The 55,807-nt window shown below is 56.7% G+C and carries 58 protein-coding genes (2 of these 58 only partly in view); 32 read left to right on the top strand and 26 right to left on the bottom strand.

Annotated elements, in window-relative coordinates:
* From G536_RS31135 to G536_RS31865, 6 genes are all read right to left on the bottom strand, one after another.
* Nucleotides 1-441, bottom strand: partial view of a phasin family protein gene (locus tag G536_RS31135; protein WP_022826065.1) — the 5' portion only. Its footprint begins 39 nt before the window's first position; 441 of the gene's 480 nt are visible here — the first part of the coding sequence; the start codon lies at nt 439-441; the stop codon falls past the left edge of the window.
* A gap of 205 nt (nt 442-646) precedes the next feature.
* On the bottom strand, nt 647-1,585 hold the full coding sequence (locus G536_RS29565) for an alpha/beta hydrolase (protein ID WP_022826064.1): 939 nt from the start codon (nt 1,583-1,585) through the stop codon (nt 647-649).
* Nucleotides 1,586-1,736: 151 nt separating this feature from the next.
* Nucleotides 1,737-2,891 carry a lysophospholipid acyltransferase family protein gene (locus tag G536_RS29560; protein ID WP_022826063.1) on the bottom strand — a complete coding sequence of 385 codons (1,155 nt, stop codon included), beginning with the start codon at nt 2,889-2,891 and terminating at the stop codon, nt 1,737-1,739.
* Between the two features lie 150 nt (nt 2,892-3,041).
* Nucleotides 3,042-4,238: an aspartyl protease family protein gene (locus tag G536_RS0123505; RefSeq protein ID WP_169515151.1), complete on the bottom strand. Its 1,197-nt coding sequence runs from the start codon at nt 4,236-4,238 to the stop codon at nt 3,042-3,044.
* 257 nt (nt 4,239-4,495) lie between these two features.
* Entirely contained in the window at nt 4,496-5,590 is a 1,095-nt protein-coding gene (locus G536_RS0123500) for an o-succinylbenzoate synthase (protein ID WP_022826061.1), read from the bottom strand.
* Nucleotides 5,591-5,752: 162 nt separating this feature from the next.
* Complete coding sequence (locus tag G536_RS31865) at nt 5,753-6,004, bottom strand: KGG domain-containing protein (protein WP_022826060.1); 252 nt, start codon at nt 6,002-6,004, stop codon at nt 5,753-5,755.
* A gap of 280 nt (nt 6,005-6,284) precedes the next feature.
* Here G536_RS31865 and egtB point away from each other — a divergent pair, with 280 nt between their 5' ends.
* From egtB to G536_RS0123465, 6 genes are all read left to right on the top strand, one after another.
* Nucleotides 6,285-7,601, top strand: a complete 1,317-nt coding sequence (gene egtB / locus G536_RS0123490; RefSeq protein ID WP_022826059.1) for an ergothioneine biosynthesis protein EgtB — start codon at nt 6,285-6,287, stop codon at nt 7,599-7,601.
* 99 nt (nt 7,602-7,700) lie between these two features.
* Entirely contained in the window at nt 7,701-8,717 is a 1,017-nt protein-coding gene (gene egtD, locus G536_RS0123485) for an L-histidine N(alpha)-methyltransferase (RefSeq protein ID WP_022826058.1), read from the top strand.
* A 62-nt stretch (nt 8,718-8,779) separates the two neighbouring features.
* Complete coding sequence (locus tag G536_RS0123480) at nt 8,780-9,886, top strand: pyridoxal phosphate-dependent aminotransferase (protein WP_022826057.1); 1,107 nt, start codon at nt 8,780-8,782, stop codon at nt 9,884-9,886.
* Nucleotides 9,887-9,946: 60 nt separating this feature from the next.
* Complete coding sequence (locus G536_RS0123475; protein ID WP_022826056.1) at nt 9,947-11,314, top strand: MATE family efflux transporter; 1,368 nt, start codon at nt 9,947-9,949, stop codon at nt 11,312-11,314.
* Between the two features lie 148 nt (nt 11,315-11,462).
* Nucleotides 11,463-12,023, top strand: coding sequence for a DUF922 domain-containing protein (locus G536_RS29555; protein ID WP_157530890.1), 561 nt, complete (start codon nt 11,463-11,465; stop codon nt 12,021-12,023).
* Between the two features lie 46 nt (nt 12,024-12,069).
* The gene (locus tag G536_RS0123465; RefSeq protein WP_022826054.1) at nt 12,070-12,411 is read left to right on the top strand and encodes a tRNA-binding protein; all 342 of its coding nucleotides are present in this window, start codon (nt 12,070-12,072) and stop codon (nt 12,409-12,411) included.
* A gap of 53 nt (nt 12,412-12,464) precedes the next feature.
* Here G536_RS0123465 and G536_RS29550 read toward each other — a convergent pair whose 3' ends face one another.
* Complete coding sequence (locus G536_RS29550) at nt 12,465-12,836, bottom strand: DUF4296 domain-containing protein (RefSeq protein WP_169515150.1); 372 nt, start codon at nt 12,834-12,836, stop codon at nt 12,465-12,467.
* Nucleotides 12,837-12,937: 101 nt separating this feature from the next.
* Here G536_RS29550 and G536_RS0123455 point away from each other — a divergent pair, with 101 nt between their 5' ends.
* The 5 genes from G536_RS0123455 (at nt 12,938) to G536_RS0123435 (ending at nt 17,093) form a co-directional block, all read left to right on the top strand.
* Nucleotides 12,938-13,837, top strand: a complete 900-nt coding sequence (locus G536_RS0123455; protein WP_022826052.1) for a DUF58 domain-containing protein — start codon at nt 12,938-12,940, stop codon at nt 13,835-13,837.
* Complete coding sequence (locus tag G536_RS0123450; protein ID WP_022826051.1) at nt 13,830-14,744, top strand: hypothetical protein; 915 nt, start codon at nt 13,830-13,832, stop codon at nt 14,742-14,744. Before G536_RS0123455 ends, G536_RS0123450 begins: the two co-directional genes overlap by 8 nt.
* 65 nt (nt 14,745-14,809) lie before the next feature.
* Nucleotides 14,810-15,856: a vWA domain-containing protein gene (locus G536_RS0123445; protein ID WP_022826050.1), complete on the top strand. Its 1,047-nt coding sequence runs from the start codon at nt 14,810-14,812 to the stop codon at nt 15,854-15,856.
* Between the two features lie 98 nt (nt 15,857-15,954).
* Nucleotides 15,955-16,620: a YggS family pyridoxal phosphate-dependent enzyme gene (locus G536_RS0123440; protein WP_022826049.1), complete on the top strand. Its 666-nt coding sequence runs from the start codon at nt 15,955-15,957 to the stop codon at nt 16,618-16,620.
* A 95-nt stretch (nt 16,621-16,715) separates the two neighbouring features.
* Nucleotides 16,716-17,093, top strand: a complete 378-nt coding sequence (locus tag G536_RS0123435; protein WP_026880524.1) for a DUF423 domain-containing protein — start codon at nt 16,716-16,718, stop codon at nt 17,091-17,093.
* A gap of 163 nt (nt 17,094-17,256) precedes the next feature.
* Here the strand turns inward: G536_RS0123435 and G536_RS29545 are convergent, their stop codons facing one another.
* The 3 genes from G536_RS29545 to G536_RS0123415 form a co-directional block, all read right to left on the bottom strand.
* On the bottom strand, nt 17,257-17,787 hold the full coding sequence (locus tag G536_RS29545; RefSeq protein WP_022826047.1) for a DUF1573 domain-containing protein: 531 nt from the start codon (nt 17,785-17,787) through the stop codon (nt 17,257-17,259).
* A gap of 141 nt (nt 17,788-17,928) precedes the next feature.
* Complete coding sequence (locus G536_RS0123425) at nt 17,929-19,353, bottom strand: ATP-dependent DNA helicase (protein WP_022826046.1); 1,425 nt, start codon at nt 19,351-19,353, stop codon at nt 17,929-17,931.
* A gap of 563 nt (nt 19,354-19,916) precedes the next feature.
* Entirely contained in the window at nt 19,917-20,366 is a 450-nt protein-coding gene (locus tag G536_RS0123415) for a PaaI family thioesterase (protein ID WP_022826044.1), read from the bottom strand.
* A gap of 145 nt (nt 20,367-20,511) precedes the next feature.
* On the opposite strand from G536_RS0123415, the gene G536_RS0123410 reads away from it, so the two are divergent.
* The 4 genes from G536_RS0123410 to coaD all read left to right on the top strand — a co-directional run bounded on the left by G536_RS0123410 (nt 20,512) and on the right by coaD (nt 23,225).
* On the top strand, nt 20,512-21,111 hold the full coding sequence (locus tag G536_RS0123410) for a DUF4126 domain-containing protein (protein ID WP_022826043.1): 600 nt from the start codon (nt 20,512-20,514) through the stop codon (nt 21,109-21,111).
* A 27-nt stretch (nt 21,112-21,138) separates the two neighbouring features.
* Nucleotides 21,139-21,648, top strand: coding sequence for an NUDIX domain-containing protein (locus G536_RS0123405; protein WP_022826042.1), 510 nt, complete (start codon nt 21,139-21,141; stop codon nt 21,646-21,648).
* Nucleotides 21,649-21,819: 171 nt separating this feature from the next.
* On the top strand, nt 21,820-22,701 hold the full coding sequence (locus tag G536_RS0123400; RefSeq protein ID WP_022826041.1) for a DUF3822 family protein: 882 nt from the start codon (nt 21,820-21,822) through the stop codon (nt 22,699-22,701).
* Between the two features lie 59 nt (nt 22,702-22,760).
* On the top strand, nt 22,761-23,225 hold the full coding sequence (coaD, locus tag G536_RS0123395; protein WP_022826040.1) for a pantetheine-phosphate adenylyltransferase: 465 nt from the start codon (nt 22,761-22,763) through the stop codon (nt 23,223-23,225).
* A gap of 69 nt (nt 23,226-23,294) precedes the next feature.
* Here coaD and G536_RS0123390 read toward each other — a convergent pair whose 3' ends face one another.
* Nucleotides 23,295-23,996: an NUDIX hydrolase gene (locus tag G536_RS0123390; protein WP_022826039.1), complete on the bottom strand. Its 702-nt coding sequence runs from the start codon at nt 23,994-23,996 to the stop codon at nt 23,295-23,297.
* Between the two features lie 262 nt (nt 23,997-24,258).
* On the opposite strand from G536_RS0123390, the gene G536_RS0123385 reads away from it, so the two are divergent.
* Entirely contained in the window at nt 24,259-24,753 is a 495-nt protein-coding gene (locus tag G536_RS0123385) for a metallophosphoesterase family protein (protein ID WP_022826038.1), read from the top strand.
* Between the two features lie 94 nt (nt 24,754-24,847).
* Here the strand turns inward: G536_RS0123385 and G536_RS32540 are convergent, their stop codons facing one another.
* The gene (locus G536_RS32540; RefSeq protein ID WP_022826037.1) at nt 24,848-25,021 is read right to left on the bottom strand and encodes a hypothetical protein; all 174 of its coding nucleotides are present in this window, start codon (nt 25,019-25,021) and stop codon (nt 24,848-24,850) included.
* A gap of 97 nt (nt 25,022-25,118) precedes the next feature.
* Here G536_RS32540 and G536_RS0123375 point away from each other — a divergent pair, with 97 nt between their 5' ends.
* The 3 genes from G536_RS0123375 to G536_RS0123365 all read left to right on the top strand — a co-directional run bounded on the left by G536_RS0123375 (nt 25,119) and on the right by G536_RS0123365 (nt 28,210).
* Nucleotides 25,119-26,150, top strand: coding sequence for a threonine aldolase family protein (locus tag G536_RS0123375; RefSeq protein ID WP_022826036.1), 1,032 nt, complete (start codon nt 25,119-25,121; stop codon nt 26,148-26,150).
* A 35-nt stretch (nt 26,151-26,185) separates the two neighbouring features.
* Nucleotides 26,186-27,457, top strand: a complete 1,272-nt coding sequence (locus G536_RS0123370) for a cation:proton antiporter (protein ID WP_022826035.1) — start codon at nt 26,186-26,188, stop codon at nt 27,455-27,457.
* An 84-nt stretch (nt 27,458-27,541) separates the two neighbouring features.
* Nucleotides 27,542-28,210 (top strand): DNA-3-methyladenine glycosylase family protein, encoded by a 669-nt coding sequence (locus G536_RS0123365; RefSeq protein ID WP_022826034.1) that lies wholly within the window; start codon nt 27,542-27,544, stop codon nt 28,208-28,210.
* A gap of 11 nt (nt 28,211-28,221) precedes the next feature.
* Here G536_RS0123365 and G536_RS0123360 read toward each other — a convergent pair whose 3' ends face one another.
* The gene (locus G536_RS0123360; protein ID WP_022826033.1) at nt 28,222-28,419 is read right to left on the bottom strand and encodes a hypothetical protein; all 198 of its coding nucleotides are present in this window, start codon (nt 28,417-28,419) and stop codon (nt 28,222-28,224) included.
* Between the two features lie 301 nt (nt 28,420-28,720).
* Nucleotides 28,721-29,641, bottom strand: coding sequence for a DUF58 domain-containing protein (locus G536_RS0123355; RefSeq protein WP_022826032.1), 921 nt, complete (start codon nt 29,639-29,641; stop codon nt 28,721-28,723).
* Between the two features lie 266 nt (nt 29,642-29,907).
* Here G536_RS0123355 and G536_RS0123350 point away from each other — a divergent pair, with 266 nt between their 5' ends.
* The 3 genes from G536_RS0123350 (at nt 29,908) to G536_RS0123335 (ending at nt 31,974) form a co-directional block, all read left to right on the top strand.
* Entirely contained in the window at nt 29,908-30,264 is a 357-nt protein-coding gene (locus G536_RS0123350; protein ID WP_022826031.1) for a DUF3276 family protein, read from the top strand.
* 387 nt (nt 30,265-30,651) lie between these two features.
* The gene (ychF, locus tag G536_RS0123340) at nt 30,652-31,749 is read left to right on the top strand and encodes a redox-regulated ATPase YchF (RefSeq protein ID WP_022826030.1); all 1,098 of its coding nucleotides are present in this window, start codon (nt 30,652-30,654) and stop codon (nt 31,747-31,749) included.
* Nucleotides 31,750-31,764: 15 nt separating this feature from the next.
* Nucleotides 31,765-31,974, top strand: a complete 210-nt coding sequence (locus G536_RS0123335; RefSeq protein ID WP_022826029.1) for a zinc ribbon domain-containing protein YjdM — start codon at nt 31,765-31,767, stop codon at nt 31,972-31,974.
* A 616-nt stretch (nt 31,975-32,590) separates the two neighbouring features.
* Here the strand turns inward: G536_RS0123335 and G536_RS0123325 are convergent.
* The 3 genes from G536_RS0123325 to G536_RS0123315 form a co-directional block, all read right to left on the bottom strand.
* Nucleotides 32,591-34,042, bottom strand: coding sequence for a M48 family metalloprotease (locus G536_RS0123325; protein WP_022826027.1), 1,452 nt, complete (start codon nt 34,040-34,042; stop codon nt 32,591-32,593).
* Nucleotides 34,043-34,189: 147 nt separating this feature from the next.
* The gene (locus G536_RS29540; protein WP_022826026.1) at nt 34,190-35,470 is read right to left on the bottom strand and encodes a cation:proton antiporter; all 1,281 of its coding nucleotides are present in this window, start codon (nt 35,468-35,470) and stop codon (nt 34,190-34,192) included.
* Between the two features lie 68 nt (nt 35,471-35,538).
* The gene (locus tag G536_RS0123315) at nt 35,539-36,882 is read right to left on the bottom strand and encodes a type IX secretion system plug protein (RefSeq protein ID WP_033370748.1); all 1,344 of its coding nucleotides are present in this window, start codon (nt 36,880-36,882) and stop codon (nt 35,539-35,541) included.
* Nucleotides 36,883-37,060: 178 nt separating this feature from the next.
* Between G536_RS0123315 and G536_RS29535 the strand changes: the two genes are divergently transcribed.
* The 3 genes from G536_RS29535 (at nt 37,061) to G536_RS29525 (ending at nt 41,471) form a co-directional block, all read left to right on the top strand.
* Entirely contained in the window at nt 37,061-38,737 is a 1,677-nt protein-coding gene (locus G536_RS29535) for an alkaline phosphatase PhoX (RefSeq protein WP_022826024.1), read from the top strand.
* Between the two features lie 68 nt (nt 38,738-38,805).
* Nucleotides 38,806-39,651 carry a leucine-rich repeat domain-containing protein gene (locus G536_RS29530; RefSeq protein ID WP_169515149.1) on the top strand — a complete coding sequence of 282 codons (846 nt, stop codon included), beginning with the start codon at nt 38,806-38,808 and terminating at the stop codon, nt 39,649-39,651.
* A complete protein-coding gene (locus tag G536_RS29525; protein WP_022826022.1) occupies nt 39,651-41,471 on the top strand; it encodes a cytochrome-c peroxidase in 1,821 nt (606 codons plus the stop codon). Before G536_RS29530 ends, G536_RS29525 begins: the two co-directional genes overlap by 1 nt.
* A 614-nt stretch (nt 41,472-42,085) precedes the next feature.
* Here G536_RS29525 and G536_RS0123290 read toward each other — a convergent pair.
* Entirely contained in the window at nt 42,086-43,996 is a 1,911-nt protein-coding gene (locus G536_RS0123290; protein WP_022826020.1) for an ABC-F family ATP-binding cassette domain-containing protein, read from the bottom strand.
* Nucleotides 43,997-44,076: 80 nt separating this feature from the next.
* Here G536_RS0123290 and G536_RS0123285 point away from each other — a divergent pair, with 80 nt between their 5' ends.
* From G536_RS0123285 to G536_RS0123275, 3 genes are all read left to right on the top strand, one after another.
* Complete coding sequence (locus G536_RS0123285; RefSeq protein ID WP_022826019.1) at nt 44,077-44,553, top strand: hypothetical protein; 477 nt, start codon at nt 44,077-44,079, stop codon at nt 44,551-44,553.
* A gap of 36 nt (nt 44,554-44,589) precedes the next feature.
* On the top strand, nt 44,590-45,129 hold the full coding sequence (locus G536_RS0123280; RefSeq protein WP_022826018.1) for a hypothetical protein: 540 nt from the start codon (nt 44,590-44,592) through the stop codon (nt 45,127-45,129).
* Nucleotides 45,130-45,192: 63 nt separating this feature from the next.
* Nucleotides 45,193-45,429: a hypothetical protein gene (locus G536_RS0123275; protein WP_022826017.1), complete on the top strand. Its 237-nt coding sequence runs from the start codon at nt 45,193-45,195 to the stop codon at nt 45,427-45,429.
* Nucleotides 45,430-45,524: 95 nt separating this feature from the next.
* Here G536_RS0123275 and G536_RS0123270 read toward each other — a convergent pair whose 3' ends face one another.
* From G536_RS0123270 to G536_RS0123245, 6 genes are all read right to left on the bottom strand, one after another.
* Complete coding sequence (locus G536_RS0123270; RefSeq protein ID WP_022826016.1) at nt 45,525-47,153, bottom strand: amidase; 1,629 nt, start codon at nt 47,151-47,153, stop codon at nt 45,525-45,527.
* Nucleotides 47,154-47,248: 95 nt separating this feature from the next.
* Nucleotides 47,249-47,425 carry a DUF2256 domain-containing protein gene (locus tag G536_RS31630; RefSeq protein WP_022826015.1) on the bottom strand — a complete coding sequence of 59 codons (177 nt, stop codon included), beginning with the start codon at nt 47,423-47,425 and terminating at the stop codon, nt 47,249-47,251.
* A gap of 204 nt (nt 47,426-47,629) precedes the next feature.
* Nucleotides 47,630-48,163: a PAS domain-containing protein gene (locus G536_RS0123260; protein WP_022826014.1), complete on the bottom strand. Its 534-nt coding sequence runs from the start codon at nt 48,161-48,163 to the stop codon at nt 47,630-47,632.
* 8 nt (nt 48,164-48,171) lie between these two features.
* Nucleotides 48,172-48,552 carry a hypothetical protein gene (locus G536_RS32535; protein ID WP_022826013.1) on the bottom strand — a complete coding sequence of 127 codons (381 nt, stop codon included), beginning with the start codon at nt 48,550-48,552 and terminating at the stop codon, nt 48,172-48,174.
* Nucleotides 48,553-48,864: 312 nt separating this feature from the next.
* Nucleotides 48,865-49,620 carry an acyl-CoA desaturase gene (locus tag G536_RS0123250; protein ID WP_022826012.1) on the bottom strand — a complete coding sequence of 252 codons (756 nt, stop codon included), beginning with the start codon at nt 49,618-49,620 and terminating at the stop codon, nt 48,865-48,867.
* Between the two features lie 239 nt (nt 49,621-49,859).
* Nucleotides 49,860-52,043, bottom strand: a complete 2,184-nt coding sequence (locus G536_RS0123245) for an AsmA family protein (RefSeq protein ID WP_157530889.1) — start codon at nt 52,041-52,043, stop codon at nt 49,860-49,862.
* Between the two features lie 154 nt (nt 52,044-52,197).
* Here G536_RS0123245 and G536_RS0123240 point away from each other — a divergent pair, with 154 nt between their 5' ends.
* From G536_RS0123240 to G536_RS0123230, 3 genes are all read left to right on the top strand, one after another.
* Nucleotides 52,198-52,767, top strand: coding sequence for a 2'-5' RNA ligase family protein (locus G536_RS0123240; RefSeq protein ID WP_022826010.1), 570 nt, complete (start codon nt 52,198-52,200; stop codon nt 52,765-52,767).
* Between the two features lie 110 nt (nt 52,768-52,877).
* The gene (locus G536_RS0123235) at nt 52,878-53,339 is read left to right on the top strand and encodes a hypothetical protein (RefSeq protein ID WP_022826009.1); all 462 of its coding nucleotides are present in this window, start codon (nt 52,878-52,880) and stop codon (nt 53,337-53,339) included.
* 116 nt (nt 53,340-53,455) lie between these two features.
* Nucleotides 53,456-53,926: a hypothetical protein gene (locus G536_RS0123230; RefSeq protein ID WP_157530887.1), complete on the top strand. Its 471-nt coding sequence runs from the start codon at nt 53,456-53,458 to the stop codon at nt 53,924-53,926.
* Between the two features lie 81 nt (nt 53,927-54,007).
* Here G536_RS0123230 and G536_RS0123225 read toward each other — a convergent pair whose 3' ends face one another.
* Both G536_RS0123225 and G536_RS0123220 read right to left on the bottom strand, forming a co-directional pair.
* Complete coding sequence (locus G536_RS0123225; protein ID WP_022826007.1) at nt 54,008-54,769, bottom strand: SDR family NAD(P)-dependent oxidoreductase; 762 nt, start codon at nt 54,767-54,769, stop codon at nt 54,008-54,010.
* 220 nt (nt 54,770-54,989) lie between these two features.
* Nucleotides 54,990-55,397, bottom strand: a complete 408-nt coding sequence (locus G536_RS0123220; protein ID WP_022826006.1) for a helix-turn-helix transcriptional regulator — start codon at nt 55,395-55,397, stop codon at nt 54,990-54,992.
* A gap of 176 nt (nt 55,398-55,573) precedes the next feature.
* Here G536_RS0123220 and G536_RS0123215 point away from each other — a divergent pair, with 176 nt between their 5' ends.
* A protein-coding gene (locus G536_RS0123215) for a helix-turn-helix domain-containing protein (RefSeq protein ID WP_022826005.1) crosses the window boundary here: on the top strand, nt 55,574-55,807 show its start. The gene runs 669 nt beyond the window's last position; 234 of the gene's 903 nt are visible here — the first part of the coding sequence; it begins with the start codon at nt 55,574-55,576; the stop codon falls past the right edge of the window.

Genomic DNA, 55,807 nt, shown 5'->3' with positions numbered 1-55,807 from the left:
ACTCGCCGGCTTCTGAGTTTTGGCAACGGTGCTAGTCTTGTCGGCTGCTTTCTTGGTTGTAGAAGCGGCTTTGCTAGCGGTGCTAGCAGCTGCTTTAGGAGCCGCCGGCGCTTTGGCAGCGGGCTTGGCGGTGGCTTTAGGGGCAGCAGTAGCGGCTGCTTTGGTGCCGCCTTTCACAGTGCGCTTCAGCTCTTCTACGTCGGAGTTAGGCGCTACACCTACCGTTTTCATCACCCGCGACGCAATACCTTGCACCTGCTTTTCCAGCTCCTTGCGCTTGGTTTCGCCGTTTTTGCGCAGCTCGTCCATAATCTTGGCGCCTTCCTGCTCGGAAAGTTTGCTTTCCTTCACCAAGGTGTCGATGGTTTTTTGCACCCGGTCGGTGGTCAGGGACACGAAGCCAACGCCAGCGTTGACGAATTTCTTAAACAAATCTTCCATAAAGCTGAACGGTTAAAAGAAAGTGAAGAAAACCGGCATTGCGCCCTCGCGCGCCGGGCAAGTAGTATGCAAGCCGACTAATTCCCACAAACCTACGAAAAGCCGCCTATATAGTTGAGTTAAAGAATATATTATTCTTTAACGAGCCTTTTAGATAGTAAGCATCATGTACCTAGCGCCTTACAAAAATCCGTCTTTACAATAGCTACGCTGCTTTGGCTGGCGAATTGGGTTGCTGTGCAACCCAAATACTACGTGTAAAGTCGCCCACTTGCCTGAGCGCCTGCCGGGCTTCTGGTACAAAGCGCCAGAACAGGTGCCACCAGTGGACTAGCCCACCGAACACCTGAAGCGTAACGGGTACGCCGGCCACGCGGGCTTTTCGGCAGAAGCGCACCACATCATCGTGCAGCACTTCGGCGTCGGAAATCTGAACCAGAAGTGGTGGTAGGCCGTGCAGTTTGCCTTTCACAGGCGAGAGCAAGGGGTGGGCATGTGAAGTACTTTCGGCGTAGAGACTACCCCAGGTTTGCATTTCCAGGGCTTCGAGTACGCGGGTTTCTTCTTGGCAGGCCTGCCGCTGGATGGCGGCGGTAGGCAGCGCCAAATCAATCCAGGGAGAGAGGCCGATGGCGGCAGCGGGTAGCGCATAGGCGTCGTCGCGGAGTTGCAGTAGCAATGCTAGCCCCAACCCTCCCCCAGCCGAGTCGCCGGCTACCATGATGTTGTGCGCCTGGTAGCCTTGGTTGAGCAGCCAGTCGTAGGCTAAGCGGGCATCTTCGAGGGCGGCGGGAAACGGATATTCGGGGGCCTTGCGGTAGTTGATGGCCAGCGTGTTCAGCTGGCAGCTTTCGGCCAAGGCCCCCACCAGCGCCCGGTGCGTATTCAGAGAGCCGATAACGTAGCCGCCGCCGTGCAAGTACAGCAGTACCCGTTCGGCGGGTGCGCCAGCTGGCCGGAGCCACTCGGCGGGCATACCGTCCACGTCGGCATCTTCCAGAAACACGTTCCAGGGCACAAACTGAAATAGCGCAGCCGCTTCGGCAGCAAATCGGATGGCGGGCAGCCGGGGCCGGCTACGGGCCAGCGGGCCCGTAGCGGCAGTCAGAAACTGCTTAAGCAGCAAATGCTGGGAAGACGGCATCAGGACGGGTAAGGTGGGAACTTGGAGCGGAAACGGAGCGGGAGTTGCAGCAGTATACTGGGGCACTAGATGCTGCTTATCAGATACGTAGGGGGATGGTTGATTGTTAGTGGCTGATTTATAATGCTCTTAAAAATAATCAACCATTCGTTCACGGCTTCTCGCCGATACGGTGGCCTTTGTAGCCGCGGATGGCAATAGGAATCCAGCCGAGAATGGGAATGAAGAACGTGAGGGTAAACGGGTTGCGCCACACCATACGCAGCCAAGCGCCAGGCTTATCGAGCTGCATCTTGAAGTCGCGGCGGCCTTCGTGCACGTAGAGGCGCTCGAACTCCCGGAACAGCGCCGGCCAGGCCACAGGTAGGAAAAACGGGAAGTAGCGCCAGTTTTCTTTCATGCGTTGCCACAGTTCGCGCCAGCGGTAGGGCTGCTGGCCGTGCTTGGCTACGGCGGCATTCATTTCCGCCTGCATCAGGAGCCGCACTTTCTCGGAGAGGGCCGTATAGTCCTCGCGGCTCATGTCGGCGGGGTCCTTATCAATCATCTCGTAGGGCTTGATGCGGGTGCCCAGCACATAATTTAGCTGCGCCGGATAGGCCATGTAGAACGACCAGGGCTGCAAGAGCACCAGCAGCACAATGGGCCCCAGCGGGATAAAAGGAATCCCGATTTTCTTGCTCAAATTGTTGAGCCACTCCCAGCTGTAGGCGTACGGGTTTAGGTACTCACCATTGATGGTGTAAAACGGCATGATGTCGGTGTGGTGGGCAATGCTGTGGCGCACCATGCTGCTGGCCAGCCGTTGCAACTGGTACTTGTTGTTGAAGCCCTTGCCAATGCCCGGCACGCCCTCGGGATACAACATCAGGTTGTGGTCCTGATAGTACATCATCGTCTCGAAGTTGAGCGTGGTAGCATCCACACAGCCACACTTCTTCCAGAAATCCTTGACCTGAAACGGGTTCATGAGCGTGGACTGGGAAAGCAACGGCGCCGACAGCGGGCGGGGCAGTCCGCGCTGGCCGGGCAAGGTGCGCCACATGTGCGCCAACACCACAATGGCATCCCAGGGAAAAGCCATTCCCGAGTGGTTGGACGCAAAAATCAGAGGCCGCTCCGGGTTGTTGCGCTCCGGAAAATCCTCGAACCCAATCAGGCGCGAACGGAACCACACCCGGTCGAGCAGTTGCAGAATATTGCGGTCCAGGGTTTCCACAAAGTCCGCCCGGAAGTAGTCGGAATAGATGTGCTGGTTGGCCTGAATGGCAAGCGGCGGAAGCGGCAACACGGGAGGCGGGGGCATCAGGCGGGGTGGGCGTGGGTAAAGCTATACGGGGCGCAAGTTCATTAAATGTAGCGGTTTTGGGGGGCCATGCCAAAGCTCGGCCTTGCACCTAACCCCTACCACCTACTAACGCTGCCGGATACTGCCCACCGCCCACAGCGACGCTAGCTAAATCTGCCGCTTCAGGCGAACGACGGTGGAAACCAGCTCACCGTTGCGCTGCAACAGCAGGAACATATTGCGGCCATCAGCGGAATGGAACAGGCGGCTGATTTGGGTCAGGCTCATGCTTTTTACCGGCAGCAGATTGATGGACAGCAACTCATCGTCGAGCTGAAGGCCTGCTTCGGCGGCGGGGGAGTTGGGCTCGATACGCAGCACAAAATAGCGGTGGTAATTGGGACCTGAGGCTATCAGTTCTATACCGCACATGTCGTGCTCGAACGGGTCCCGGAACAGGCCGTTGGGGCGCAGCCACATGGTGTTGCGCGAGTAGTCGATGATTACCTCGAACCGCTTGAGTGTCTCGAAGCCGATATTGCCGTTACGCGGCACCTCGGCCCGGAGCGCTCCGCTCTCCACGTTAGGAAAGGAAGTCAGTAGGCTGTTCAGGCGGTAGCGCCCCAGTTGAATACTTTGGACGCGGCCCAGATACCCATTGATGGCTCCACTTAGCCCACGCCCCAGCTGTGACTGAAGCCGTTTAGCCGGCACCCGTAACCGCGGGTCGGAGTAGGTTTCCAAGGACAAGGCGTGGCCAGCGCCGGTATCGAGAATGAGCTTGAGCGGTAGCATGAGTGAGTCGGTGAGGGCCACGGGTACGGTGAGGTAGGATTTGCGCCCTTCGATGTCGAACGGTACGGGGGTCCAGCGGCGGCCCCGTGGCGGGCGGTAGGTGGCCGGGTCGTGAAAGAACAGCTCCACGGCTACCGGGTCAATCTGCACCGCAAAGCTGTTGAACACGTCGTAGCCCAGAATGCCGTGTACCGGAATGCCCACGTAGCCTGAGAGGTTCAGCACGTCGGCTGAGAGCACCAGAAACGACAGCGCGGGCGCCACCACGCCACGGAGTTGCACCCGCACGCTGTCGGAGGCAAAGGCTTCCAGCGGCTCCTCTTCCCCCACGCCCACCACATTGTAGCGGACACCCCGCCGTAGCCCTAGCAGCTCAATCAGCGTTGGGTCGGTGATAAGCGAGATACCCACGCCAGAATCGAGCAGGAAGTTGAATGGGCCTTTCCCGTTTAGGTGGGCCTGCACAATAATCAGGTTGCGCTGAAACTCGAACGGTACGCGCACCTTATGCTCTTTCAGTTTCTCGAAGCGAAAAGCCGGCGGCGTACCGGGCACCTGTGCCCGTACCATAACAGGCAGCAAAACCAGCATTAACAGTTTGCACCACTGCCAGCCCGGCCACCAGCGGCACAGCAGAAAATAGCGCGCATAAAACCGGCAAGCAAACATAGGACAGGGGCGGGCTGGGAAATATAGCCAAAAAACCACCTGTTTCGCCAGTACCACCTTCACCCATGGACGCGCAATAAATGGCAGCGCCCAAATGAAGCTCCTCACCAGGCAAGTCACCTATCTATCCGTTCCGCTGCTGCCCGCTTAGCCGCACTTTATTGCGTCGGTTCTTTGGTAATTGCGGGTAGTTCCCAGGGGCCGCGGGGGTTGTAGTGAAGCTGGCCAGCCTGAATATGAAGCGGTGCTTGTAGGTTGTTGTGGTAGAGCTGCCCGGTGCCCAAACCCTGCGGAAAGTTGGGGAGGGCGTACTCGCCGGCCAACTGACTCACAGCATTCAGTCCTATGTTCGACTCCAGCGCCGAGGTGAGCCACCAACTAATGCCGCGGTCTTCGGCCTGCTGCCACCAGCCCGCGGCGGCAGCCAAACCGCCTACCAGCGTGGGCTTCAGAATGATATACGCTGGCTGAATTTCTTCGAGCAACGCCACCTGCAAGGCTGGTTCCACTACGCCAATCAGTTCCTCATCCAGGGCTACCGGCACCGGCGAATGAAGGCATACCTCGGCCATAGCCGCCCACTGTCCGGCGGCTAGCGGCTGCTCAATAGAGTGCAGCTGAAACCGGGCCAGTTGCTCCAGCTTTGCTAGAGCCTCACTGGGTGCAAAAGCGCCGTTAGCATCCACACGTAAGGTTAGCTCAGCCGGGCCAGCTTCGGCTCTGATTTCACTGAGCAATTGCAATTCAGTGGCGAAATCGAGGCTGCCTATCTTAAGCTTCAGACAGGAATAGCCTTCGGTGAGTTTCTTCCGAATTTGCTCCCGCATAAACGCCGCGTCGCCCATCCATACCAACCCATTGATGGGAATCCCAGCTTCACCACGGCTGAAGGCGTTATCGAACAGCTGACGTTGGCCGCCATGGTGCAAATCGAGCAGAGCGGTTTCCAGACCGAAGCGGAGCGCGGGCCAAGTAGGCTCTACCAACATCAGCGCTTCTTCTGGCCCAGCGTCCGGCGCGAAATCAGCTCGGTTGAAGTCTGCGCACAGCTTGGCGAGGCGCGCCTCGAAATCGGGACGGTAGTCGGGGCTGAGGCCGGCTAGCGGCGCAGCTTCGCCTAGGCCCAGCAGGCCCGGCCGCTGCGTATCGGTAAGGTGCAGGTACCAGGCCGTATGTTCGGTGAGGGCCCCGCGAGAAGTTCGGGCCGGAAAATTGAAGCGCAGCACCCGCCGCGAATAGTGAAGCTGAAGCATAGCGCAATAGTACGGCAGATAAACCGGAGCGAGTTGCAGTGGCGGCCTTGGGTAGCATCATATGCCCTGCTGTTCTTTTACCTGCCAAACGTAAAAGCCGCTTTCGGAGTGGTTCCGAAGCGGCTCTTATGAAGTGATACCGTGGATAGTGCTGGTAACAGCTTATGCTTTGGCAGTAGGGGTTTTGCGGGTAGCCTGGCCACCTTTGCGGCCGGCGGCGCGAGCTTCTTCGGCCGTGAAGCGGTGGCCGCGGCCACTCTCGTGCGAGGCTTTGCCACCTTCGCTGGCAATCTTGCGCTGTTGCTCGGGGTCCATGGCTGCAAAGCCACGGGGACGCTTCGCCTTGGAGTCGGCGGCAGCTTTCGACTTACCGACTGGCTGCTTTAGGGAGTTGGTTGTGGGATTAGTCTGCATAACTCAAATATGTGTAGTGGAAAGGATTGCCTGATGGCTGCTTGTGCAGGACAAGAAACGCAACCTCACTTCCCGAGGCTAGCCAAAACCAATAAAAAGCGCCCGTAACTGCCTAAAATACCGCTTTCTACTGAGGAGGTTGCGCGATATACAAGGCAGGTTTGCGACAAATACGGAGGAGCTTGCGGGCCCCCGCCGCTAGCCTAGCACCGTTGCGCCAAAACCTGAACCAGAGAAATACAGTTACTTCCTTAGCCCTCTCTAGCTAAAAGCCTCTGCTATGCCTGCCGCCACGCCCTCATTCGCCACGCCGACCACTGCCGCCACTCCCACGCTCGCCGACCGATTCCATACTATTCGCCAACGCACGAAGCTGCTGTGCCAGCCGCTGCTGCCCGAAGATACGGTGGTCCAACCCATGCTCGATGTGAGCCCGCCGAAGTGGCACCTGGCGCACGTTACGTGGTTTTGGGAAACGTTTCTGCTGAAAGAACATCTGCCCGGCTACCAGGTTTTTCACCCCGACTACGCCTTCCTTTTCAACTCCTACTATAACTCGCTAGGCTCCCGCGTAAACCGCGCCGACCGAGGCACCATCTCGCGCCCAGCCCTAGCCGACGTGTACGCCTACCGCGCCCACGTAGACGCGCACATGCCGCAGCTCTTGGCCCTAGCCGATACGCTGCCGCCTGCCTTCCATGAGGTGTTTGAGTTGGGCTTGCAGCACGAGCAGCAACACCAGGAACTACTGGCCACCGACATCAAATACATTCTCAGCACCAGTCCCCTAGCCCCAGAATACCTACCTAATTCTGACTTGAAAGCGGCGGCCACAAACTCAATGAATTCGGAAGCTCCGAAGGCCACTTGGCTGCCGGTGCCCGGTGGTACTTCACGGATTGGGTACGAGGGCAACGGCTTTTGTTTCGACAACGAGTTGAACGCGCATGAAGTACTGACGGTCGATTTTGAGGTGCAGAACCGACTGGTGACCAACGGCGAATACCTGGAATTTATAGTAGCCGGTGGCTATCAGGATTTCCGCTACTGGCTGGGCGAAGGCTGGGACTTGGTGCAAACTATGCACTGGGAGGCGCCGCTGTATTGGGTGCAGAAAGAAGACGGCTGGCACCGCTTCACACACCACGGTCTGCAACCCGTAAACCTAGCTGCGCCAGTTACGCACGTGAGCTTTTACGAAGCCAATGCCTACGCCAATTGGGTGGGCGCGCGCCTGCTCACCGAGCCTGAGTGGGAAGTGGCCGCCCGGCATTTTGGCGCTACCCCAGTGGGCGGCACCTTTCTGGAAAGTAACCTCTTCGACCCGCAGCCCTTGCCCACTGATGCCGACCCTACCCGCTGCCACCAATTGCTCGGCGACGCCTGGGAGTGGACCTATTCGGCCTATCATCCGTACCCCGGCTACAGTCGGGCGGCTGGTGCGCTGGGTGAATACAACGGCAAGTTTATGATCAACCAATTGGTGCTGCGCGGGGGCTCCTGCGCCACGCCAGCCAGCCACATCCGCCTCACGTACCGCAACTTCTTCCACGCCGACAAGCGCTGGCAGTTCACGGGTATCCGCTTGGCACGCTAAGCTGATTGCCAGCAAGTTTTCACTGACTGCCCGTGTTGAATTAGCCACGCGTACAATCCGCGGCGGCCCTCCTTTTCTGCCTTCTCGTATTTGCTTGCCATGACCTCTCCGGCCTCCTTCCTAACCACCTCTTCCGAACCCGAGCAACTCACCCCCGACGACCAGCAGCTGACGGCCCTAAAGGAACACGTAGCCACTGGCTTGAGTCGTCCGCAAAAGACTTTGTCGTCGATGTATTTCTACGACGACGAAGGCAGCCGGCTGTTTCAGCAGATTATGGCTTTGCCCGAGTATTACCCCACGCGCACCGAGTTTGGGTTGCTCACCCAGCACCAAGCGGCGCTGGCAACGGCGCTGCGGCCCGCGGCGGCGCAGGAGCAATTTTTTCTAATCGAATTAGGAGCCGGCGACGGCCTCAAAACCAAGATTCTGCTCCGCCACTTGCTGGAAACCGACGCTGTATTCACTTACGTGCCCGTAGATATTTCTGGGGCGGTGCTGGACGGACTGGCGGCTAGCCTACGTGAGGAACTGCCGGAGTTACGCGTTGAGCCGATTGTGGCCGATTATTCGGCGGCGTTGCAGCTAATGGCTACTCGTCCCGGCCGCAAGGTGGTGCTGTTTCTGGGTTCCAATATTGGCAACTTCTCGCCCGACGACCGGCAGGCGTTTCTGCAAACCCTGGCCGGCCCCCTTAGTGCCAACGACCGGCTGCTCATCGGCTTCGACTTGCAGAAAGACCCGCGCTTTATCCGGGCGGCGTATGATGACAACCAAGGTGTTACGGCGGCTTTTAACCTGAACCTGCTCACGCGTCTCAACCGGGAGCTAGGTGCCAACTTCGACCTAACGCACTGGCAGCACTACACCGACTACGACCCGTTAGCGGGTACCGTGCGCTCGTTTCTGGTAAGCACCCGCGCCCAGGCAGTACACGTGGCCGCCTTGCAGCAAACCTTCGATTTCCGGGCTTGGGAAACTATTCACACCGAGAATTCTTACAAGTTTACGGCTCCCCAGATTGAAGCACTGGCTGCCGAAGCCGGTCTGCGCGTCACCGAGTTCTTCACCGACTCACACGAGTATTTTGCTGATGTCGTGCTACGGTTGGCCTAACACCGATTTGATGGTTTCCCAAGTAGCATAGAAGACCACTAAAGCCCGCAGAATAGTCCCTAATGTCCCTCATCAGCCTTGCTTCCGGCTACGGCAACTTTCAGCCACCACCCGCTGCTGTAGCCCGCGTAACAGCTCTGCTGGCGGGTGGTAAGCTACCAGCTAGTCCGGCGGAAGGCTTGCCGGAACTGCGTGAAGCCATCGTTGCCCGTTACCAAGCACAAGGTACCTCGTCAGTTCTTGCACCCAGTCAGGTTGTGATAACGCCCGGTACCAAAGCGGCGCTGTTTGCATTGCTACGCGCCATTTTGCGCCCCGGCGACGAGGTACTGCTGCCTACACCTAATTGGTTTGGCTTCTGGGGTTTGATTGAGCAAGTCGGCGGGACAGCGCGCGAGTTGCCGCTCAGCGCCGAAAATAATTATGCTTTGTCGCCTGAAATGCTGGCGGAGGCTATTTCACCTCGTACGCGGCTGCTGCTGTTCACTAATCCTAACAACCCCACAGGCCGCATTTATACCCACGCCGAGATACAGGCGCTGCTGGCTGTTACAAGTCGGCATCCGCAAGTGCTGGTGCTATCCGACGAAATCTACGACGGTATCTGCTTTGAGCCTGCCCCCGTCCCGACGCTGCTTTCCTTTCCTGATCCGCACAACCAGCATCTGGTGGTAAATGGGTTTTCCAAATCGTTGGCGCTGCTCAGTTGGAACATCGGATATTTGGTGGCCCCGGCTTCTATTGCTGCACGCTGTGCTGCGCAGCAGTTTGCCACTGGCGGAGCCGTAGCAGTTCCTAGCCAGATAGCCGCCTTGGCTGCCACCGAAGAGAAACCCGCCATTACCGCCACCCTCTGCCGTCAACTTCTTCCGAACCGGCAATTGCTTCTCGATTTTCTGGCTACACTCCCACAGGCGCTGCCCCATCTGCCCGGCGGCACCTACTACGCCTTCCCCGATTTGCGCGCGTTCCTCGACCCTACCCTGCCGCTACCGGCAGCTTCGGTGCAGCTTGTTGCCCGCTTGCAAGCCGCCGGAGTGGAGGTAGTGGACGGCGCAACTTGCCGTGCTCCTGGGTTTGCCCGGCTGTCGTATGCGGTACCAACTTCTGAGTTACAGCAGGCTATAACTCAACTCGGCCAAGTGCTGCGGCCTACCGATTCGCAGTAACATAACCCGGCGCTTGGCTTTACGGCGTTACCTTTGCGGCTTCATTCTGCTGTTGCCCTCATGTCTTTTGCTGCCCTTCGCCCCCACCTCAAGCCCACTATTTCTCTTGCTTACCCGGTCGTACTCAGCCAACTAGGCCACGTGCTAGTCAATGTATGCGACTCGGTGATGGTTGGGCAGACCGGCAAGGTGCCTCTGGCGGCCGTAAGTTTGGGTGTGAGCGTGAATACGATGGTGATGGTAATGGGCATGGGTCTCTCCATGGCCATCACGCCGCTGGTAGCCGCCGCCGACGGGCAGCGCAACGTACGCCAATTGGGCCGGTTGCTGGGTAGCGGCGTGTGGCTATGCATTGTGGCGGGCCTAGTGCTCGGGGCCACGGGCCTGCTGATTGCACCGCTACTCAAGTACCTGGGCCAGCCAGCTGAAGTAGTAGCCCTAGCCGCCCCCTGGATCCGAGTGATTTTTTTGTCGTTGCTGCCACTGATGGTTTTCCAGGGGTTCCGGCAGTTTGCCGAGGGGCTGGGCCTTACCCGGCAAGCCATGTACCTATCCATTATGGCCAACGTGGTGAATGCCGGCTTGTGCTACATGCTCATATTCGGAAACTTTGGGGCGCCGCAGATGGGGATGATGGGCTCGGCCTGGGCCACGGTAGCGGCCCGTATTTTGATGGCGCTGCTTATGGGCGCCTACGTGCTGCGGGCGGCGCGCCTGCAACCTTACCGCGCCGCCGTACCCTCGTGGTTCCGCCCCGATTGGAGCACGTTGCGCCGGTTGGTAGGCTTAGGCACTCCAATTGGCGTGCAAATGATGTTTGAAATGGGTGCCTTCAGCTTCTCGGCCATCATGATTGGCTGGCTGGGCGCCACTTCTTTGGCCGCCCACCAGATTGCCATCAACGTGGCCTCGGTTACCTACATGGCCGCCAGTGGAATTGCGGCGGCGGCTACCATCCGGGTAGGCAACTTGCGCGGCCTCAATGATGCCTTTGGGGCACGGCAAGCGGGACTAGCGGCCTACTTGCTGGCGTTTTTATTCATGGCTACCATGGGGCTACTGCTGGTAGCGGCCCGCTTCTACATTCCGCACTTCTACAACCACGACCCAGCTGTGGTAGCTCAGGCTGCCACGTTGCTACTCATTGCTGCCGCCTTCCAGATTTCGGATGGCTTACAAGTGGTAGGGCTAGGAGCCTTGCGCGGCCTCGAAGACGTGAAAGTGCCGTCGGTGGTGGCGTTGCTAGCATATTGGGTGGTGGCGTTGCCGCTGGGCTACACGCTGGGCTTCGTATTTGAGATGGGCAACGTGGGCGTGTGGTTAGGCTTGCTGCTGGGCCTGACACTGGTGGCCGGGATGCTGCTGTGGCGCTTCCGGCAGCATAGCGCCGTAGCCAGTACGCCAGCTGCGGTATTAGCTGGCAGTTAAGTTGCGGTACGCAGGGAGCATTTTCGCGTAATTATCAACTTTGAAACGTGCAGTTTCAGTGGTCTTCTGGAACGAGGCTTCTGCAGTTGATGTATCATTGAAAACCCAGGCGTTTTTTCGTTGGGTCTACTCGGTACTATATTTGAAAATGGCTTTCTTCTCTTTTCTGCTGCTGTTGTTGGCTCCTTCGTCGTCGCCCTTGGCGCAAACTCCAGCCAAAACCACTCCGCCTAAAGAAACCATTGCTTGGTCGGCGCAACGGCCGCTTACCTGGGCAGATTTCAAAAGCCGGTCTATTGCCATGGAGCAACTGGCGGCCCTCACGGCCAGCAATATTGATGTGCAGGTGGGGTGCACTGATTTCGTGTTCCGCTCCACTGTAAAGGCGGTATTTATGCCCACCGAATCGTGGGTACGCGACGCCAAAAGCGCTTCGCCGGCTTTGCTGCGCCACGAACAACTGCACTTCGACCTGACTGAACTGCACGCTCGTATGTTGCGCCAGAAACTAAGCTTGGTGAAGTTAGACTGCCAGCACCTCAACCCCGCCTTCAACAACCTGACTAAAGCCGCCTTTGCCGCCTGGCAGCGCGAAGAAAGCCGCTACGATGGCGAAACCAACCACGGCCTCAATGCCGAAAAGCAGAAGTTCTGGGAAACGCAGGTTCAGTTACGCCTCAACCAACTGACGGCCTTTGCGCAGGAGTAAGGAGCACGAAGCCGTTACTTTGCGCTCCATCTTTTCTGTTCTTTCTATGCCTGACCTTATTACCTGGGCCGATTTCGAGCGGGTTGACTTGCGGGTGGGTACCATTCTGGAAGCCCGCGAATTTCCTGAGGCCCGCCGCCCAGCTTACCAGTTGCTTATCGACTTAGGTCCCGAAATTGGCCACAAACGTTCCAGCGCCCAAATCACCCAGCACTACCATCCCACCGATTTAGTGGGCCGGCAAGTGCTTTGCGTGGTCAATTTTCCGCCCAAGCAAATCGGCAAATTCATGTCGGAAGTACTGGTGACGGGGGCGGCCGACGAGCAGGGCTACATTGTGCTGGCGGCGCTGGCCGGCCCTGCGCCTAACGGCAGCCGCCTGATATAGTGGTGAGTTTAGCGTTTCAACAGCTTATGGCGAGCGTCAAACTCACTATCTCACTACTTTTTCTCGCCTATTTTCATCTGCCGCATGGAAAGCGTATCGAGCACCACACCGTAGATATCGTCGAGGTCTTTGCCATGTGTAGCGTAATAGCGGTAGCTCTGGTGAAACAATGAATCGGTGATTTCATAGCGCCAAAAAATGGCTTTCTGCTGTTGCAGGTACAACGCCCGTGCCGAATCAGTGGAAAGCCGGGAGTTTTCAACTCGCGCTTCCAGCAAATGCAAGTCAGCCAGCACACTCACCATTTGCACGCGAGGCATCAAGGGCTGCGGCGGTGGCACATCGTTAGGACGTTGGCAGCCCAGCAGCCCGGCAAATAGCAAGCTAAGAAGTAGCGGATAAACGCGAAAGTGCAAGTGTTTCACGGCGCAAAAATACAATTTCATTACGGTTTCCGGCGGGTTATTTAAGTGTTTGCTTTCCTTACGAACGGCAATACTTATCTGATTCGCGTAGTTTAGCTGTTATGAATGCGCCCACTACTCCGTTTCAATTGCTCGTGCGCAAGCTTCAGCAGCTGGAAATCCGGATGCTGAAGGCTGTGGACGCGCAGCTTCAGGGCAACTTCCGCTCCGTTTTCAAGGGCACCGGCCTCGAATTCGATGATGTGCGCCTCTACCAATATGGCGACGAAGTGCGCGCTATTGATTGGGCCGTGTCGAGCAAAGGCCACGGCACGTTCATCAAGACCTACAAAGAAGAGCGGGAACAGCAAGTGCTACTGTTGTTCGATGTTAGCGGCTCGCAGCAGGTGGGTGCTCAGGGCCGCCGCAAGCTGGATGTGGGCCGCGAAATATGCGGAATTCTGGCATTGGCTGCCGCCCGGCAGGATGCGCAATTGGGTATTTTGGCTTTCTCCGACCAGAAGGAACTGTATTTGCCGCCGGGCAAAGGAATCCGACATGCTTACGCCCTCATCAAACGCCTCTATGACCTGGAACCCAAATCCCGCCATACGGCGGTGGGCGCGGGCATCAAGCAGGCGCTGGGGCTGTTGAAGCGGCGCAGCATTATTCTATTGATTTCCGATTTCATTGATTCCGCTTACGAACGGGAGCTGACGATGCTGGCCCAAAAACACGACCTAGTGGTGGTGCAACTCCTCGACCAGCGCGAGCGGGAGTTTCCGCCCCTGGGTATTGTGCCGCTCTACGACCAGGAATCCGGCCGCACCGTCTGGACTAACACGTCTTCGAGTGCCTTCCGGGCCAGGTACCGCGCCACCTACGAGCAAAACCGCTCCCAGATTGGGCAAATCTGCCGCCGCCACCGCACCGAGTATCTGTCCATTGCCACCGATGCCGACTACATGCCCCAGCTGATTAGGCTGTTTCGGCGGCGCAACCTTCGGGCAGGCCGTGGGTAAAGCGCTGCTCTATCTGCTGGCACTGTTGCTGCCGTTTGCTGCCACCGCTCAGGCCACCGATACAATTCCGCCGCGCGGCCGCTTTCTACAACCCGCGGTACGGGTAGGTGAGTTAGTCGATTACGAGTTGAGCTACACCCATGAGCCGGGCCTGAACGTTATTTTCCCTGATTCAACGGCCAGCTACGCTCCCTTCGAGTACGTGGGCAAAACCTACCGGCCTACCCGTACCCGCCAGGGCCGCAGCCTCGACGAAACCGTGTACCACCTGCGCACCTTCGCGCTGGATTCGGTGCAGCATCTCACGCTTCCTGTTACCATTCTGCAAGGCCTCGATACGCTGACCGTACCGGCCACGGTAGCCACGGTGCGCCTAACACGAACGGTGCCCCCGGTAGCTGCCGGCACTGCTCCAATCCTGCGCGAAAACACCACTTTGCTGCCGGTTGAACCGGCTTTCAACTATCCGTACTGGCTGGCCGGGTTGGGGTTGGCGGCCGTGGTGCTGGGGGGCGTGGCGCTGGGGTTTGGCCGGCGGTGGCGGCGACGGTATCAGCTGTACAAGCTGCGCAAAAACCACGTGTACTTCCTGACCCAGTACGCCCGACACGTTGAGCGGTTTACGCTCAGCCGCTCGCTCAACAACATGGAGCGCGCTATTACCCTCTGGAAAAACTACCTCAGCACCCTCGAAAACAGCGCCATCAGTAGCCTGACCACCCGCGAAATAGTGGCGCACTACCACAACGATAAAGACGTTAGCCTGGCGCTACGCCTCGCCGACCGAGTTGTCTACGGCAACCAGTTCACGGAAGACGAAACTGAAACCGACCTTGCTTTCGACCTATTGCGCGATTTTGCCCAGCGCCGATTCAAGGAGTTGGTAGTCAAGAATTACGAAGCATGAGTTAGTCGTTCAGTTCATACTTCGCCACTCATAACCAGCAACTGACAATTTCTAACGCGTAAAAAATGCAGCTTTGGCAACAGGTTTTGGGCCCACTTGTGGATAGCTTACGCTACGCTACGCTGGCTAGCTATGCATGGGAAAAACCGCGGCTGCTGTTACTGATTGCTTGTATTCCTTTGTTGTTTGGGGTGCGCTGGCTGCTGGCGTACCGGCGGCGGAGCAAGCTAGGTGTGGCCTTCGTGCAAGGCGACGTGCGGCGCGACTGGAGCGCCGTGCTGCGCTTCATTCCTGATTTGGTGCTGGGGCTGAGTCTGGCGTTTGGGGTAGTGACGCTGGCCCGCCCCCAGCGCACCGACGACCGGGTGGTACAGTCAGGCGAAGGCATTGATATTATGCTGGTGCTGGACGTGTCGGGCTCGATGGAGCTCGGCGACCTGCGCCCCAACCGCCTGGAAGCGGCCAAACGGGTGGCTCAGGAGTTTATCAATGGCCGCTCCGGTGACCGGCTGGGGCTGGTGGTTTTTGCCGGCGACGCGTACTCATTGGCTCCCCTCACCACCGATTACGAACTGCTGCGTGAGAGTATCGACGGGCTGAAGCTGGGCATGATTGCCAACGACGGCACGGCCATCGGTACGGCACTGGGCGTGGCCACCAACCGCCTCCGCGACTCCCGCAGCCGTACCCGCGTGTGCATTCTTATCTCCGATGGTGAAAATACGGCTGGCAGCCTCGACCCGCTTACAGCGGCTCAACTTGCCCACGCCTACGGCCTGAAAATCTACACGATTGGGCTGGGCCAAGATGGTGTGGTGCCGTTTGGCAAAGACGGACTGGGCCGCACCAACTACGTAAACACCCGCCTCGACGAAACCACCATGCGCCAGATTGCCGAAGCCGGCGAAGGCCGGTTCTTCCGCGCCGACGACAACGCCGCGCTCCGCCAGGTGTTTCAGCGCATCAACCGCTACGAGAAGTCGGAAATCAAGCAAACCCGCTTCCGCAACACCCGGGACTATTATCGCATCTATTTGTTTTGGTGCATAGGCCTGTGGCTGCTGTGGCTGGGCCTGAAAAACACTTTCCTGGTTAACTCGCTGGAAGACTGATTTTGAAGTGCTGTTGGGCTGCTGGTTGTTTTAGTTCTCACTTACCACTCCAACAGCATTATTCAACAAGCACCCCTTTCGCATCCAACTATTATCCGATGTCCATTTCCGACAATATTCGTTTCTTTCAAAGTCAGCTCACGGGTACCAACTGCCGCCTCGTTACCGTCACGAAAACGCACCCCGTGCAGAAGCTGCAAGAGGCCTACGACGCTGGGGCCCGGCTGTTTGGCGAGAACAAGGTGCAGGAAATGGCGGCCAAGCAACCCGAGCTACCCACCGATGTGGAGTGGCATCTAATTGGGCACCTGCAAACCAATAAGGTGAAATACATTGCGCCGTTTGTGCATACCATCCAAAGCGTAGATAGCCTGAAGCTGCTGCTGGAAATGGAAAAGCAAGCTGCCAAACATGGTCGTGTCATCAACGGGCTGCTCCAGTTCCATATTGCCGCCGAAGAAACCAAGACTGGCCTCACGCTCTCCGAAGCCGAGGAGGTTCTGCAATCCGACGCCTTCCGGAGCTTACGGCATGTGCGTATCACGGGAGTTATGGCCATTGCCACCAACACGCCCGATGAAGCGCAGCTACGCCAGGAGTTCAGTGAGTTACGCAGTTATTTCGAGTTACTAAAGGCGCGCTACTTCGCTGACAATGAATACTTCCGCGAAATTTCGATGGGTATGAGCTCCGACTACCAACTGGCAGTTGCCGAGGGCAGCACGCTCATCCGGGTGGGCAGCGCTATTTTTGGGGCACGATAGATTCGTTTTTTACTGTTGGCTTTTTGTTTTTCGGCGTTTACGCCATAACACACAACCAACGGCGAAAAACAAAAACCAATAACGAAAACCAACCCATGACCGCACGAATCATTTTGCAGCTCGCCGCTTTGCTGGGCGCGCTGGGCGTAGGCATTGGCGCTTTTGGCGCGCACGGTTTACGCCCGATGCTGGAAGCCTCAGGCCGCTTCGACACGTTTGAAACGGCTGTGCGCTACCAGTTTTATCATACTCTTGCCTTGCTGGCAGTGGGCGTACTACTGCATGCTCGGCCTGAGCTGCGCCTGCTCAGCACTACAGCTTGGCTGTGGCTGGGTGGGGTGCTAATTTTCAGCGGTTCTCTTTACCTGCTATGCTTCACTGGCATCACCAAGTTAGGCGCGGTAGCCCCTATCGGTGGGCTGCTGCTCATTGCCGGCTGGATTACGCTGCTGCTGGCTGCCCGGCAGGCTTAGACTTAAACTGTGGCGCTTGTCATTCCGACGCGGGAGGAAACTGAATAAGAATAAAGCCGTTCAGTCAAGCAACTCAGATTCCTCTCGCGTCGGAATGATAGACACAAAAAAAGAGCGACCCGCATTGTAGCAGGTCGCTCTTTTTTTGTTCGGAAAGAGAAGCTTACGATTTCTTGGCCTTCACTTTGGCTTTGCCTTCGTCGGCTTTGATTTTCACTTTATCAGCGGAAGTAGCAGAAGCCGATTCCACTTTGTCAACGGTCATAGTTGGGGTGCCATTCTCTTTCACCTCACCTACTACCGATACCATAGCATTGCCAGCAGCCGAGTTCGACTCCACGGTCAGCACTTTGTTCTGCATGCCCATTTTGCCAGCAGTGTTGAAGTTGGCAGTGATGGTGCCGGTTTTGCCGGGCATTACGGGGTCTTTGGTCCACTCAGGAGTGGTGCAGCCACAGCTTACACCGATGTTGGAAATCACCAGTGGCTGGGTGCCGATGTTCTTGAACTTGAACACGTGCTTCACCACTTCCCCCTGCTTGGCGGTGCCGAAGTCGTACTTCATTTCGTCGAACTGGATTTGTGGGCCAGCGGCCTTCACTTGGGCATTAGCAGGCTTAACGGCGGCCGTTTGGGCCTGGGCAGCGAAGCCAGCGCAGGCCAGCGACAGGGCAAGTACAAGTGCTTTTTTCATGAGGTGGTACTGCGTTATGAATTGAGGAAAACAAAAATACTGGTTTTGGTGGGTGCCGCAAGTTGAATGCCAACTTTCAATCTGCCCGATGAAGTATCCGTGAAGCCCAACACCAAGTGCCTAGCTTTTCGTTCGACGTACTTATGCTTCTGGCTTCTCTGCCAGCAACTTCTGATTGAAGTTAAGCAAAAAAAGCTTTTCCGAGGCCCGAGTAACCGCCGTATATAGCCAACGTGCAAATTCGGAATTCACCATATCATCCTTTAAAAACCCGTGGTCTACGAACACCGCTTGCCACTGCCCACCCTGCGCTTTATGGCAGGTGAGGGCGTAGGCAAACTTCACTTGTAGCGCGTTCAGGAACGGGTCTTTGCGCAGGGCGGCACTTTTGTCGCGCTTGGTGGTCAGGTGGTCGTAGTCCTTGCCCACGGCTTCGTATAGTTCTTTGCTCCGGTCGGCGGGCAGGGCGGGGCTTTCGGTGTGCAGGGTGTCGAGCAGGAGCTTGATTTCCATGTCGGGCTCGTCGGGGTAGTCCACGAGCCGCACGCGGGCATCGGCAAACCGGAAGCCGAATTCCTCGGTGCGCCGGATGATTTTCACTACTTGCACAAAGTCACCGTTAGCCAAAAAGCCCATTTCCGAGTCTTTGGGCAGCCAGAAGTAGTTGTTGCGCACCACCATTAGGTAGTCGCCCGATTCTATTTCATCCTCGGCCTCGAACAGTACCCGCCGAATCATCTGGTTGTACTGGTTGGCGTTCTTGTTGGAGCGGCAGATGATAGTAGTATTCTCGTGCCCGAAGTTCTTGTAGGCCCAACGCAAACCGTCTTCCAGCTTGTCGCCGCCCATCTGAAACAGGTCGGGGTAGCCGCGGGTGTGGAACTGGATGTTCGGTTCCTCTTGACGCAGCTCTTCGCGCAACACGGTGGCATTCATCAGAATACCCGACGCTTCAGCTTGGCGCATCACCTGGCGCAACTCCACCCCGTCCACCGTGGCCCGGAAGCGGTGCCGCAGCAGTTCAGGATCTAGGGCGGGGCTGAGCAGCTGGCCCACTGGTGGAAGCTGGGCCGTGTCGCCGATAAGTAGCAGCCGGTTCGAGGGCTTCTCGAACACGTAGTTCATCAGGTCGTCGAGCAGGCCATGTTCCCCAAACGCCTTTTCGTCGGAAATCATGGAGGCTTCATCCACGATAAAGAGTGTATCCTGGGCGCGGTTGGGCTGGCGCTGAAACGAGAGACTCTGGCTAGGCGAGCCGCTGGTTTGCCGATAGATTTTTTTGTGGATGGTACTGGCCGGCACGCCAGCGTAGGCGCTCATCACCTTGGCCGCGCGGCCAGTGGGGGCCATCAGCACATATTTGCGGCCTAGCTTGTGCAGCCATTGTACCAGGGCACTGACTACGGTGGTTTTGCCGGTACCCGCATAGCCGCGCAGCACAAACGCCTTACGGCCCGGCAAGTCGTCCTTCAGGAATACGTCCAGCTTCTGGAAAAGCGTGGCTTGGTCCTGCGTTGGTTCGTAGGGAAAATGGTCGCGGACGGAGGGGGTACGGAGTGAAAGCATAGCGTGTAGTCAGGTAACAAAGCTACGTCCGTTTCAGGTCCCGGATAGCACACGATTTCCGTTCGACCAGTAGGCGTATTTGTGCCACATTCGGAAGCCCTCCTGCAATATTCGCTTTAATACCTTCCGCTCCTGCAATTTCCACGCAGGTTTATCTGAGCGCCACGGACCATGATAAGCATACAGCAAATCAAACACACGGTCACGGGTTGGAGCGTGCGTATCTCCGCTAAAAGGCACGTCGGCTTCGGCGCTTAAATCACTAAACAGGTGCCAAGCAGCCAAACAATGATCATTTGGCAACTTATTAGGATGCTGTACCCAGTTCCAAGCGCTGTCAAGGTCTTGTAGAATCGGCTTGTTGTCTTCCAGCTTATAATTCAGCTGCAACGTTAGCTCAGCTACTTCCTTAGTAGTTGAGAATAAGGGCACTCGCCCGTGAGCGTCAGTCCAGTACCATTCCTTGTTTGGCGTGTCAAGCCACAAGGCATAGCCATCCTGTCCCTGCCACCGAATCCAGCTTACAAAAAACCTCCATCCAGCTTCTTGTACCATTTCAGCGCCTAGCCTTGCGGCTCCACTACGGCCATAGTGGCGGTGGCTTTGGCAATCAGCAGATCGTCGCACCAGACTTCGGCTTCGCAGAAATGCAGGCGGCGGCCGGCTTTCAATACCCAGCCTACAGCGCGAAGTTTTTGGCCGATGCCGGGGTGCAAGTAGCTGGTTTTCAGCTCTACGGTCACCACGCCGGTATTGTCGGGCACGAGGGTGACGGCAGCAAAACCGGCGGCGAGGTCGGCCATGGTAGCCGTGAGGCCGCCGTGCACAAAGCCTTTCTGCTGCTGGTGCTGCTGGCCTAGCATCAACTCAGCCTCTACCCGGCCGGGCTCAATACGGGTGAGGTCGGCGCCAATAAGATGCATGAAGTGCTGGCGGGTCAGCTTGCGGCGGATTCGAGCTTCCAGTGAGTCGTCGGCCGCGGGAGAAATAACCGGAGTGTCGGGTGTGTTCATCGGGGCCGAAGTTCGGAATTCGCGGTTCGTTTTTCGTTGTTAGTTTTTCGATATTGGAGAGGAAGGGCAGCCCTGCTTTACAACTGCTGTAACCCTCAGCCCTCTAGCCACCATAAAACGAGAACCAACAAAACGACCGACTACTATGGAATATCTATTGAGTGGCGCCCTGGGGCTGGCCCTGGCGGCGTGTAGTGGCTTTCGGGTGTTTGTGCCTATGCTGGCGGCCAGCTTGGCGTACCGTACGGGTTTGCTGGAGCCATCGGCGGGGTTTGCGTGGCTGGGCAGTTGGGGAGCCGTGGCCGCGCTGGGCACGGCCACCGTAGCCGAAATTCTAGGCTATTACTTCCCGGTGGTGGATAATGTGTTGGACTCGATAACTACGCCGGCCTCATTTATTGCGGGTACTGTGCTCATGACGGCCGCCCTGCCCAACCTCGATCCGGCCGTACGCTGGGGCCTAGGCATAGTGGTAGGCGGCGGTACAGCCGGCATTATCCAAACAGGCACCTCGCTGCTACGGGCTGGCTCCACTCTTACTACGGCCGGCCTTGGCAACCCTATACTAGCCACCATCGAAAACACGTTAGCTATTGTGGGCACGGCATTGGCGTTGCTCTTACCCGTCTTAGCTGCTGGCCTCGGGCTGCTCTTGGTGCTGTATATTGCCACCCGGCTGCGGCGCTGGCGGCAGCGGCGCGCAAATCAACGGGCTGGCGCAACGCCGCTGCTGCCTAGCCGTTGAGGCTACTTGTTCCATTACACCTGTTGCATGGCTGCTCCCGATTCTCTTTCCAATTCCAAGCTCCTAGAAGCCTACAGTGGCCGCGTCCGGGTGCGCGTGTGTGGGCTGCTGGTGCAGGAGGGCAAACTGTTACTCACCTCTCACCGCGGCCTGCTCCCCGACGATGCTCCGTTCTGGTCGCCACCTGGTGGGGGCTGGCAGTTCGGCGAAACCATTCAGAACTGCTTGCTGCGCGAGTTTCAGGAAGAAACCGGCTTGGCGGTGATTGTAGGCCGTTTTTTACATTTGCACGAATACCAAAGCGCTGATTTACAGGCGCTAGAACTATTTTTCGAGGTAACGCTATCCGACCCGGCAGCCACTCCCCAGCTTGGTCTCGACCCTGAGCACACCGCCGATGCGCAACTGCTTACCGAAGTGGCTTTCGTAGAACCGCAGCAGCTACTGCGCCTGCCCGCGTCCCAGGTGCACCCCATGCTCCGCCAAATCATCAGCCCCGACGACGTGTTTATCCCGCAGATACGGTTTAAGCAGTGAGGTACTCGCTGGATTGGGCTTTGCAGCAAGTGACATAGTAATGCTTGCCGTTGCGTCAGGGCACAAGCTTCTGCCTAGCCTCGTTTAATGCCAGTTTAGACGGACCTAAGTACCTTTGGACTCCTGTCCTATGCCATGCCTGTGTCTGTCGATCCATTAGTTTCCGCTGCTATGTCCGTTTCTTCGTCGCACCTGCCGGCTCCCACTGCCCTGCACCGCCTCCGCGACGAAACCCTAGATGCTGCTAATCTGGCAGCTTACAACCTCTACCTGACAGCCAGCCCCGCGGGCCTGCGCGTAGGCATAGCCGATGTACGCCGCAACAAGTTTGTGGTGCTGGAAGACTATGCGGCGCTACCCGCTACCTCCTACGGCGGCCAATTACAAGCCCTGGCCGCCCACCACGACTTGGTGGGTCAGCCCGGCTGGAACCACGTTCGGCTGGCGGTACAGAACCGGCATTTTACACTGCTGCCGTCTCCCCTACTCCGCCCCGGCGACGAGGGCACGTACCTGCGCCTACATCATGCCGTTGATGCACAGCACGAAACCGTGCTGGCGTACACGCACGCCAGCCAGGAAGTAGCTAGCGTATTTGCCGCCGAAAATGCCCTGACTGAGTGGTTCCGGAACACCTACCCTACCGGTACATTGCTGCATCAAACCAGCGCCATGCTCGAAGGGCTGGTACACCAAAGCGAAGCCACTGCCACCCGCCGCTTCTACCTCAGCATCGGCCACCACGAACTGACCATTATTGTTATTCGCGATAAGAAGCCAGAGTTCTGCAACGTTTTCGCTTTCAGCTCGCCCGAAGACCTGATTTATTACGTCATTCTGGTGATGCAGGAGCTTCAGCTCAACCCCGACCAAGACCCAGTAGTGGTGTGGGGTGACCTGATGCACGACTCCGAACTGTTTACGGTGCTGCGCAAATACATCCGCCACGTGAAGTTCGGCAACCGCCCTTTCGACCTGCATTACAGCTACCGCCTCAATGAACTGTTCGAGTACCGATTCTTCGAGCTATACAGCCTTCATTTATGTGAATAATTCTGAATAGCAGTAATTCTGCCCGAAAGAATCAATTAGTCACTCTGTTACTTCCACTCATGCGTATTGCTCTCTTTCCTGGCTCTTTCGACCCGTTTACCAATGGGCACCTCGACGTAGTGCGGCGGGGTACGGAGTTGTTCGACGAAGTGATTATTGCCATCGGCAACAACAGCAGCAAGGTCCGGTACCTGCCAGTCGAGCAAATGATTAGCATGATTGAGGAAGTTTTCCGGGATGAGCCGCGGGTATCGGTACGAGCCTACAAAGGCCTCACCGCCGATTTTGCGCGGGAGGTCGGGGCCCGGTTTCTACTGCGGGGCCTGCGCAACACCACCGATTTCGAGTACGAAAACACCATTGCCCAAGCTAACCGTCACGTCAATCCCGAGCTGGAAACCGTGTTCCTGATTACCTCACCAGTGTTAGCCGCCATCAGCAGCACCATCATCCGCGAAATTCATCGTTTCGGCGGCAACGTCAACGACTTCGTTCCGTTTGAGCTGCCGCCTTTCCAAGGGTAACTAGTAGCAACAAAACATAAAAAGGCCGTCTAGCTACAGCTAAACGGCCTTTTTTATGTTAGTATCAACTTACTTATTGGAAGACTCCTTGGTAGGCAATGTGCCCGTCACCTCGCTCAGGTAGTGGCGCATCACTAAGGCAATGCTGGCGTACGATGAGTCCAGTACCGCCATGGCCTCTTTAGGCGTCATCCAGCGCACTTCTTCAATGTATTCTTCGGCCTGGGGCTTCATCAGCGTGTCGTCGAGGCAGCGCATGATGTACCAGTTGGTTTTCTTGAGGATTTTGTTGCCGTTGTAGGCGTACGAATGCCAAGTGCTGGGCAGCTTATCGCCCAATTCCACCTTGATGTTGCATTCCTCTTCCACTTCGCGCAGCGCCCCAATACCGGGGTCCTCTTCTTTTTTGAGCTTGCCCTTGGGCAGGTCCCACTTGCCAAGCCGATAAATCATCAACACCTTTCCGTCTTGCACTACGAGGCCGCCGGCAGCCTTGACAATGCGAAACTGATCTTTCAGGTGCAGAATCAGGCGGCTTTTCTTGCGAGCCAGCATGGTGAGCGAAGTCAGCTTCTTGAGCTTCTTCACTTCCATCAGCCGCAACAGCCGATCCACAAATACGTCGGTAACGTCGCGCACTAGCACGTCGCCCACCAAGTCCTTGGAGATGAATTCGTCTTCCGGATTCAAAATCAGGTCGTACTTGTGCTTATACACTTTCTCGCTGTTCTTTTTGATAATCAGCGGAATATCGTTGATGAAGACGTTCATCGCGGGGTAATCAGGAGGTCTACTGAGAGAGATGCAGGCCGCGGCCCGTTGCAAAACACAACATAAATCTTCGCATACGAAAGAGCAAAGAAGTCGGGCAAGATACGGGGTGGCGCCGGTTGAGTTGTTCGGAGTTGGTAAGATGGTGAATTCAAGAGAGAATCCGTTGAACATCTACCACCACTGATTTCCGTATCCAGCCGCCGAAAATAGCGAATTCGCTATTTCTAAGGTTCATCATTTCGCCTTGTACCTTCGCCAGATGAAGAAAATCGGTTTGCTATCCGACACTCATAGTTACCTCAATGAGCGAATTTTGCACCACCTCAGTGGCTGCGACGAAATATGGCACGCCGGCGACTTTGGCACGGCCGCCGTAGCCGAGGAGCTAGCCACCGTAGCGCCGTTGCGCGGCGTGTACGGCAACATCGACGGCCGCGACGTACGCGCTACGCAACCGCTGGTGCAGTCGTTTATCATCGAGGAACTACACGTGCTCATGACGCATATTGGCGGCTACCCTGGCCATTACAGCCCGGCGGCGCGGCCTTTGCTCGCGCAGGAACGGCCTGGCTTGTTTATCAGCGGCCATTCGCATATCCTCAAGGTCATGCCCGACCCCAAGCTGGGTTTGCTGCACCTGAACCCTGGAGCCGCTGGCCGGCACGGCTTCCATAAAGTACGCACCCTGCTCCGCTTCGAGGTAGCGGCGGGCAAAGTGCAGCAGCTGCAGGTAATTGAGTTGGGGCCCAAATAAAAAAGCGTCTTCCCCAGGCAGGAGAAAACGCTTTTTATTGGTTCTGACCGAAACCCACCGACACCGGGGTCGGGTGTGCCAGATGGTGCGCAGCCTAAGCCGCAGCTTCCGTCTTTGCTTCGCCGGCCTTAGGGAAACGGGCTTTCAGTTCTTCGATATCCACGTTCTTCAGAACGGGAGTCAGCAGCAATTGCTTGATGATGGTCTGCTTGTTGTTGGCACGGGCAATGTTCTTGCGGTGCTTACGCTTCAGTCGGGTAGCGCTCATTTTTTCCGGGTCGGTTAAGGTCTTTCTGTAAAGGAGGGGCAAAAGTAAGTCATAAATTTGAAACCGAGAAACCTTTCCCGTTTTACCTTCTCCCCTGATGATGAATCCGTTGATTGATTTGCGCTCCGATACGGTTACGCGCCCCACTCCGGCCATGCTGGAAATGATGTTCCAGGCCCCCGTCGGCGACGATGTCTACGAGGAAGACCCTACCGTGCGCGCCCTGGAAAATGAGGCCGCCGCGCGCTTTGGCCTGGAAGCCGGCCTGTTCTGCCCGTCCGGCACCATGACCAACCAAATTGCCATCAAGGCGCATACCGAGCCATTGTCGGAGGTGATTTGCGAGCAAACCTCGCATATTTACCTCTGGGAAGTGGGAGGCATTGCGTTTCACTCGGGCGCCTCAGTGGCGCTGCTGGCCGGGGAGCGGGGCCGCGTAACGGCCGCACAGGTGGAAGCCGCCATCCGGCCCGTGAACGTGCACTACCCCACTACCAGCCTGATTTCGCTGGAAAACACCCACAACCGCGGCGGCGGCAGCTGCTACGCCTTGCCCGAGTTGGAAGCCATTGCCGAAGTAGCCCAGCGGCACCAGATTCCGCTGCACTTGGATGGAGCACGCATCTTCAACGCCTTGGTAGCTACCGGTCAACCTGCCACTGAGTACGGCCGCCTGTTCGATACTATTTCGGTGTGCTTGAGCAAGGGCCTGGGCGCACCAGTGGGCTCAGTACTGCTGGGCAGCAAGGCGTTCATTCAGAAAACCAAGCGCATCCGGAAGGTGATGGGCGGCGGTATGCGGCAGGCCGGCTATTTGGCCGCCGCAGGCCTCTACGCCTTGGAAAACAACGTAGACCGGCTGGCCGATGACCACCGCCGCGCCCGGCAGCTAGGCAAGAAACTGGCCCAGCAGCCTTACGTGGCCGAAGTGTTGCCCGTGGAAACCAATTTGGTTATTTTCCGGCTGAAGCCCGAAATGCCAGCCGAAAAGTTTCTGGCCCAGCTAGAGGAACAAGGTATCAAGGCCTCCTCGTTTGGCCCCCAGATGATTCGCTTCGTAACGCACCTCGACGTCACCGATGAGATGATAGCACGGGTGGAATCGGCCATGCAGCAGTTGAGTTCGTAAGAAGGAGCATACGCCTTCTTTAACCACTGCCTCATTTGGAACTCTACGACACCTTCGCGCTGCTGCTCGTGGTAGCGGCTTTGTTTAGCTACCTCAATCATCGTTTTCTTCGGTTGCCGGCTACCATTGGCATTATGGTGCTGGCCCTGCTTTTTTCGCTGGCCGCAGTGGGCTTGGGCAAACTGGAGGTGTCGTGGGTGCTTGTGGTGCGCGACATGCTGCGCAACCTTGATTTTCATGCTTTGGTCATGCAGGTGATGCTGAGCTTTCTGCTATTTGCGGGGGCTATTCACGTGGATGTGCGGGCCCTGGGCAACCAGCAACTCCCGGTGGCGGCCCTAGCCTCCGCCGGGATTCTGCTGTCTACGTTTCTCATTGGCACGGCCTTATACTATCTGCTTACTTTGTTTGGGCTGGTTCCGGCGTATCTACACTGCCTGCTGTTCGGCGCGCTCATCTCCCCCACCGACCCTATTGCGGTGCTGGGCATTCTAAAAGAAGCACGGGTAAACAAGGATTTGGAAATCAAGATTGTAGGTGAGTCGCTGTTTAATGATGGCACGACGGTAGTGTTGTTCGTGAGCTTGCTGCAAATTGCCGAAGCCGGTCGGGAAGCGGCCACGTTCAGCGTTATCAGCAAGCTGTTTCTGCGGGAGGTATTCGGCGGCATCATACTTGGCATAGCGTTGGGCTACGTTACGTACTGGGCCTTGCGCACCATTGATAATTACAAAGTGGAGGTGCTTATTACGCTGGCCCTGGTGATGGGCGGCACGGCGCTGGCGGCTTCTTTGCACACTTCGGCTCCACTGGCCATTGTGGTAGCCGGCCTGATTGTGGGTGCTAAAGCGCGGCAGATGGGCATGTCGGATGAGACGCGCGACTACCTCGACAAGTTCTGGGAGTTGCTGGATGAAGTGCTGAACGCCGTGCTGTTCGTGCTGATTGGGCTGGAAATGCTGGTTTTGCACATCACCCGCACCACGCTTATCATCGGGGTAATTACTATTGCGGTGGTGCTGGTCGGGCGGTTGATTTCAATAGCCATTCCGCTGGGAATGCTGCGCCGCTGGTACCACTTCGACCGGCCGACTTTGCGTATTCTGACCTGGGGTGGCCTGCGGGGCGGTATTTCGGTAGCCTTGGCGTTATCGTTGCCTGAAACCATGCCACGCGACCTTATTGTGGGCATCACCTACATAGTGGTTATCTTCAGCATCATCGTGCAAGGCCTTACGTTGGGCCCGTTGGTTAAGCGCTTAGGGTTGAGTATGCCCGCCTCCGACCAGCCGGAAACCGGGCATTAAAAAGTGGCCGAAGGTGTTTAGTTAATGCTTCCGGCTAATTATTGGCGCCAAGAAGCTGCTTTACTTTCTCATCTTGCTGTTTCTATGGCTTCCGTTCCGCACACTCCGGCCTTTCTACCCACAGTACCCGACTATTACCCCCAGGAGGCGCTGCTGCACCTTTCGCAAGCCGACCCTGTACTAGCGGGTATCATTCAGCGCGGCCGTCCCATTCAGCCCGCGCCGCACGAAGACCTGTACTTGGCGTTGTTGCGGGCTATTGTTAGCCAGCAGATTTCCACCAAGGCGGCAGCGGCTATCTGGCGCAAGGTACAGGCCCTGTTCCCACCCGACGGCTACCCCGAGCCTGCCGCTGTACTTGCTATGACTGATGAGGACTTGCGCACGGCGGGCCTTTCGCGGCAGAAAGCCGGTTACCTGCGTTCCGTAGCCGATTTTGCCCAGCGCGACCAACTTGACCACGCGCACCTGAGCCAGCTTTCCGAAGACGATTTCACCAAGCACCTCACCCAGATAAAAGGCGTGGGCCGCTGGACCGCTCAAATGCTCCAGATGTTTGCTCTCGACCAGCCCGATGTATTTGCCGAAGGTGACTTGGGCGTGCAAAACGCCATGCGCAAGCACTACGGCCTCGAAGAAACCGGCCGGGCCCTGCTTCGGCGCATCACCGAAATTGCCGAACCCTGGCGCCCCTATCGTAGCCTAGCTTGTAAGTATCTGTGGCAGTCACTGGACAACATACCGGCGGAGTAAGAGGCCGTAGCTTACTCGTCGAGCGTACCGGCTTTTTTCTGGTCGAGGTACGTGACTACCATGGCCACGAAAGTGGCTACATAAGGCACAAAAAAGCCGAACGCCATCCACCGCCACAACGACCGGTCGTTCATGTGGGCAATGTAGGCGGTGATGAGTGCCGAAGGCAAACTCAGAAAGAGTATGGCAAAGAAAATGTCAACCAGCATACAAAAGGGAAGAAATTGGCTACCGGTATAGTTCCGGCACCTGCCGAAGCTGCGCGGCTTGTTGCCAGTTATCGGGCTTCACTTTCGGGTAATACCATGGAGCCCCGTTGGCCAGCCATCTAGCACGATGATGGCGTGCACCTGCGGGAATAGAGTCACCATAGCCGAATTCTACCCCACAACAGTCGCAGAAACTATAATCAGGTGATTGTTCATCTGGCCCCCACGGCGACTCATCATAATCGAGACCACACACCCGGCAATACCATAGCGGCATAAAGAGAAAGGTAAGTTGAGAGGGTTAGCGGACCTTGCCGCGCTTCACTAGATAAGCGTACAGCACTTTATCAAACGGCTCCTGGATATCCACGGGCACGAAATCAATCTTGTACTGGCCACAGCGCAGCACCAATTCGTGCTCGTACTTGCGCATAGCCTCTTGGTATTGCTCGCGCACTTGGGCGGGTTGCAGCTTCACCGTTTCGCCGGTTTCCAGGTCTTCAAACACGTAGGGCCGGTCCTGGAAGTTGAAATCAGCTTCGGTGGCGCGATCCATGATGTGAAACAGCAGCACCTCGTGGTTTTGGTGGCGCAGGTGTTGCAGTGCCGCTAAGGTGGCGGTTTGCTCTTTGGGCGCCCGGCCTAGCATGTCGGAAAACAGCACTACTAACGAGCGTTTCGGGATTTGCTGGGCAATGCTGTGAATCACGCTGGCTACGTCGGTGGTGGCGCGGCGCGGCGCGGGCGGCCGCTCCAGCAACTGCTGGAGCGTGAGCAGCAGCGTATGGCGGTGGGTGCTGGTGCTGCGCACGGGGGTTTGCAGTTCCACTTGGTCGGCGAAGGTGACGAGGCCCACAGCGTCGCGCTGCTTTTGCAGCATGGTGGTAATGGCCGCCGCGCAGAGCACCGCAAAGCGTAGCTTATCATGGCCGGGCTCGGGGTAGTACATGCTGGGGCTCACGTCGAGCAGCAGGTGGCAGCGCAGGTTGGTTTCTTCCTCGTAGCGCTTCACAAATAGCTTATCAGTGCGGGCAAACACTTTCCAGTCGAGGTGGCGCGTGCTTTCACCGGGGTTGTAGAGCCGGTGCTCTGAGAATTCCACCGAGAAGCCGTGGTAGGGCGACTGGTGCAAGCCGGTAATGAATCCTTCGACCAGTTGACGAGCCAGAAATTCCAAATTTTCGAAGGTGCGGACGGTGGCCAGGTCGAGAGGCTGAGGCATAAGCGGAAGATTCAAAAAGCAACGAGGTGGAAAAGTATCAACTCAGCGGAATATTTCAAGCCAACCCGGCAGCAGCAACAAGCGGCAAAACACGCTGGAAAACTAATAAAAAGGCTTTTAGGAGTTAACCGATAAGTGGGGTAAACAAAGATACCGGCACCTAGTTCAAAAAAGCTGCCCTTTAAATTTTTATATATGCAAGGAAGCCCGTATTTTTCGCAAACACTTCAATCATCTTAGAATAACATAACTTTACAGAAGGCACTGTGGAAGACCGTCACGACCAAGAAGAAATCTATTCGCAACGTATTAAGGCTGGCAAACGCACGTATTTCTTCGACGTGAAAGCCACCCGCGGCCAGGACTACTACCTGACCATCACGGAAAGCAAACGCAAGCTCCGCGACGACGACACTTTCTCGTATGAGAAGCACAAGATTTTCCTCTACAAGGAAGATTTTTTGAAGTTCGTAGATGCCTTGCAAGACGCCGTTGAGTATGTGCGTGAGGAGCTACTTACCCCCGAGGAAGTAGCCGAACTGGACCGCCCGCGGCCGGTATACGACCACCATCCGGAAGGTGAAGCCGGATTTAATCCTAACCGCGCCGACGACAACTACTAAGCATTCCGAAGTCCAGCGAAGCAATTAGTCCATTATTAGCAACTTATTCTACGGTAGTGCCCACTCCTTACATAAGGGGTGGGCACTACTTTTTTTAAGCTACCAGCCAACTACTTTGGGCTTCTCAGAGCGTGTAGTACTGCGTGATAATAACGATAACGCCGGCTGCTACATATAGGCAGAAGCGCTGCAATTTCTGGGCGGGTTTATGATGTTCACACATAGCAGCTCAACAGCTACAGTGCCGTAGCTGGTTCAACTATTGCTTGGCTAATGGCCGCAACGTGAAGCGGGCCGTGCTTTCCCCGGAAAAGCCCCGTACCTTTGCCCCCGAATTGCGCGGTTAGTCCGCCAACTCACCTTTTCACCATTTCACTATCTCACCTTATGGGTCTCCGCTGCGGTATCGTCGGCCTGCCAAACGTCGGCAAATCCACGCTTTTCAACGCTCTTTCCAACGCCAAGGCCGAATCGGCCAACTATCCGTTCTGCACCATCGAGCCGAACGTGGGCGTGATTACCGTGCCCGATGAGCGGCTCCAGATTCTGGAGGCACTGGTGAACCCGAAGCGGGTACTACCGACCATTATCGAGTTTGTGGACATTGCCGGCCTGGTGAAAGGCGCTTCCAAAGGCGAAGGACTGGGCAACAAGTTCTTGGCTAACATTCGTGAGGTAGACGCCATCATTCACGTTATCCGCTGCTTCGACGACCCCAACATTGTGCACGTCGCCGGCGGCGTCGACCCCGTGTTCGACAAAGATGTTATTGACACCGAGCTGCAAATTAAAGACTTGGAGAGCGTAGACAAGAAACTCGCTAAGTCGGAGCGCTCGGCCAAGGGTGGCGACGCAGTGGCTAAGAAGGAAGTAGCGGCGCTACAGAAGTTTAAGGCAGCGCTGGAAGCTGGCCAGAATGCCCGCGCCGTGGAGGCCACGGCCGAGGAATTGGAAGCCGTTGCTGATTTACAGTTGCTCACCATCAAGCCCGTGATTTACGTGGCCAATGTGGACGAAGCTAGCGCTATTACCGGCAACGCTCATACAGCGGCTTTACAGGCGCACGTGACGCAGGAAGGCGCCGAAGTGGTACTGGTATCAGCCGCCATTGAGTCGCAGATTGCGGAGATGGAAGACCCCGAGGAAAAGGAGATGTTCTTGGGCGAATACGGCCTCACCGAGTCGGGCCTGAACCGCCTGATTCGCGCCTCCTACACTTTGCTCAATCTGATTACCTACTTCACGGCCGGGGTGCAGGAAGTACGCGCCTGGACCATCCATAAGGGCGACAAGGCTCCGGCAGCGGCAGGTGTCATTCACTCCGATTTTGAGAAGGGCTTTATCCGGGCTGAGGTAATTAAACTAGCGGATTACCAGGAATATAAGACTGAAGTAAAAATCAAAGAAGCCGGCAAGATGGCCGTGGAAGGCAAAGAATACGTGGTGCAAGACGGCGACATCATGCACTTCCGCTTCAATGTGTAACTTCTGCTTTTCCTCATGGACGTAAAAGACAGCAACGGCAATCTGCTCGCGGAAGGCGACTCGGTGACGCTCATCAAGGACTTGAAAGTGAAAGGCTCTTCGCTTACACTCAAGCGCGGTACGGTGGTCAATAACATTCGTCTCACCAACTCGCCCGCCGAAATTGAAGGTCGCGCCGGTGGCAGCACGATGGTGCTCAAAACTGAGTTTTTGAAGAAAGCCTAATATCACTGTTTCTTCAGTAAAAGTTAATAACTTAAACGCCCCAGTCGCATGATGCGACCGGGGCGTTTTTGTATCATAGTGGTAAAGAAATACGCGCTTGGTTTTTTGCTTGGCTGCCTTGCTGAAACGGCCTGCCAGCAGAAACCTGCTTATCTGCATGAAACTGGGCTTTTAGTGATGGATAATGCTCGAAATCACACTAGTTTCGACTATTTCATTCCGTGCACTTTCAACGATACTCTCTCGTTCGGTCAAAACATTCGGTTGATCCATGAGCACAAAGCCCGGCATATTAGCACAAGCGCACTAGAATTTGCGTTACTGAACGTTTCCTGGCCCAGCACCCCTGATTCATTTTATGTAAAGAACAGCTGGAGACAACGCTCCTACCTATCTGCGGTAGAGCTAACTCTAAAACGCGAGGACGATTTATCGGTGAATACAATGAAAAATATTGATCCGATAAAGATGGCTGGGAGCATCTATGTTAGTCAATTTTACCCTGGGCACTATCGAATAGTGCGAGCCAAGAAGATAATTTTAATCGAGTAAACCAGAACCGCCCCCTGGAATCAATTTCTAGGGGGCGGTTCTGGTTTACTCGCTTCTATTGAATTTACTTCCCCACCACTTTAAACAGCATTCCAGCCGTCATTTTATCAGTGGTTTTCATGCCGTTGAGGATGGCTAGTTCGTCGTAGCGTTTGCTGGAAATGCCGTTGGCGGCGAGGGCCTGGGCCAGCGTTTGGCCGGCTTTGGCAGTTTTGATGCGGACACGCTCGGGCTGCTTGTTGAGTTTGGCGGCGTCGGTGAGGCGGCGAAAGCCTTGGGCAGTGCGCTGGAACGTGCTGCCGTAGGTGCCGAGGGTGCCGGGGCCGCAGAGGCCTACCAGGGCATAAATTGTCTGGCCGTCCTGGATGAGGTAGGTCAGGGTGCTGGCCGTGACGCCCTGCTGCCCCGACTGGTCCTGCCCTACCTGGTCGCCCTGAATAACGAGGGCCGGGAAGTTGTTAACGGTGGTTTTCTGGGCCTGAGCGTTCTGGAGCTTCAGCTGCTGGGCCAAGGCCTGGGCGGTTTCGTCGAGGCCTTTGTTACCGGCGGGCAGCAGAATCTGCACGGCCTTGCCGTTAGGCTCGGCCATCTGGAACTGGCTGGGCGAGTTCTGCGACTTCCAGCCCTCCGGCACCGGAAACTGGAACTTCAGGTCGGGGTGATAGAACACGCTGTTTTCCACGTAGCCTTCGCGCGGGTTGTCGCCGTAGGGCAGGCCCTCAATTAGGCGCAGGTACTGGTCACGGTTGACGGCTAGCTGGCGGCCGGCCTGTTGCTCGGCTTGCTGCGCCAGTTTCTTTACGGTGGTGTAGCGGTCGGCGGAGTTAGGGTGCGACGACAGGAAGGTGGGCACAGTGGCCGCGCCGCTACTTTGCTCGGTGCGCGAAAGGGTCAGGAAGAAGTCAGCCATTGAGGCCGGGTCGTAGCCTATTTTGCTGGAGTATTTCACACCCAACTGGTCGGATTCGGTTTCGTCGTCGCGGCCGTATTTCAGGAGCCCGATGCTCGCCAGCTGCGTGGCGGGCTGGGCTATAGACGCAATGCGCTTTGAGAAGATAGAGCCCAGCAGAATAGCGCCGTTAATGGCAGTGGAACGGGTTTGCTGCTTCTGGCCGTGGCGGGCCGTGATATGCCCGATTTCGTGGCCGAGTACTCCGCTGAACTGCGCTTCGTTGTTGAAATAGGCCAGAATGCCGCGGGTAAAATACACGTGGCCATCGGGCGTGGCAAAGGCATTGATGATGGGCGAATCGACGACGGTAAAGCCTTTTACATCGGCGGGGCGGTCGGAAATCCGGCCCATCTGCATGCCTTTCTGGTCGATATAGGCTTGCAGCTTGGCGTTATCGAGTAGCCCGAACTGGGCAATAACTTGTGGGTCGGGCTGGGCACCCTGCACCGGGGGCGGCGAGGGTACGGCAATGGTTTCAGTGGCAGCTAGCCGCGAACCGGCCAGGGGCAACAGGAGCGTCAGGGTGAGGCCGGTACGCACAACGGCGGTGAGGGTAGGTTGCATATGGGAGAGAGTGGAGCGAGGAATAGGATAGGCCTGCAACGAAGCTGAGCTATGTAAAGGTTACAAGCCGTTCAGCCTTGCTAGGCTACTACTGTGCCAAACTGCTTTTTAGCTTTCCCAAGACAGTTCTTATCTACTGAGGCGCTATCAGGTGGTGGTTTTTTCCAGCGCCTGCTCTTCCAACTCCAGGGCCGTGGGGCGGCCGTGGTGACGGTCCAGCCAGTTCATTACGGGCGTGGCCAGCACCCCGTGCATGATAATGGAAGTCAGGACGGTGAAGCCGGTAATGGCCCACAGCTCCCGGGCTTCAACAAACTCCCACCCGCTGAAGGCGTAGCCCAGGTAAAAGAAGGAACCGATACCGCGAATCCCGAAAAACGAAATCACCAGCCGTTCCGGCCATGACAAGCGGCTGCGGCCCAACGTCAGAAGGCCGCCGGCGGGCCGCAGCACCAGCAGTAGAAACAGCCCTAGCGCCGCGCCGTGCCAAGTCAGAGGGGCCAGTAAGCCTTTCGCCAGCGCGCCGCCAAACAGGATCAGAATCACCACAATAAACAACCGCTCCAGCTGGTCGGTGAATTCGTGCATCTCGGTGTGGTACTCGTGGCTCCGCTCGTGCCCGCGCAACGTAACGGAGGCAATGAATACGGCCATGAAGCCGTAGCCGTGCAGCAGCTCCGTAACGCCATAAGCCGTGAGCGTAACAGCCAATGCTACAAACCCGTACGCCTCCGGGTTGATGCGCACCCGGTGGGGCAAATCAAAAATCAGGAACGACAGCGCCTTGCCGGCCAGCCAGCCGCCGGCCACTCCCATAGCAACACGGTAGCCGATGTCCAGCCAGACCCAGTGCCAGAGCCGCTCGGCAAATGGCAGCGTGGCTACCGGCAGCAGAATAATGGCCAGGTGCACGAAGGGGAAAGCCAAGCCGTCGTTGAGGCCAGCCTCGCCGGTGAGCGAGAAGCGCACGTTGTCTTCGCGCCCTTCGCCGGGCTTGCCCACCTGCACGTCGCCGGCCAACACCGGGTCGGTGGGGGCCAGGGTAGCGGCCAGCAGCACCGCCGAAGCCGGCAGCAAACTACCTAGCCGCCAAGCCACCACCGTAAAAATGCCGATGGTAATCACCATTAGCACCAGCACCAACTGCAAAGGCGCCCGCCAGCGCCACAAGGAAAACTTGCGGTCAATCTTGAGGCCAGTACCTGTGAGGGCCACCGTCACGCAGATTTCCGACAGGTGCATCACGAAGGTGGAATGCTTGATGGGGTCGGGGTCGGGCAAACCCAGCGGCAGCGAAAACACCACCGCTCCCAGTGCCACAAACAAGATGGGGTAGGAAAGCGGATACTTGCGCAGCAACGACGGGAGCCAGGCCACGGCCAGAATGGCGACGCCCAGCACCACCAGAATCAGGTTGTAGAGCGACATAGGTGGCTACATATATAAAAGAGGAAGCTCCTGTGTACGCAGCCGCTCTTCTTTCGGCCGGTTCTTGGTTAGGGCCGGCGGCTGTTGAAATCAATGCTCTGGTAGCCGATGAGCAGGTCGGCGCGGGTGCCAGGCGGGCGGTAGTACACCAGCAGGTCGTACTGGTTTTCGGTTTCCTGGTGGCTGCCTTCCCACATCACGCTATTGGGACCCTGCGGAGTTTGGGTAGCGTAGATGTAATTGTAGTAGCCTTGCTTCACCAGCGCCCGGCCGGTGTAGAGCTGGTTTTCGGCATCGTAGGTGAGCTTAAACTCGTCTTTGAACTGCCAGTCGGTGAGGGCGCCCAGCACGTACACGGGGCCAGCCGCCGGCTGCTCGGCTTTCAGTTGAAACGTCACGTTCAGGTAGTCGGCGTTGGTGGCGCCGTTGCCGTACTCGCGGCTTTCAAATACGCGCTGCCCGTTGATGTCCTCAAACTGAGTGTAAGCCTGCCCGTTGCGGCTGCCATCCAGCTGCAACAGGGCCGTGCGGGGGGAAGCGGCGGCATCGAGCTTGGCCACCCCGATACCCAACGACCGGAACGTGCGCAGATCGAAGAAGCGGAACTCGGTGAGTGCCGGGAAGGCGTTTTCGAAATTGAAATACTGGTAATCGAGCTGGCGCTCGGCGTCGCGCACGAAGGTGGGGCGCAGGTTGTACTTGGCATTGTCCCAGCGGAAATTCTGGCGCAGCACCACCTTCACTTCCTGCGCTGGGTTGACGAGCTGCATGTTGTAGCGAATCCCGAAATCAACCTGCTGCAAGGTGTACCGCTCGGTGCCGGCCACCGGAATACCCTGCTTTAAGGCAATCTGCACGCCATTTTCGTACACTAGCAGCCGCCGGCTCAGCAGCGGCGTGTTGCCGGCGCCCTGCACCACCAGCAGGTAGTTGCCGCTCAGCTTCACGCGCGGTACTTGCAGCTTGTAGTGGTAGTAAGGCACTTTGGTGTTGACGGAGGTGCGGTAATCGGTGAACAGAAACTCGTTTATCTCGCTCAGAAACTGCATATCCGTTAGAATCGACGGTTTCCAGTCTACGTCGCAGTGCACGACCTTGGCCGTGAGGCGTTGGCTTTGCTCGGCCACAATATCAAACTCCAGCGTAATGGGCTGCTCCTGCGAAATGGGCACCACCGGCGGCGTGAAGATTTCGGTGTTGCTGCCCGAGGCCACGTAACACTGCACCGAGCGCACGTTGGAGTCGTAGATGTAGTCCTGGTAGCGCAGGGTGCGGTCGGCGTAGTATTCGGGGGGCTGCTGAGGGGCGCCACCGGGCCGGCGCGCGGCGTTGGGGTCGGTGATGGGCGTACCCAGCGGCACGCAGGACGCGGCCAGCAACAACAAACTAACGAGGTAGGAATAGCGAGGCATAAGGGCGAATGTAACGCGAACTTTCAGTTTATCGGGTACGAGTACTCGGCGCCAGCGGTACGACATGCGTGGTAACACTGGCTTTACTAGGAGTTCATTTAGTGGTAACCTGGACGTAAACCAGACGAAATAGTGGATTTGGAACTTGCGGCGCAATTCAGCAACAACATAATCCAGTATGAAACCTACCTCTACTCTTCTCTTAGCAGCTCTGCTTGGCGGTGGCAAAGCCTTGGCCCAAGTGCCCTGCCCTACCCTACCCGCCGACCACATCAGCCGGTTTACGTCGGTGGAGCCGACCACCCAGCCCCAGGACTTGCGCATTCCAGCTACCCATACTTTCCAGATGCTGGCGCAGGGCAACATGCCCTATACCAATGCCGCCGATGGAAACATGCTGGAAGCCTTCGACTTTACGGGCTACGCTCCTATTGCGGGCAGCAGCACCAACGGCTACCTTTCTATCAACCACGAGGGCTCGGGTACTACCTCGGGCGTGAGCATGCTCAGCCTGAACTTCAACGCCGCCACCAAGCTGTGGAACGTGACGGCCAAGCACCCCGTGAATTTCGGTTCGGTGGTAGGGACCATCAACAACTGCTCGGGCACGGTTACGCCCTGGAGCACGATTGTAACCTGCGAGGAAAACACCGGCCCCACCACCCCCACCGACACCAACAACGACGGGTACATGGACTCGGGCTGGAACGTGGAAATCGACCCGGTTACGCACACCGTGAAAGACCAGAACGGCGACGGCACGCCCGATAAGCTCTGGAAAATGGGCCGCCTCAAGCACGAGAATATCGTGGTAGCCGCCGACCAACGTACCGCCTACGAAGGCGCTGATGATGGTTCCAGCAACAGCTTCGTGTACAAGTACGTGGCTACCACGGCTGGCCAGCTCGGCAACGGCACGCTCTACGCTCTGCAACTAAACGGCGCTATCGGCACGGGCACTGCCGGCACCTGGATTCAAATTCCGAACTCCACGCCTGCCGAGTGCAACAACACCACCGCTGCCGCGCGAGCACTGGGTGCTACCAGCTTCAACGGCGTCGAGGACATCGAAATCAGCCCCCTAACCGGCCAGGTGTATTTCACGGCAAAGGGCCCCGGCACCATCTACCGCTTCACCGACACGGGCGCTACGGGCACCACGTTCAGCAACTTTGAAATCTTTGCTGGCAACACGCCCACCAACACCGCGCAGGCCTACACCATCAACTACGGCTCGGGTACCATCTCGGAGCTGTGGCGCACCGGCAACGACAACCTGACCTTCGACTCGCAGGGCAACCTGTACGTGTTGCAGGATGGCGGCCGCAACCACGTATGGCTGATTAAGCCTTGCCACACGCAGGCCAACCCGGCCGTAGAAGTGTTTGCCGTGACGCCCGCTGGCTGCGAGCCAACCGGCATGACCCTCTCACCCGACGAGCGGTTCATCTTCATCTCCATGCAGAGCCCCGACGCTAACACCCAGGCCACGGTAGATGCCGCCGGTCAGTCGGTGGTATTCAACAAGTCCACGGCCGTTGTTATTGCCCGTAAAGGCGTACTAGGCACCGCTCTGAGCACGAAAAACGGGCAGGCCGAGCTGGCTAAAGCCGACGTGTACCCGAACCCGGTGAACGGCTCGGAACTGACGCTGCAACTCAGCCACAACCAAAAAGAAGCGGCCACCCTGACGGTGTACAACGCCCTAGGAGCCCGCGTATTCGAGCAGGCTGCTACCCTGAGCCAAGGCCAGAACACGCTAAAATTACCGGTTAGCAAGCTGCAAAGCGGCCACTACAACCTGGTTATCACCACGGCTACCACCACTACCACGCGTCCGTTCATCAAGCAGTGAGGTCAACCCTGATTTCTCTTTTCTCCTTACTCATTGTTGCCCTGCATACTTTGCAGGGCAACACTTGTTTGGCGCAGTGCCCTCCGAAAGCGTCGTTTTCTTTGACGCAGGCCCTGCAAGAGCCCTCCTGTGTTAAAGAGCTGAACCTACGGGGACAGAACTTTGAACTACTACCCGCGAGCATCGGACAGCTCCGCAGCTTACGGCTATTGTTTTTGCACGAAAACCATTTGCGCCACCTGCCCGAAAACCTGACGGCCTTGGATAGCCTGCGGGTGCTGTTTCTGAACAAGAACAGTTTGTTGGATTTACCGGCTTCGTTAGGCAACCTGCACCGCCTGCGTCAGTTGCAAGTGGAGCAGAATATGCTAACCGAGCTGCCGCCCAGCGTGGCCGGCCTGGATAGCCTGCGGTATTTGCTGAGCGCCTACAACAACTTCACGTCCTTACCCGAAGCGGTAGGCCAATGGAACCTCCTAGAGTACTGCGACGTGTCGCACAACCAACTGCTGTTTCTGCCAGAATCAGTGAATCAGTGGGGCAGCCTGCGCTACCTCTACCTCAACGACAACAAGCTGCAATATCTGCCGGCGCAACTCGGCAACCTCACTCAGCTGGAAGAGCTGAACCTATCGAACAACCAACTGGAGGAGTTGCCGGCCAGTTTGGGGGAGTGCCGCAACCTAAAAGTGCTGATTCTGTCGGGCAACCAGCTCAGAGCCCTACCCAAAAGCCTGGGCAAACTTACCAAGTTGGAAATGTTGATTCTCAACGACAACCAGCTTACCACGCTGCCCCGCTCACTTAGCAAGCTGAAACAGTTGAAAACCATTATTGTGAAGCAGAATGCCTTCACCCCTGCCGCCCGCCGCCAAGCGGAAACCGCACTACCGGGCGCTAAACTCTATTTTTGATGCCTTTCCGTTTGATTCGTTTTCGGGCCGGGGGCCGCGCGCTGTTGCTGGGCTTGTCGGTGCTGCTATTCTCGTTTGTGGTGCTGCGCAAAACGCCCGCCGAACAGGTGAAGGCATACTACAGTGCCCATCTAAACCAATTGCACGCCACCCTCACCCACTTCCAGGAACGCACCTACTCCGCCGATACCTCTGCGCTGCGCCACGAGTTTGCCGCGTGCCGCCGGCAGTACAAGCAGCTGGAATTTGCTATTGAATACTATTACCCGCACGCTGCCGGGCGCATCAACGGCGCGGCCCTACCCGAAACCGAGCCGGGGGAGCCGGGCGAGGTAATACCGCCCAGCGGGTTTCAGGTACTGGAAGAATACGTGTATGCCGCCCCCGACAGCCGCTCCAACCGGGACTTGGTACACCAGGAAATCGACAATCTGCTGTTTCAGGTGCGCCAGTTGGAGCAGCAGGAGCCATACCTAGCCTTTTCCAACGAAGCCGTGTTTGATGCCCTGCGGCTGAACTTGTACCGGCTAGCGGCCAAGGGCGTGTCGGGCTTCGATTCGCCGGCAGCTCACGCCTCTCTACCAGAAGCAGCGGCCACCTTGCAGGCTACCCGCGAGGTGCTGGCCCTGTATGAAGTGCCCGCCACCCTCACCACTCAACTGCGCCGCTGCGAAGCTGCTGTGGCCATCCCCAATCTGGATTTCAACAGTTTTGATAGAGCCCGGTTTTTTGTGCGGTACTTCAACCCCGCTTTGGCAGCTTTGCACCAAACTCAACAGCAGCTACGCATTCCGTTCGTGCGGGAGCGGCGCGCGGTGCGCCCCGAGGCCGCCAGCTTTTTTGTGGCCGATGCTTTCAACGCGTCATTTTTTGCGCCGGCCGATGCTGCCGCACCTACGCCCGCCGTGCTGGCATTGGGTGAGGCGTTGTTTAAAGAACCCGTACTATCGGGTAAGGCGGGGCGCTCCTGCATCAGCTGCCACGCGTCCAACCGCGCCTACACCGACGGGCTGCGCGTAAACAGTTCGCTGCTTACCGATACCGGCCTGGAGCGCAACACCCCCACTCTGCTCAACGCCGCCCTCCAGCCCGATCAGTTCTACGACAGCCGGGTGCATTATCTCGAAGACCAGGTGCACGCCGTGGTATCTAACAAAGCCGAAATGGGCGGCCAGCTTAGCGCCGCACCCGCACTGCTCCGCAAGAAAGGCAGCTACGCCAAGCTCTTTACCCAGGCCTTCACCAACGAGAAGCAGCCCCTCACCGAGCGTAACATCCGGCGCGCCGTGGCAGCCTACGTCCGGTCCCTGGTCGGCCTTAACAGCCGCTTCGACCAATACCTGCGCGGCGACACGGCTGTGCTCAGCGGCCAGGAAATCATTGGCTTTAACCTGTTCATGGGCAAAGCGCAGTGCGGGACCTGCCACTACCTGCCCCTGTTCAACGGCACCGTGCCACCCCTCTACGACAAAACCGAAAGCGAAATCCTAGGCGTGCCCGCCACCGCCGACACCCTGCACCCCACCCTCGACCCCGACCAGGGTAAGTTCTTGCTCTATGGCGTAGCCCACCAGAAACACGCCTTCAAAACCCCTACCGTCCGCAACACTGCTCTTACGGCGCCATACATGCACAACGGCGTGTACCAGACCTTGGAGCAGGTGCTCGACTTTTACAACAAAGGCGGCGGTACGGGCCTGGGCCTGGCAGTGCCCAACCAAACTTTAGCTGAAGACAATCTAAACCTGAGTACCGCTGAACAGCAAGCTATTATCGCCTTCATCAAGTCGTTGAACGACGCGCGGGAAGTAGCGTATTAGACAACACTTAATCTCTATGTGGCAAGTATAGCTGACACCTGATTGGGAAAAGCGCGGCATCCACAATAGCTCCTCGTACATCTTAATAAGTAGCAGCAGGCTAAATGCTGTGCGTAACTGCACTATTTTCTGTAAATTAATCCTTGAAAAAGGACTAATAGCTAATCTGCCATGAAGAAAACAATTTCTATAGCACTGATTTTGGCCTCTGCCGTTTTATTAGGCATCCTAATTTATGCTTTGAATTTTGCGGAGCCAGGAAGCGGGTGGCAAAAGAACCGTATTCTGATTGGTATGTCTTTCATGGCCACTACGCGGTTCGCTATTACCTTTTTACGGCGTCCCAAGAAGGCCGCATTGTAGTTTGCTTCTCAATTTTCGTTTTACGGTTAAGGTATACGCTTATAATCGTTCAGGCTCACGCACGCTATACGACACCCGCTGCACATAAGCTTTGAGGGTAGGTTTTAAGAGTTCTTCAACTGCTTATCATCAGCGGGCCGCAGCTTTTCGGATACTTATACTGCCTATCGAGGCCTACCCAGTCGAAACTAAAAAGCCCCGCCGAAAGCACATAGCTTCCGACGGGGCTTTCTGCTTTACAAAAGTGCTGCCTACATTTCCGCCAGCATTTCCCAACGGTCGTTGAGTTTAGCCAGTTCTTTCTTCACCTGTTCGAATTTGAGGGTAGCATCCTTTAGCTGCGAAGCGTTCTGATAGATCTGCGGATCGGCCAACTGCTTTTCGTAAACGGCTAGCTCCTTTTCCCGCTCATCTATTTGCTTTTCCACTTCGGCCAACTCCTTCAGGGCCTTTTTCTGGTCGGGAGAAGGAGTCTTGGCAGGGCTGGCTTCCACTTTCTTTTCCTCCTTGGGCAGCGGCTTGGGAGCAGAAGGTGATGGTAAGCCGGCTTTCTTGGCGGCCTTTTCGCGGTCTTCCTGCCACTGCTCGTACTCGGCGTAGGTGCCGGGGTACTCTTTCAACTGGTAGTCCTCGATGTACCAGATTTTGTTGGCCACGTTTTCCACGAAGAACCGGTCGTGGCTAATCACGATGTAGGTGCCTTCGTACTGGTCCAGGGCCTGAATCAGGATGTTCACCGACTGCATGTCCAAGTGGTTGGTCGGTTCATCGAGCAGCAGGAAGTTGGCTTCCGAAATCAGGGTTTTGGCCAGCGCCACGCGGCTTTTCTCACCGCCGCTGAGCACCTTGATTTTCTTGTACACTTCCTCCCCCGTGAACAAGAACGAGCCCAGCACTGAGCGCAGCTCCATTTCCGAGCGCCGCGAACCAGCCTCAATCATCTCCTGCAAAATCTCGTTATCGATGCGCAGGCTTTCCAGCTGGTGCTGGGCGTAGAACGACATGATGACGTTGTGACCCAGCTGGTGGTTGCCGTTGGTGGGTGCCTCCTGGCCAGCTACCAAGCGCATCAGCGTAGATTTGCCTTTGCCGTTGGCCCCGATGAGGGCAATTTTGTCGCCCCGTTCGATATGTACATGGGTGTCGCGGAAGATGATTTTCTCGCCGTACTTCTTGCCCACATGCTCCATGCGCAGAATGTGGCGGCCGGGCGTCACGGTGAAGTTGAATTTGATGTTCACCTTGGCATCGTCGCCGGCCACGTCCTCGATGCGCTCCAACTTGTCGAGTGCCTTCACGCGGCTTTGGGCCTGCTTGGCTTTGCTGGCCTTGGCCTTAAACCGCTCAATAAACCGCTCCGCCTGCTTGATTTGGGCCTGCTGGTTTTCGAAAGCGCCTTTCTGAATCAGGTTACGCTCTTCTTTTTCCTCGATGTAGTACGAGTAATTGCCGGCGTACGGTACCAGCTTGCCGCCCGTTACTTCCACCGTCGTGTTGGTGGTACGGTCCAGGAATTCCCGGTCGTGGCTCACAATGATAACCGCGCCTTCGTAGCCAGCCAAGTAGTTTTCTATCCACTTGATAGACGGCAGGTCCAAGTGGTTGGTGGGTTCGTCGAGCAGTAGCAGGGAGGGTTGCTGGAGCAGAATTTTGGCCAGCATCACGCGCATGCGCCAGCCACCCGAAAACAGCTTCAGCGGCCGCTGTAGCTCCTCGGTGGTAAAGCCCAGTCCTTCCAGAATCTCTTCGGTGCGGGCCTGCATAGTGTAACCGCCCAGCGCCTCAAAACGCTCCTGCAAGTCAGCCAGCTTTTCCACCAAATCGTCGGTGTAGTTGGTCTCAAACTCCACCAGAATAGCGTCGATTTTCTTCTGCAAATCCAACGCCTCAGAGAAGGCCTGCATGGCTACCACCAGAATGGGCTCGTGCGAGTCGTAGCTCAGCAAATCCTGGTTCAGGAAGCCCAAGCTTACGTCCTTGCTCATGGAGATGCTGCCACCGTCGGGCTTGTACTCGCCCACCAGAATGCGTAGCAGCGTGGATTTACCCCGGCCGTTGAGCCCGATGAGGCCAATCTTATCCTTGGGCTTGATGTGGAGGCTGGCTTTGTCGTAGAGCGTACGGGAGCCGAAATGAAAATCTAAGTCGCTAATCGAAATCATCCTACTTTGCTGGATCTGAAGCCGCAAAGGTACGATCTATCTGGCTCAAGCCGAAGTAGAAGTTCATACAACTGTTGTGTATGTTACAGCAGGTGTACAATGCAGCTATTTCTAGCTTGGCATCACGTAATTACAACCAGTATATGAGCAAAATAGCGTTACAGCTTTTTAGCTTCCTGTTGGCTACTGCCGTGAGGGCCCATTGCCAGTCAGTGCCTGAGCAGCATATCATTCAGCAAATGCTCGACTTGCCAGAGCTACAGCAATATTATCATGCAGATATATTGAATAGACTTCCTATCAAGTTGCTTGAGAATGAAAGTGCACCTCGAAATTTAAGACTGCAAAAATTTGATTTTCCAGTTTTAATACTCTCCGCATCTGAGTTGAAGAAACAGGAAATAAAGGATTACGTGAGCATACACAAGATAGTCTCTGGCAGAGATACATTGATGTATAATCTAGGTTATTCAATCGAAGGAGTTGTCTGCCGAGTGCGCTTTATCAAGCAGCACGCAGTATGGAAAATACAGAATTACTACCTGGCAGAGCAATAAGTAAACAGTCAGGTGGCAACCTCGTACATTTCCAGCATGAAGCCACTGCTACCTCTACTCGCCTTATTGCTGCTTGCTGCCTGCACTTCCACCGAGCGCGAATCGTCGGGGCGAGGGCTGGTAGAAACGATTCCTGCTGACATAAAAGGCGAATCTTCTAGCACCGAAACCGTGGGCGAAACGGCCCGCAACCATGCCTATGTCCGGCGCTTCTACCAGAAGAACGGTCAGTATTACGTTGATGTGGACTATATTCAGTTTCTGAATGGGGAGGCTGCCGTAGCTGCCGCCCGGCGCAAAGGCGATGCGCAAGAGGAAGTGGTGCAGGGCGACACGGTGTACTCGGTGTTCAACGATTATTACATTGTAAATGACAACCCGCAGGTACAGACGCTACGGCTAGATCCGGAGGCTACGCTTACGTTTTGGCGCAGCGGCGAAAACGGGCTGGAACGTTTTCCGGCCTCGCCGGCCAAAGTGCAGGCCAACGTCCCGAAGGTGTTGTTTTTGTCGCCTTTCGTAGTTGAAACCCAGCAGGGCATCGTAACCAGCCTAGCCGAGCAATACGTGCCGTAGATAGCTACCAGTGGCAAAACTGCCGTATAAGACAGCATCTATCACTCTTGTTTTTCTTCTTTTATGGCAACTGATCCATCCCAAAACACCGCCCCCGACGATCCAGAAGGCACCCGTGAAGGCGCTGCTGCCCAAGGCAAGCAAGATGCCGGCGTAGTAGGCCAATCAAGCGGCCGGCCCAGCTACGGCACCGGTGGCTATGAACTTAACCTGGACGCCGAAGAAGATGGCGGCTCCGGTAGCGCCACCTCCAGCACCAGCAAAGCTCCTCACGAATCAACTGAAGAAGAGGATAAGTAGCCTTCCAGAAAACGCTTGTTCCGAGCGGAGCGAGAAATGCAGATTGCTGCTTAGCAGTTTCCTCCTACTTCTCGCTTCGCTCGGAACAACTGTTTTTAGCCCACGAAGGGCGGCTTGAACTCCGGTACTATGCGCTTTTTCGAGGCCTGCTCGTAGGCATAGGCCACGGTCAGCAACGGCCCTTCGGTATAGGCACCGCCCACAAACGACAGCCCTACCGGCAACCCGTTCACGGCGCCCATAGGCACGGTGATATGCGGGTAGCCCGCCATAGCCGCCGGCGACGACGAACCCGGCCCCCCACCGGCATCTCCGTTGATTAGGTCGATGACGCGGGCCGGGCCGGTGGTAATGCCCACAATGGCATCAAGCTGGTTGATTTTAAGGGCGCTGTCGAGCAGCTGGCGGGCCCCGAGGTGCGACTTGCGTAGGGCAGCTTGGTACTTTGGGCTGCCGAGGCCGTCCAACTTTTGCGAGGCCTCCAGGATTTCCTGCTGGAAAAACGGCATGGCCTTGGGTTGGTTGGTGGTGTTGAAAGCAATAACGTCGGCCAGGGTTTTAACAGAGGTGTTGGCTGTGGCCAGATACTTGTTCACGCCATCTTTGAACTCGTACAGCAGCACGTCGTATTCCGCTTCGCCGAGGGCATCGGCGGGCTTGTCGATTTCAACTTCCACCACCGTGGCACCTTGGGCTTTCAGCAGTTCCACGGCTTGCTTGAACAACGGAACAGCCCCCGAAACACCTTCTAAATGCCGCTTCTCGATACCCAGCCGCTTGCCTTTCAAACCATTGGCTTGCAGAAACTTGGTATAATCGGGCTGAATCTTGCCGGTGCTTTCCTTGGTCACGGCATCGGCCGCATCTTCTCCGGTTAGCGCGCCTAGCAGAATAGCAGCGTCGCGCACGGTGCGGGTCATGGGGCCGGCCGTATCCTGGGTGGCGGAAATCGGGATGATGCCGCTACGGCTCAGCAGCCCTACTGTAGGCTTGATCCCTACCAGCCCGCAGCACGACGACGGCGATACAATGGAGCCGTCGGTTTCGGTGCCGATGGCCACGCAGCATAGGTTGGCCGACACGGCCGCGCCCGAGCCGGCGCTACTACCGCTAGGTGTCCGGTCGAGGATGTAGGGGTTTTTGGTTTGGCTGCCGCGGCTGCTCCAGCCGCTAGTGCTGCGCGTAGAGCGGAAGTTAGCCCACTCACTGAGGTTGGTTTTGCCAAGCAATACCGCCCCCGCTTCCCGCAATTTCTTGATGATAAAGGCATCCTGCGTGGCTTTGTGCCCCGCCAGCGCCAACGAACCAGCGGTGGTTTGCTGTTTGTCGCCGGTATCGATGTTGTCTTTCACCAGCACCGGAATGCCGTGCAGCGGGCCGCGGACCTTGCCAGCTTTGCGCTCCTTATCCAGGGCATCGGCAATAGTCAGCGCATCGGGGTTGACTTCGATTATGGAGTTCAGCTTCGGGCCGGCTTTATCGATGGCCTCGATGCGCTTTAGATACAGCTCGGTGAGGGAGCGGGCCGTGTACTGGCCGTTGGCCATTTTCGCCTGCAAGTCATTGATGGTGGCTTCCTGTAGCTCAAAGGCCTCGGAATTAGCGGCCGTGCCATCGGTGGCAGTAGGCAGCTTGTTAGTTTCGGTGGTGCAGGCGGTAGCGCCTATGGTGGTAAGCGCCAAGCCGGCTAGGGAGCCGTTGCGCAGGAAAAGCCGTCGGTTCATGCAGTATATTTTCAAGTAAGATAGGCACACCACGCATACTTTTCGGCTGGTTCGCAATGCAAGCTGAACCTGAAACCTCAGTACCGGAATGGCTATCAGGCGTTCAGTGACGGGCTGCTGGGCTTGGGCTTGTTGCGTTGGCACTTTTCGCCGCAGTACTTCACCTCGTCCCAGGAGTTGCGCCACTTCTTGCGGTACTCGAACGGCCGGCCACAGGTAAGACAGATTTTGGTGGGCAGATTGCCCTTAGTAAGCTTAGCAGGAACTGGCATGGCAGCAGATTGTAAAAACTACTACAGCAACGGCCTACTGCCCTCAAGGTTCAAGCAACCTTAAGCAAACCCGAAACTGCTATGCGTTGGTCCTGAGAGTTGAAGTAGATTTGTCTCGCTATACTGACGCGTGCTTAATGAAAAAGGGCCGCTCCTGAATAGAAGCAGCCCTTACTGTAACTGATAGCCAGATGATTCTGGCAGCTATTTCTCCAACTGCTGACGCAGGGTCTGTACTTCACGCTCCAGCTCCAGGTTGCGGAAGGTTACCTTCACTTCCAAGTCGGCGTAGGCGCGCTCCAGTTCCTGCTCACGGTTGCGGAGGGCAAACTCGGTTTCTTTCTGCTCGTGGATATCAGTGCAGGTGCCGAACCACTGCTTGATGGTACCGTCCTCGTGGTACTGCGGCTGGGCCTGGCCCAAAAACCACCGGTAGCCGCCTTCTTTGCTCTTGAAACGATACTCGATTTCGTAGAACTCGCCGGTAGCTAGCGAGTGGCCCCATATCTGGCGGGCCCGCTGCTGGTCGTCGGGGTGAAGTAGGTTGTTCCACATATCCGGCCCTACGCTGTCTTCGAGGGTGTAGCCAGTATAGTCGGTCCAGCGCTGGTTGAAGTAGGTGTGCGAACCGGTTGGGTCGGTAAACCAAACCAACTGCGGGATGAAATCGGCAAAGAGGCGAAACTGTTCTTCGGCCTGCCAACGAATACTGTGCTCAGTGGAAGCGGGAGTGTTCATTCGGAAGCTTAACAAGGGCGGGCCAGCTGGATTTCCATGCCCGACTGAAAATACAAGATTAATTGGCTTTGCAGGCCGTCGGTGGAGCGGCGCAGGCGTGTGATAAGGGCGCGGGTTTGTTCCTGCATCAGTTGCAGCTCCAAATACGGCCGGTTTAGTAAACTGTCGCGCTCCATGCTCCATTTGCCGGCATTTTCGGCATCGGAAGCCTGCACCCGCAGCGTACCGGGCTGCAACGAAAACCGGGTAGCAGTTGCCAGCGGGCTATTGGGGTCGTTGCGGTTCAGCACACGGTCGGCCACGCACCATTCCCCCGTAAGGTAGTCGTCGGACATCTCTAGCAGGTTGATGTCAAAGAGAAGAGTGGAGGCGCTAGTAGAAAAGGTCATTCAGAGAAAATCGAACCTGATACAAATTTAAGCAGAGCTACAGGTGCATTGGCAAGGCAGAAAAGCGGTGAAAAGTTCATCGGTTTTTCTTGATATTTCAGCTTGGCATAAGAGGCCAGGCAGTTAGCTATGGAGTCGGTTGTTTTCGGACAGTTTTTTGGGCGGACCCCGGCATACTCATCTTTCTTGCAGGGCGATAAAGCCCGTGGCGGAAAGCCAGATTGCCGGTGCCACAACCGCCGGAAACCAGCAAGCCGCAGGCGCTTGTTACACCTACGGCTTTCCGTATTTTTTGGTTGGCTATTGTTGAGCTTACGCAGCTTTTGGTCGGGCGGTCACCGGGCGTTTCAGGCGAATGATGCCCAGCTTATTGAACACCCAAATAACCGGATACGTGGGATCCAGCTCCCACCATTTCACTCCAAAGTTGGCCCGCAGCGGCAGCTTGTGATGATTGTTCTGAAACAACTCGCCGCCGGTCACAAAATCGAAGAACAGTGAGTTGCGCGACTTATCCCGGTTGTCGAAGTTCTGGTATCCATATTTGTGGCCGCTCCAATTTACAATGGCACCGTGCACAGTGCCCATCAGGAAGTGCAGCGGCAGCAACAGATACTGCCACCAGGCCGTAGCAAATACCACATAGAAACTGGTGTAGAGCAGGCCCCAACCCAAGCGGGCGTACCAGCGGTGCGCAAAATTTTCGAGTAGCACCCACTCCGGGTAGATGTTGTCCTCGAAGCGTTTGGCGGCTTCCGAGCGGCGCTGCAACACATCCTGATACACCGTTTTGGTCTTCCACATCATGGTGAAAGCATTATTGGAGTGGTGCGGGGAATGCGGGTCCAGCTCGGAGTCGGAGTAGGCGTGGTGCATGCGGTGTAGCAGCGCGTAGGTGCGCGGCGACAGGAACGACGAGCCTTGCATGAGGAAGGTGAACACAAAGAAAAACCGCTCCCAGGCTGGGTGCATAGTAAACATCTTGTGCGAGGCGTACCGGTGCAGAAAGAACGTCTGGGTGAAGAGCGACAAGTACCAGTGCGCCAAGAAAAAGGCAAGAACAGCCATAAGCAAAAACGTAAGGCGCGAAAGAAGAGGAAACACCCGCGGCGGGGCAGTACTACAAGCCCAGCATTGCCACAACAGTTCAGTAGCGGCGATGAGGCCCGCTCCGCCCCGCTTAGCACGGGTGACGGCAAGGTCAACAATACCGTTGGCCTATCCTATTCTTTTTCATAGCCTTACTCTCCTGCCAACTTGCTACCCTGATACCACAGGCCTGGTGCCAGCCACTAGGCTACCGGAAGCTATTCGCTCAGGTTCTTGGCCATTTTGGCAGGTACGCCTACGCTGTGCAGCAGGCCGCTAGTAAGGCCGTGCTGCCAGATGGTAAAAACCGAAGTATTCAGGTTCCGGTCGGAGTTGATGGTGCCGGGCTTCAACTCGCCGCCTCGGGGGTTTTCGTTGCGCACCACCAGGTTCACCACCCCAGTTAGCAGCCGGGTTTTGATGTTTTTGCGGTTGTCGTTGGTGGGCGCGGCCAGGATGGCCACCTTCAAATCCGAGTACTGCGCCCAAACCGTGCCCCAGGAGCGGCGGCGGTTGAGGCCCATCTGAAACCGAATGCTCTGTACCTCGCCGCTCTTGAACAGCAGATTGGTTGATTCTACGGTCATGGGATTGAGAATGTGGAGCGACGCGGCTCCTAGTTGGCCCGTGAGGCGATGGTAGCCGGATGGGTCGCGCAGGTTGGCTACCAGCCGGGCCGTGATGCGGCAGCGGTTCTGCAACAGCGCCGTAGCGTAGCCAGTAGCGGGACTAGTGCGGCTCATGCGGCGGGGGTCGTTGGAGATGTTGCGGAGACTGATGTCGAACTGAGTGAACGTGAACCGGCCGGGTGTGGGATTCAGCGGCGCCCGGTACTGCGAGTAGAACGTACCATTGCGAATATCAAGGCGCCGAATGTCCACTCGAAACGGCAGCCGGCCGATCATGTCGGGGGTGGCTACGGAGCGTTTTGGATTGAGGGGAAACCGACCGTCGCCGCGGGTTTGCAGCAGCGCATTGCGTAGCTGCACTTGCCGCACTAGTAGCTGCTGGCGGCGAGTGAGGGCCGAAAAGTTGAAACCCTGCATATCCAGGTCGGGAACCAGCAGCGTTACGTTGGGCGCCTGGTAGCCTTTGCGGCGCGACAGTTCAGCCGTGGAGAACTTGGGTTGTAAGCGCAGGTTGCGCAGGTGCAGGCTTTGTTTGCGGGTTTCCAGGTGCACCTGCTGGTAGGCTACGCGGTAGTAGCGGCCATCGAGCAGAGCAGTAGCTGGGCCGGTATCAACTAGCCAATTGCGGGCGTAGTACAGGCGTTCCGGGGCTCCCGCCGAAGCGCTGTCAATGCACAAATCATTAGCCAGAATATTGATATCCTGCACGTTGGGCTTTTGCCGGAGGCCAGCCACGTACAAAGAGCCTTTCTTAAGCACCAAATACCCTAATGCAATTTGACCTAGCCAAGGCTTAATTAGTTCGTGCAGCGGCTCCGGGGTGATGGTAGGCGGATCGAGGGCCAAACGGGGCAGCACCATGCGTAGCGTATCAGCTTTCAGGCGGTGGCGGCGCAGCAACCGCCGTATGTGCAGCCCGGCCACATCCATGTGAGGCAGCAATAGGTCGATGCGGGCGTAAGTGGTCTGGGGCTCACTCAAAGGCAGCCGCGGCTGCACCAGCAAGGAGTCGAGCTGCAAGCGGTGCTTTCGCAGCGAAAACCGCATACCACCCAAATTCAGGCAGTGCTTGAATGCTGCCACTCGTCCTCCTAGCAAGGCAATGTCGATGCCGTTGGCGTAGCCCAACCGGTGCCGGTCGGCGGCACCCGCAGCACTTACCAGCACGTCGTGTAGGCGTACGTCGAGTTGCCGCAGACTGGCCGAATCGGAGCTGCGGCGTGGGTGGTAGCTGCCTTGCAGCCGCTGGAGCACCACTTGGTTCAGTTGGAGGCCAGCCAACTTCAGCGGTAACCGTTCGTGCAGGGCCACAGTATCGGAGGCATCGGAAGGCGGCAGCAGTGAGGTCAGGCGCACATTTAGCGAGTCAACCCCTACGTAGTCAATGGGTACAACAGCGCGCCTTAGCAGCTGCCACAGCCCAATTCCTCTTATATCAAGCTGGCCTATGTCGAGGCGCATTTCCGGCAAGCGCGCCGCCGAATCGGTAGCCGCTTGCTGGGCTGCATTGGAGCGCAGGCGCACGTTGCGTAGCTGAATGCTACCGGCCCCCAGGCTGGTTTGCAAGCTGCCGATGCGCACTTCATATTGCCCCTTAGATTGGGTGGCAACTTGTTTTTCCAGCAACGGCCGCAGCCAGGTATCCAGCATCAGGACGGCCACGGCCGCCGCCGCTACCACCACTGCCAGCAAGAGCAGTACCCACTGCCACCAGCGCCACGCAGAAGACGTAGCGACTGGTGCAGAGGCAGAAACAGGGGAGATAACAGGCACGGATTAAACGAAAAAAAGGACGGAGTTCCCTTAACGTGTAACTGAACGGCTGCGGTTATCAAGCGGTTAATTTTTATCTACTTCCGTTCGTCTTACGTACTTTTCCCCGGCCGCTGCTTCTGCTTCTGCCCTCTGAACTTGCGCTATCACTCCAATGCTTGCCATAACTTCCCTGCTGAATCCGCAGAACGCCGACCGGATCAACCGCATTATCAAGAGCCTAGAAACCGAGTTCGGGCTCGACGACGTGCAAGCCACCGCCGATCCGCATCTTACTTATCAGCTAGCAGGAGTACGTAAGCTCTCGGCCCTGAACCAAGTGCTGCGCGACGTGGCCCGGCATACCAAGTCGTTTGTGGCGCATACCACCGGCCTGGGGCTGTTTCCGGGGCCCAATCCGGTTATCTATATCCCGGTGCTACGCTCCAATGAGCTAAACAAGTTACACCAGCGCATCCTGCACGCCACCAAGCCCTTGTGCTTGCGCACCGACAAGTTCAGCGGCCCCGACTGCTGGCTACCGCATATTTCGCTGGCTTTGCACGATACTACGCCCGAGCTGCTGGGCCCCGTGCTGCAATACCTCAATCAGCAGACCTTCAACCTAAAGCTCAGCATCAGCAACATTACCATTCTGCGGCAGGAAGGTGAGCTATTCGTACGCGAGAAGTTCTTTGCTTTTGAAGGCCACAAGCACGAAAAGACCCCGATGCTATTTGAGTAGGCCTTACAACCTGCTAGCCGGAGCTCGGCACAGAATCCGAGACATCCGCTACAATCCGGGCTAATCCGTGAGTAGCTTTGCCGCACTACTTCACCAACTGATTTTCGCTTATGTACTCAACCGTATTGCTGCTGCACTCCTGGACACGCTGGCTCGTTCTTGTTTTCGGGCTGATTGCCGTATTCCGCGCCTTCACGGGCCGCCAGGGTCGCCCCTGGACTGGCGCCGACAATGGTATGGGTGCTGCCTTCGTGGGCTCGATGCACTTGCAGCTTCTGCTGGGCTTGATTCTGTATTTTGGGTTGAGTCCTTACGGCGTAAAAGCCTTCGAAACGGCCGGCGGCGCCGTTATGAAAGACCCTATCGGCCGTTTCTGGGGCGTAGAGCACTTGGCCGGTATGCTGCTGGCCGTAATTGCCGCGCAGGTGGGCCGCACCCTCTCCAAGAAGGCCACCGACCCCATCGTGAAGCATAAAAAGGCTTTCACTTGGTTTCTGATTGCGCTGCTGTTGGTGCTACTCATGATTCCGTGGGGCATCTGGAACCCGGCCCGCCCTGCGTTCCGAATGTAAGTAGCTCTACCTGAATACCTAACAAGCCCGTTCCCCTAAAAAAGAACGGGCTTTTTCATGCGCTGTCATCTTGAACGCACGTATAAGGCGTATTGCTCGCACCAACCATTGCAACTATGAAACTGACTACGCTTTCCACACTACTTGTCCTTTTGTTGGGACTAACTGCCAATTGCAAAGACGACAAAGATGCGGCGGTAGCCTGCGGCACGCCGGCACCCACTGGGTATCGGGTGTTTCTGCAAGTCAAGCAGGACCCGCCCATTACACCCTCCGCTCCGTCTGAGTTGGCGCTTTACAGCAACGACTCAGAGGACTATACTTGCGGCAACTATATGCTTCTGACGTCCTTACAGCGCAACGGCAACACCATCCATCTAGATTACTGTGGTATTGATGTGCCCACTGTCTGCCTGGCCAGCATCGGCCCGGCAGTCAACAGAACCTCACTGCAAGACCTTCCAATACAGCGCTACAACCTAAGCATCAACGTGCGCGGCCGCACCACAACAGGCAGCCTAGACCTCACCACCTCCCCAGCCTCACTGACTATAGCAGATCCAACTGTGGCGGCTGTACGGCCCTAGTCTGGCAATGTGAGCAGACTGAATTTACATACAAAAGCCTCCCGAAACGCTGTCCGGGAGGCTTTTTATATGTTCACTTTATTAGATGCCTTGTCCGCCCGATACCTCGATGCGCTGGGCATCAATCCAGCCAGCTTCATCGGTGCAGAGAAAGGCCACTACCGGCCCAATGTCGGTGGGCAGCCCAACCCGGCCCATGGCAGTCAGGCTGGCAATATGGGCATTGATTTCTTTGTTGTCGCGGGTGCGGCCGCCACCAAAATCGGTTTCAATGGCGCCGGGAGCCACAATATTCACGCGGATACGGCGGCTGGCCAGTTCCTTGGCCTGGTACTTGGTCAGCGTCTCCATAGCCGCTTTCATGCTGGCGTAGGTAGAGGAGTTCGGGTAGATAATGCGCGTTAGCCCCGACGAAATATTGACAATACCGCCGCCGTCGTTGAGCAAGGGCAGCGCCTTCTGGGTTAAGAAGAAGGGGCCTTTCAGGTGGATGTTCAGCATATCATCGAATTGCTGCTCCGTCACTTGGTCGTAGGGCTGGTAGAGGCCCGTGCCCGCGTTGTTGACGAGAAAATCGAACCGTTCCGTACCGAAAGTGCTGCCAAGCGTGGTCTTTACCTGCTCGAAAAACGCATCGAAGGAGCCGGCGTTGGAGGCATCCAGTTGCAGGGCGGCAGCTTTGCGGCCCTGGGCTTGAATTTCGGCTACCACAGCGGCGGCTTCGTCCTGCTTGCTGTGGTAAGTTAGGATAACATCGAGGCCTTTGGCAGCCAAGTGCTGAGCCATGTTCTTGCCGAGGCCGCGGCTGCCGCCGGTTACGAGGGCTATTTTGGTGGTGCTCATAATGAAAATCAGAGTTTGATGATAAGGCAAAGTTCCTCTACAGCCGCCGTTCTGTTCTGGTGAGTAGTTCAGATTAAATGGTAACAGCTTCCGTTTTTACGCTTCTCTATATCCGCTCATGCATTCATAAGTCTTTCTTCTTATGCTAGAACTAAAAGCCGTTTGATGGCTACTAAATCTTAATTCCTTTTTCTTTTTTAGCTATGATTGAATGCTAATGTCAAGCAATACTGATGTGTTGCTCGGCCCACACCTCTTCCCGATACTGACGGGGCGTGATGCCGACGAACCGCTTGAAGAACTTGGTGAAATTAGACGGGTCGTAGGTGAGTTGGGCCGCCACTTGCGCCACTGACTGCTGCGGGTTGCGCAACAGTTCTTTAGACACCGCTACTAGTTTGCGCTCATAGATGGCGCAGGGAGCCTCGCCGGTGGTGAGTTTAAGCGTGTTGCTGAGGTGGGTGGGGTGAATGCATAGTTGCCCGGCAAAATCCCGAATTTCCAGGGCCTCCGTGGCCCGGCCGGCTACCAAGTCGTCCACGTGGGCGTGTACGAGGCGGGTGAAGTCGGCGGTTATTTCATGCTGGCGGGCTAGGATCTTCTTTGGCAGAGGCGTAGTCAGTGGCATATATTGAGTAGTAGATGAGGTACTAAGGTGGAGACGCAATACCGCGTTTTATACTTGCTGCTAGTTGAAATGCATGCTCTTTTTCGGTTGGCCGCGGCCAAGGCGAAAAGATACGTTTCTACCGTCTTGAGAACATATACCGCGCCTGATAGTTTGATTTGCGTAACTTCACTAGTATGAGTAAGCCCACCTCCCTCGAAGAATTCTACCAGCAGAAGATTCACTGGATGCCCGAGAACCTAAAACAGGACATCGGCCATTTCAACATATTCCGGCTCGATGATTTCGTAGGCCCGACAGCTTGCCACCTCCCCTACAGCCGCAAGGATTTCTATAAAATCACGCTGGTAAAAGGCCGCAGCAATTACCATTTTGCCGATAAAACGGTGGAAATCCGGGGCAACGCACTG

The sequence above is a fragment of the Hymenobacter norwichensis DSM 15439 genome, assembly GCF_000420705.1.
In the GTDB taxonomy this organism is placed as follows: Bacteria; Bacteroidota; Bacteroidia; order Cytophagales; family Hymenobacteraceae; genus Hymenobacter; species Hymenobacter norwichensis.
The sequence above is the reverse complement of the archived record's forward strand: the minus strand, read 5'-3'. Positions and strand labels throughout refer to the sequence as shown.

Coding starts and splice junctions, on each gene's coding strand:
- G536_RS29565 (WP_022826064.1), bottom strand. CDS start 1,585: ATGCCGTCTTCCCAGCATTTGCTGCTTAAGCAGTTTCTGACTGCCGCT.
- G536_RS29560 (WP_022826063.1), bottom strand. CDS start 2,891: ATGCCCCCGCCTCCCGTGTTGCCGCTTCCGCCGCTTGCCATTCAGGCC.
- G536_RS0123505 (WP_169515151.1), bottom strand. CDS start 4,238: ATGGTACGGGCACAGGTGCCCGGTACGCCGCCGGCTTTTCGCTTCGAG.
- G536_RS0123500 (WP_022826061.1), bottom strand. CDS start 5,590: ATGCTTCAGCTTCACTATTCGCGGCGGGTGCTGCGCTTCAATTTTCCG.
- G536_RS31865 (WP_022826060.1), bottom strand. CDS start 6,004: ATGCAGACTAATCCCACAACCAACTCCCTAAAGCAGCCAGTCGGTAAG.
- egtB (WP_022826059.1), top strand. CDS start 6,285: ATGCCTGCCGCCACGCCCTCATTCGCCACGCCGACCACTGCCGCCACT.
- egtD (WP_022826058.1), top strand. CDS start 7,701: ATGACCTCTCCGGCCTCCTTCCTAACCACCTCTTCCGAACCCGAGCAA.
- G536_RS0123480 (WP_022826057.1), top strand. CDS start 8,780: ATGTCCCTCATCAGCCTTGCTTCCGGCTACGGCAACTTTCAGCCACCA.
- G536_RS0123475 (WP_022826056.1), top strand. CDS start 9,947: ATGTCTTTTGCTGCCCTTCGCCCCCACCTCAAGCCCACTATTTCTCTT.
- G536_RS29555 (WP_157530890.1), top strand. CDS start 11,463: ATGGCTTTCTTCTCTTTTCTGCTGCTGTTGTTGGCTCCTTCGTCGTCG.
- G536_RS0123465 (WP_022826054.1), top strand. CDS start 12,070: ATGCCTGACCTTATTACCTGGGCCGATTTCGAGCGGGTTGACTTGCGG.
- G536_RS0123455 (WP_022826052.1), top strand. CDS start 12,938: ATGAATGCGCCCACTACTCCGTTTCAATTGCTCGTGCGCAAGCTTCAG.
- G536_RS0123445 (WP_022826050.1), top strand. CDS start 14,810: ATGCAGCTTTGGCAACAGGTTTTGGGCCCACTTGTGGATAGCTTACGC.
- G536_RS0123440 (WP_022826049.1), top strand. CDS start 15,955: ATGTCCATTTCCGACAATATTCGTTTCTTTCAAAGTCAGCTCACGGGT.
- G536_RS0123435 (WP_026880524.1), top strand. CDS start 16,716: ATGACCGCACGAATCATTTTGCAGCTCGCCGCTTTGCTGGGCGCGCTG.
- G536_RS29545 (WP_022826047.1), bottom strand. CDS start 17,787: ATGAAAAAAGCACTTGTACTTGCCCTGTCGCTGGCCTGCGCTGGCTTC.
- G536_RS0123425 (WP_022826046.1), bottom strand. CDS start 19,353: ATGCTTTCACTCCGTACCCCCTCCGTCCGCGACCATTTTCCCTACGAA.
- G536_RS0123415 (WP_022826044.1), bottom strand. CDS start 20,366: ATGAACACACCCGACACTCCGGTTATTTCTCCCGCGGCCGACGACTCA.
- G536_RS0123410 (WP_022826043.1), top strand. CDS start 20,512: ATGGAATATCTATTGAGTGGCGCCCTGGGGCTGGCCCTGGCGGCGTGT.
- G536_RS0123405 (WP_022826042.1), top strand. CDS start 21,139: ATGGCTGCTCCCGATTCTCTTTCCAATTCCAAGCTCCTAGAAGCCTAC.
- G536_RS0123400 (WP_022826041.1), top strand. CDS start 21,820: ATGTCCGTTTCTTCGTCGCACCTGCCGGCTCCCACTGCCCTGCACCGC.
- coaD (WP_022826040.1), top strand. CDS start 22,761: ATGCGTATTGCTCTCTTTCCTGGCTCTTTCGACCCGTTTACCAATGGG.
- G536_RS0123390 (WP_022826039.1), bottom strand. CDS start 23,996: ATGAACGTCTTCATCAACGATATTCCGCTGATTATCAAAAAGAACAGC.
- G536_RS0123385 (WP_022826038.1), top strand. CDS start 24,259: ATGAAGAAAATCGGTTTGCTATCCGACACTCATAGTTACCTCAATGAG.
- G536_RS32540 (WP_022826037.1), bottom strand. CDS start 25,021: ATGAGCGCTACCCGACTGAAGCGTAAGCACCGCAAGAACATTGCCCGT.
- G536_RS0123375 (WP_022826036.1), top strand. CDS start 25,119: ATGATGAATCCGTTGATTGATTTGCGCTCCGATACGGTTACGCGCCCC.
- G536_RS0123365 (WP_022826034.1), top strand. CDS start 27,542: ATGGCTTCCGTTCCGCACACTCCGGCCTTTCTACCCACAGTACCCGAC.
- G536_RS0123360 (WP_022826033.1), bottom strand. CDS start 28,419: ATGCTGGTTGACATTTTCTTTGCCATACTCTTTCTGAGTTTGCCTTCG.
- G536_RS0123355 (WP_022826032.1), bottom strand. CDS start 29,641: ATGCCTCAGCCTCTCGACCTGGCCACCGTCCGCACCTTCGAAAATTTG.
- ychF (WP_022826030.1), top strand. CDS start 30,652: ATGGGTCTCCGCTGCGGTATCGTCGGCCTGCCAAACGTCGGCAAATCC.
- G536_RS0123335 (WP_022826029.1), top strand. CDS start 31,765: ATGGACGTAAAAGACAGCAACGGCAATCTGCTCGCGGAAGGCGACTCG.
- G536_RS0123325 (WP_022826027.1), bottom strand. CDS start 34,042: ATGCAACCTACCCTCACCGCCGTTGTGCGTACCGGCCTCACCCTGACG.
- G536_RS29540 (WP_022826026.1), bottom strand. CDS start 35,470: ATGTCGCTCTACAACCTGATTCTGGTGGTGCTGGGCGTCGCCATTCTG.
- G536_RS0123315 (WP_033370748.1), bottom strand. CDS start 36,882: ATGCCTCGCTATTCCTACCTCGTTAGTTTGTTGTTGCTGGCCGCGTCC.
- G536_RS29535 (WP_022826024.1), top strand. CDS start 37,061: ATGAAACCTACCTCTACTCTTCTCTTAGCAGCTCTGCTTGGCGGTGGC.
- G536_RS29525 (WP_022826022.1), top strand. CDS start 39,651: ATGCCTTTCCGTTTGATTCGTTTTCGGGCCGGGGGCCGCGCGCTGTTG.
- G536_RS0123290 (WP_022826020.1), bottom strand. CDS start 43,996: ATGATTTCGATTAGCGACTTAGATTTTCATTTCGGCTCCCGTACGCTC.
- G536_RS0123285 (WP_022826019.1), top strand. CDS start 44,077: ATGTTACAGCAGGTGTACAATGCAGCTATTTCTAGCTTGGCATCACGT.
- G536_RS0123280 (WP_022826018.1), top strand. CDS start 44,590: ATGAAGCCACTGCTACCTCTACTCGCCTTATTGCTGCTTGCTGCCTGC.
- G536_RS0123275 (WP_022826017.1), top strand. CDS start 45,193: ATGGCAACTGATCCATCCCAAAACACCGCCCCCGACGATCCAGAAGGC.
- G536_RS0123270 (WP_022826016.1), bottom strand. CDS start 47,153: ATGAACCGACGGCTTTTCCTGCGCAACGGCTCCCTAGCCGGCTTGGCG.
- G536_RS31630 (WP_022826015.1), bottom strand. CDS start 47,425: ATGCCAGTTCCTGCTAAGCTTACTAAGGGCAATCTGCCCACCAAAATC.
- G536_RS0123260 (WP_022826014.1), bottom strand. CDS start 48,163: ATGAACACTCCCGCTTCCACTGAGCACAGTATTCGTTGGCAGGCCGAA.
- G536_RS32535 (WP_022826013.1), bottom strand. CDS start 48,552: ATGACCTTTTCTACTAGCGCCTCCACTCTTCTCTTTGACATCAACCTG.
- G536_RS0123250 (WP_022826012.1), bottom strand. CDS start 49,620: ATGGCTGTTCTTGCCTTTTTCTTGGCGCACTGGTACTTGTCGCTCTTC.
- G536_RS0123240 (WP_022826010.1), top strand. CDS start 52,198: ATGCTTGCCATAACTTCCCTGCTGAATCCGCAGAACGCCGACCGGATC.
- G536_RS0123235 (WP_022826009.1), top strand. CDS start 52,878: ATGTACTCAACCGTATTGCTGCTGCACTCCTGGACACGCTGGCTCGTT.
- G536_RS0123230 (WP_157530887.1), top strand. CDS start 53,456: ATGAAACTGACTACGCTTTCCACACTACTTGTCCTTTTGTTGGGACTA.
- G536_RS0123225 (WP_022826007.1), bottom strand. CDS start 54,769: ATGAGCACCACCAAAATAGCCCTCGTAACCGGCGGCAGCCGCGGCCTC.
- G536_RS0123220 (WP_022826006.1), bottom strand. CDS start 55,397: ATGCCACTGACTACGCCTCTGCCAAAGAAGATCCTAGCCCGCCAGCAT.